The 56,955-nt window shown below is 69.4% G+C and carries 52 protein-coding genes and 4 pseudogenes (2 of these 56 running past the window's edge); 26 read left to right on the top strand and 30 right to left on the bottom strand.

Annotation, left to right across the window (positions count from 1 at the left end):
* The 8 genes from OG452_RS14670 to OG452_RS14635 all read left to right on the top strand — a co-directional run.
* Positions 1–162, top strand: partial view of an HAD family hydrolase gene (locus OG452_RS14670; protein WP_327296044.1) — the end only. It extends 483 nt beyond the left edge of the window; the window shows 162 of its 645 coding nt (coding positions 484–645); its start codon lies off the left edge, out of view; the stop codon is at positions 160–162.
* Between the two features lie 41 nt (positions 163–203).
* The gene (locus tag OG452_RS14665; protein WP_327296043.1) at positions 204–1,454 is read left to right on the top strand and encodes an MFS transporter; all 1,251 of its coding nucleotides are present in this window, start codon (positions 204–206) and stop codon (positions 1,452–1,454) included.
* Entirely contained in the window at positions 1,405–2,580 is a 1,176-nt protein-coding gene (locus OG452_RS14660; RefSeq protein ID WP_327296042.1) for an acetoin utilization protein AcuC, read from the top strand. The genes OG452_RS14665 and OG452_RS14660 overlap by 50 nt, the downstream gene beginning before the upstream one ends.
* Positions 2,581–2,712: 132 nt before the next feature.
* A complete protein-coding gene (locus OG452_RS14655; protein ID WP_327296041.1) occupies positions 2,713–3,528 on the top strand; it encodes a phosphatase in 816 nt (271 codons plus the stop codon).
* A 130-nt stretch (positions 3,529–3,658) separates the two neighbouring features.
* A complete protein-coding gene (locus tag OG452_RS14650; RefSeq protein ID WP_164266407.1) occupies positions 3,659–3,871 on the top strand; it encodes a helix-turn-helix domain-containing protein in 213 nt (70 codons plus the stop codon).
* Between the two features lie 131 nt (positions 3,872–4,002).
* Positions 4,003–4,101, top strand: a complete 99-nt coding sequence (locus OG452_RS14645) for a 30S ribosomal protein bS22 (RefSeq protein ID WP_003948845.1) — start codon at positions 4,003–4,005, stop codon at positions 4,099–4,101.
* A 168-nt stretch (positions 4,102–4,269) separates the two neighbouring features.
* Complete coding sequence (locus OG452_RS14640; protein WP_327296040.1) at positions 4,270–5,364, top strand: NAD-dependent epimerase/dehydratase family protein; 1,095 nt, start codon at positions 4,270–4,272, stop codon at positions 5,362–5,364.
* Between the two features lies 1 nt (position 5,365).
* Positions 5,366–6,433 (top strand): lysophospholipid acyltransferase family protein, encoded by a 1,068-nt coding sequence (locus OG452_RS14635; protein ID WP_327296039.1) that lies wholly within the window; start codon positions 5,366–5,368, stop codon positions 6,431–6,433.
* A 94-nt stretch (positions 6,434–6,527) separates the two neighbouring features.
* Here OG452_RS14635 and OG452_RS14630 read toward each other — a convergent pair whose 3' ends face one another.
* From OG452_RS14630 to OG452_RS14620, 3 genes are all read right to left on the bottom strand, one after another.
* The gene (locus tag OG452_RS14630; RefSeq protein WP_327296038.1) at positions 6,528–7,739 is read right to left on the bottom strand and encodes a DUF5667 domain-containing protein; all 1,212 of its coding nucleotides are present in this window, start codon (positions 7,737–7,739) and stop codon (positions 6,528–6,530) included.
* 233 nt (positions 7,740–7,972) lie between these two features.
* Positions 7,973–8,746 (bottom strand): ECF subfamily RNA polymerase sigma factor, BldN family, encoded by a 774-nt coding sequence (locus OG452_RS14625; protein ID WP_327296037.1) that lies wholly within the window; start codon positions 8,744–8,746, stop codon positions 7,973–7,975.
* A gap of 420 nt (positions 8,747–9,166) precedes the next feature.
* The gene (locus OG452_RS14620) at positions 9,167–10,108 is read right to left on the bottom strand and encodes an HAD family hydrolase (RefSeq protein ID WP_327296036.1); all 942 of its coding nucleotides are present in this window, start codon (positions 10,106–10,108) and stop codon (positions 9,167–9,169) included.
* A gap of 170 nt (positions 10,109–10,278) precedes the next feature.
* On the opposite strand from OG452_RS14620, the gene OG452_RS14615 reads away from it, so the two are divergent.
* The 6 genes from OG452_RS14615 to hemB all read left to right on the top strand — a co-directional run bounded on the left by OG452_RS14615 (position 10,279) and on the right by hemB (position 17,038).
* Positions 10,279–10,572 carry a glutaredoxin family protein gene (locus OG452_RS14615; RefSeq protein WP_327296035.1) on the top strand — a complete coding sequence of 98 codons (294 nt, stop codon included), beginning with the start codon at positions 10,279–10,281 and terminating at the stop codon, positions 10,570–10,572.
* A gap of 348 nt (positions 10,573–10,920) precedes the next feature.
* Positions 10,921–11,739: a redox-sensing transcriptional repressor Rex gene (locus OG452_RS14610; protein WP_327296034.1), complete on the top strand. Its 819-nt coding sequence runs from the start codon at positions 10,921–10,923 to the stop codon at positions 11,737–11,739.
* Positions 11,736–13,325, top strand: a complete 1,590-nt coding sequence (locus OG452_RS14605) for a glutamyl-tRNA reductase (protein WP_327296033.1) — start codon at positions 11,736–11,738, stop codon at positions 13,323–13,325. Before OG452_RS14610 ends, OG452_RS14605 begins: the two co-directional genes overlap by 4 nt.
* Positions 13,322–14,278: a hydroxymethylbilane synthase gene (gene hemC / locus OG452_RS14600; RefSeq protein WP_327296032.1), complete on the top strand. Its 957-nt coding sequence runs from the start codon at positions 13,322–13,324 to the stop codon at positions 14,276–14,278. Before OG452_RS14605 ends, hemC begins: the two co-directional genes overlap by 4 nt.
* On the top strand, positions 14,275–15,936 hold the full coding sequence (locus tag OG452_RS14595) for a bifunctional uroporphyrinogen-III C-methyltransferase/uroporphyrinogen-III synthase (protein WP_327296031.1): 1,662 nt from the start codon (positions 14,275–14,277) through the stop codon (positions 15,934–15,936). The genes hemC and OG452_RS14595 overlap by 4 nt, the downstream gene beginning before the upstream one ends.
* Positions 15,937–16,048: 112 nt before the next feature.
* The gene (hemB, locus tag OG452_RS14590) at positions 16,049–17,038 is read left to right on the top strand and encodes a porphobilinogen synthase (RefSeq protein WP_327296030.1); all 990 of its coding nucleotides are present in this window, start codon (positions 16,049–16,051) and stop codon (positions 17,036–17,038) included.
* Between the two features lie 48 nt (positions 17,039–17,086).
* Here hemB and OG452_RS14585 read toward each other — a convergent pair whose 3' ends face one another.
* The gene (locus OG452_RS14585) at positions 17,087–17,845 is read right to left on the bottom strand and encodes an FMN-dependent NADH-azoreductase (protein ID WP_327296029.1); all 759 of its coding nucleotides are present in this window, start codon (positions 17,843–17,845) and stop codon (positions 17,087–17,089) included.
* 75 nt (positions 17,846–17,920) lie between these two features.
* Between OG452_RS14585 and OG452_RS14580 the strand changes: the two genes are divergently transcribed.
* Complete coding sequence (locus OG452_RS14580; RefSeq protein WP_327296028.1) at positions 17,921–18,805, top strand: sigma-70 family RNA polymerase sigma factor; 885 nt, start codon at positions 17,921–17,923, stop codon at positions 18,803–18,805.
* Here the strand turns inward: OG452_RS14580 and OG452_RS14575 are convergent.
* The 3 genes from OG452_RS14575 to OG452_RS14565 all read right to left on the bottom strand — a co-directional run bounded on the left by OG452_RS14575 (position 18,780) and on the right by OG452_RS14565 (position 20,845).
* Positions 18,780–19,727 carry a polysaccharide deacetylase family protein gene (locus OG452_RS14575; protein ID WP_327296027.1) on the bottom strand — a complete coding sequence of 316 codons (948 nt, stop codon included), beginning with the start codon at positions 19,725–19,727 and terminating at the stop codon, positions 18,780–18,782. The genes OG452_RS14580 and OG452_RS14575 overlap by 26 nt on opposite strands.
* 159 nt (positions 19,728–19,886) lie before the next feature.
* Positions 19,887–20,567 carry a maltokinase N-terminal cap-like domain-containing protein gene (locus OG452_RS14570; RefSeq protein WP_327296026.1) on the bottom strand — a complete coding sequence of 227 codons (681 nt, stop codon included), beginning with the start codon at positions 20,565–20,567 and terminating at the stop codon, positions 19,887–19,889.
* Positions 20,568–20,623: 56 nt separating this feature from the next.
* The gene (locus tag OG452_RS14565) at positions 20,624–20,845 is read right to left on the bottom strand and encodes a DUF397 domain-containing protein (RefSeq protein ID WP_327296025.1); all 222 of its coding nucleotides are present in this window, start codon (positions 20,843–20,845) and stop codon (positions 20,624–20,626) included.
* Positions 20,846–20,876: 31 nt separating this feature from the next.
* Between OG452_RS14565 and OG452_RS14560 the strand changes: the two are divergent.
* Positions 20,877–21,164 (top strand): annotated as a pseudogene (locus tag OG452_RS14560) (ATP-binding protein); the annotation flags it as partial.
* A gap of 124 nt (positions 21,165–21,288) precedes the next feature.
* Here the strand turns inward: OG452_RS14560 and OG452_RS14555 are convergent.
* Entirely contained in the window at positions 21,289–21,876 is a 588-nt protein-coding gene (locus OG452_RS14555) for a carboxymuconolactone decarboxylase family protein (RefSeq protein WP_327296024.1), read from the bottom strand.
* Positions 21,877–21,990: 114 nt separating this feature from the next.
* Here OG452_RS14555 and OG452_RS14550 point away from each other — a divergent pair, with 114 nt between their 5' ends.
* A complete protein-coding gene (locus OG452_RS14550; RefSeq protein ID WP_327299633.1) occupies positions 21,991–22,437 on the top strand; it encodes a MarR family winged helix-turn-helix transcriptional regulator in 447 nt (148 codons plus the stop codon).
* A 120-nt stretch (positions 22,438–22,557) separates the two neighbouring features.
* Here the strand turns inward: OG452_RS14550 and OG452_RS14545 are convergent, their stop codons facing one another.
* Positions 22,558–23,301: a DUF4232 domain-containing protein gene (locus OG452_RS14545; protein ID WP_327296023.1), complete on the bottom strand. Its 744-nt coding sequence runs from the start codon at positions 23,299–23,301 to the stop codon at positions 22,558–22,560.
* A gap of 72 nt (positions 23,302–23,373) precedes the next feature.
* Entirely contained in the window at positions 23,374–23,916 is a 543-nt protein-coding gene (locus OG452_RS14540) for a DUF4232 domain-containing protein (protein WP_327296022.1), read from the bottom strand.
* A gap of 352 nt (positions 23,917–24,268) precedes the next feature.
* Here OG452_RS14540 and OG452_RS14535 point away from each other — a divergent pair, with 352 nt between their 5' ends.
* The gene (locus OG452_RS14535) at positions 24,269–25,588 is read left to right on the top strand and encodes a helix-turn-helix domain-containing protein (protein ID WP_327296021.1); all 1,320 of its coding nucleotides are present in this window, start codon (positions 24,269–24,271) and stop codon (positions 25,586–25,588) included.
* A gap of 22 nt (positions 25,589–25,610) precedes the next feature.
* Here OG452_RS14535 and argS read toward each other — a convergent pair whose 3' ends face one another.
* Positions 25,611–27,395 (bottom strand): arginine--tRNA ligase, encoded by a 1,785-nt coding sequence (gene argS, locus OG452_RS14530; protein WP_327296020.1) that lies wholly within the window; start codon positions 27,393–27,395, stop codon positions 25,611–25,613.
* A gap of 151 nt (positions 27,396–27,546) precedes the next feature.
* Between argS and lysS the strand changes: the two genes are divergently transcribed.
* Complete coding sequence (lysS, locus tag OG452_RS14525) at positions 27,547–29,355, top strand: lysine--tRNA ligase (protein ID WP_327296019.1); 1,809 nt, start codon at positions 27,547–27,549, stop codon at positions 29,353–29,355.
* Positions 29,356–30,001: 646 nt separating this feature from the next.
* On the opposite strand, the pseudogene OG452_RS35445 reads toward lysS, so the two are convergent.
* The 11 genes and pseudogenes from OG452_RS35445 to OG452_RS14470 all read right to left on the bottom strand — a co-directional run.
* A pseudogene (locus OG452_RS35445) lies at positions 30,002–30,745 on the bottom strand (DUF2637 domain-containing protein); the annotation flags it as partial.
* 220 nt (positions 30,746–30,965) lie between these two features.
* The gene (locus OG452_RS14515; protein WP_327296018.1) at positions 30,966–31,727 is read right to left on the bottom strand and encodes a hypothetical protein; all 762 of its coding nucleotides are present in this window, start codon (positions 31,725–31,727) and stop codon (positions 30,966–30,968) included.
* Positions 31,708–34,071 (bottom strand): hypothetical protein, encoded by a 2,364-nt coding sequence (locus tag OG452_RS14510; RefSeq protein ID WP_327296017.1) that lies wholly within the window; start codon positions 34,069–34,071, stop codon positions 31,708–31,710. Before OG452_RS14510 ends, OG452_RS14515 begins: the two co-directional genes overlap by 20 nt.
* Positions 34,072–34,731: 660 nt before the next feature.
* Positions 34,732–35,154, bottom strand: a complete 423-nt coding sequence (locus tag OG452_RS14505; RefSeq protein ID WP_327296016.1) for a hypothetical protein — start codon at positions 35,152–35,154, stop codon at positions 34,732–34,734.
* A gap of 530 nt (positions 35,155–35,684) precedes the next feature.
* Complete coding sequence (locus OG452_RS14500) at positions 35,685–36,119, bottom strand: hypothetical protein (RefSeq protein WP_327296015.1); 435 nt, start codon at positions 36,117–36,119, stop codon at positions 35,685–35,687.
* Entirely contained in the window at positions 36,116–37,990 is a 1,875-nt protein-coding gene (locus OG452_RS14495; protein WP_327296014.1) for a hypothetical protein, read from the bottom strand. Before OG452_RS14495 ends, OG452_RS14500 begins: the two co-directional genes overlap by 4 nt.
* A 290-nt stretch (positions 37,991–38,280) precedes the next feature.
* The gene (locus OG452_RS14490) at positions 38,281–40,161 is read right to left on the bottom strand and encodes a hypothetical protein (protein WP_327296013.1); all 1,881 of its coding nucleotides are present in this window, start codon (positions 40,159–40,161) and stop codon (positions 38,281–38,283) included.
* Positions 40,158–41,621: an integrase gene (locus tag OG452_RS14485; RefSeq protein ID WP_327296012.1), complete on the bottom strand. Its 1,464-nt coding sequence runs from the start codon at positions 41,619–41,621 to the stop codon at positions 40,158–40,160. The genes OG452_RS14490 and OG452_RS14485 overlap by 4 nt, the downstream gene beginning before the upstream one ends.
* 46 nt (positions 41,622–41,667) lie before the next feature.
* A pseudogene (locus tag OG452_RS14480) lies at positions 41,668–41,829 on the bottom strand (DUF2637 domain-containing protein); the annotation flags it as partial.
* A 140-nt stretch (positions 41,830–41,969) separates the two neighbouring features.
* On the bottom strand, positions 41,970–42,680 hold the full coding sequence (locus tag OG452_RS14475) for a DUF3558 domain-containing protein (RefSeq protein ID WP_327296011.1): 711 nt from the start codon (positions 42,678–42,680) through the stop codon (positions 41,970–41,972).
* A 129-nt stretch (positions 42,681–42,809) separates the two neighbouring features.
* The gene (locus OG452_RS14470; RefSeq protein ID WP_327299631.1) at positions 42,810–43,670 is read right to left on the bottom strand and encodes a DUF3558 domain-containing protein; all 861 of its coding nucleotides are present in this window, start codon (positions 43,668–43,670) and stop codon (positions 42,810–42,812) included.
* A gap of 192 nt (positions 43,671–43,862) precedes the next feature.
* Here OG452_RS14470 and OG452_RS14465 point away from each other — a divergent pair, with 192 nt between their 5' ends.
* Positions 43,863–45,056: an RtcB family protein gene (locus tag OG452_RS14465; RefSeq protein WP_327296010.1), complete on the top strand. Its 1,194-nt coding sequence runs from the start codon at positions 43,863–43,865 to the stop codon at positions 45,054–45,056.
* Positions 45,057–45,078: 22 nt separating this feature from the next.
* On the opposite strand, the gene OG452_RS14460 is transcribed toward OG452_RS14465, so the two are convergent.
* The 3 genes from OG452_RS14460 to OG452_RS14450 all read right to left on the bottom strand — a co-directional run bounded on the left by OG452_RS14460 (position 45,079) and on the right by OG452_RS14450 (position 47,102).
* Entirely contained in the window at positions 45,079–45,843 is a 765-nt protein-coding gene (locus tag OG452_RS14460; RefSeq protein WP_327296009.1) for an SDR family NAD(P)-dependent oxidoreductase, read from the bottom strand.
* 74 nt (positions 45,844–45,917) lie between these two features.
* Positions 45,918–46,253: a YnfA family protein gene (locus OG452_RS14455; RefSeq protein ID WP_327296008.1), complete on the bottom strand. Its 336-nt coding sequence runs from the start codon at positions 46,251–46,253 to the stop codon at positions 45,918–45,920.
* Between the two features lie 102 nt (positions 46,254–46,355).
* Positions 46,356–47,102, bottom strand: a complete 747-nt coding sequence (locus tag OG452_RS14450; RefSeq protein ID WP_327296007.1) for a Mut7-C RNAse domain-containing protein — start codon at positions 47,100–47,102, stop codon at positions 46,356–46,358.
* 201 nt (positions 47,103–47,303) lie between these two features.
* Between OG452_RS14450 and OG452_RS14445 the strand changes: the two genes are divergently transcribed.
* Positions 47,304–47,564: a hypothetical protein gene (locus tag OG452_RS14445; protein WP_327296006.1), complete on the top strand. Its 261-nt coding sequence runs from the start codon at positions 47,304–47,306 to the stop codon at positions 47,562–47,564.
* Positions 47,565–47,693: 129 nt separating this feature from the next.
* On the opposite strand, the pseudogene OG452_RS14440 reads toward OG452_RS14445, so the two are convergent.
* Positions 47,694–48,530, bottom strand: a pseudogene (locus OG452_RS14440) (AraC family transcriptional regulator).
* Between the two features lie 64 nt (positions 48,531–48,594).
* Here OG452_RS14440 and OG452_RS14435 point away from each other — a divergent pair.
* Positions 48,595–49,224: a TIGR03086 family metal-binding protein gene (locus OG452_RS14435; RefSeq protein WP_327296005.1), complete on the top strand. Its 630-nt coding sequence runs from the start codon at positions 48,595–48,597 to the stop codon at positions 49,222–49,224.
* Positions 49,225–49,227: 3 nt separating this feature from the next.
* On the opposite strand, the gene OG452_RS14430 is transcribed toward OG452_RS14435, so the two are convergent.
* The 3 genes from OG452_RS14430 to OG452_RS14420 form a co-directional block, all read right to left on the bottom strand.
* A complete protein-coding gene (locus tag OG452_RS14430) occupies positions 49,228–49,746 on the bottom strand; it encodes a hypothetical protein (RefSeq protein WP_327299630.1) in 519 nt (172 codons plus the stop codon).
* A 2-nt stretch (positions 49,747–49,748) separates the two neighbouring features.
* A complete protein-coding gene (locus OG452_RS14425; RefSeq protein WP_405565529.1) occupies positions 49,749–51,038 on the bottom strand; it encodes a molybdopterin-dependent oxidoreductase in 1,290 nt (429 codons plus the stop codon).
* Between the two features lie 469 nt (positions 51,039–51,507).
* The gene (locus tag OG452_RS14420) at positions 51,508–53,004 is read right to left on the bottom strand and encodes a SulP family inorganic anion transporter (protein WP_327299628.1); all 1,497 of its coding nucleotides are present in this window, start codon (positions 53,002–53,004) and stop codon (positions 51,508–51,510) included.
* A 227-nt stretch (positions 53,005–53,231) separates the two neighbouring features.
* On the opposite strand from OG452_RS14420, the gene OG452_RS14415 reads away from it, so the two are divergent.
* The 3 genes from OG452_RS14415 (at position 53,232) to OG452_RS14405 (ending at position 56,157) form a co-directional block, all read left to right on the top strand.
* A complete protein-coding gene (locus OG452_RS14415) occupies positions 53,232–53,678 on the top strand; it encodes a MerR family transcriptional regulator (RefSeq protein ID WP_327296004.1) in 447 nt (148 codons plus the stop codon).
* A gap of 53 nt (positions 53,679–53,731) precedes the next feature.
* A complete protein-coding gene (locus tag OG452_RS14410; RefSeq protein WP_327296003.1) occupies positions 53,732–55,486 on the top strand; it encodes a chloride channel protein in 1,755 nt (584 codons plus the stop codon).
* Between the two features lie 107 nt (positions 55,487–55,593).
* On the top strand, positions 55,594–56,157 hold the full coding sequence (locus OG452_RS14405) for a MarR family winged helix-turn-helix transcriptional regulator (RefSeq protein WP_327296002.1): 564 nt from the start codon (positions 55,594–55,596) through the stop codon (positions 56,155–56,157).
* A 64-nt stretch (positions 56,158–56,221) separates the two neighbouring features.
* Here the strand turns inward: OG452_RS14405 and OG452_RS14400 are convergent, their stop codons facing one another.
* A complete protein-coding gene (locus OG452_RS14400; RefSeq protein WP_266854542.1) occupies positions 56,222–56,791 on the bottom strand; it encodes a hypothetical protein in 570 nt (189 codons plus the stop codon).
* 116 nt (positions 56,792–56,907) lie between these two features.
* Here OG452_RS14400 and hemL point away from each other — a divergent pair, with 116 nt between their 5' ends.
* Positions 56,908–56,955, top strand: the 5' end (the start) of a protein-coding gene (gene hemL / locus OG452_RS14395; RefSeq protein ID WP_327296001.1) for a glutamate-1-semialdehyde 2,1-aminomutase. It continues 1,275 nt past the right edge of the window; 48 of the gene's 1,323 nt are visible here — the first part of the coding sequence; it begins with the start codon at positions 56,908–56,910; the stop codon falls past the right edge of the window.

Below are 56,955 nucleotides of genomic sequence, written 5' to 3'. Positions count from 1 at the left end.
GAGCGGTGTGTCGTCATTGAGGACAGCCCACTCGGGGTGGCTGCCGCCCATGCCGCTGGGATGGACGTGTACGGGTTCACGGCGATGACTCCCGCCGAGCGGCTCGCCGGGGCGAACGGTTTCTTCTCGGATATGTCGCAGCTGCTCCAACTCCTTGCCTGATCTATCTACCCACGGGTAGGCGGGGGGCCTACTGTGCCGCCATGACGACAGATGTTCGCCTGCGGCACGGCCGGGCCTCTCTGGGGCTCAGCTTCTTCGCGCAGGGCGCCGCGTTCGCTCTCCTGGTGACGCGGATCCCCGCCATCCAGGACCGTTACGGGATATCCGACGGCCTGCTGCCCGTCTTCCTGGCTGCCGTTCCGGTCCTCGCCGGCGTCAGCAGCGTCGGCACCGAGCAGCTCGTGAAGCGGGTGCGGCCATCGGCCGTGCTGCGCTGGGCGCAGCCCGTGGTGCTGCTGGCCCTTCTCGGTGCCGCGGCCGGCACCGAGGTCTGGCAGGCCGCCGTCTCGCTCGGGGTGTTCGGGCTCGCCGTGGGGGCGCTGGATGCCTCCATGAACATGCTGGGGGTGAGCCTCCAGCGGGCGTACGGGCGCAGCATCATGCTGGGGTTCCACGCCGCGTACAGCCTCGGCGGGATCGCCGGTGCTTCGCTCGCCTGGGTCGGGGCGCACTGGCATCTGTCGCTGCTCACCTTGTACTGGCCGGTGGCCGTGGTGCTGCTGCCCGTCTGCCTGATGGGGAGCCGCTGGTACGCGGACGCACGGGAGGCCGATGGGCCGAGCGGGGCGGGAGAGGGCGCCGGGGCGGCTGTTGTAGCCGGTGGGGCCGGTGGTTCCGTCGTCTTCAAGATGCTGCTGCCGCTCTGTCTGGTGATGGCCTTCACCTATATCGGCGACTCGACCGTCTCCAACTGGAGCGCCAAGTACCTGCAGGACGTACTGGGGAGCTCCGAGCAGCTCTCCACCGTCCCGTACAACGTCTATATGGTCACCACGCTGCTCGGCCGGGCGGTCGGGGACTTCGGGGTGCGGCGCTTCGGCGCGGTGGCCGTGGTGCGGTTCGGGTCCGTCGTCGCGGCTGCCGGGTTCGGTGTGGTCGCCGCCGCGACCGGTCCCTGGGTGGGGATGCTCGGGTTCACGCTGCTGGGCTTCGGGCTCTGTGTGATCGTGCCGCAGACCTTCGCGGCCGCGGGGCGGCTGTTCCCCCACGCCTCCGACGCGGCCATCGCCCGGCTCAACATCTTCAACTACGTGGGGTTCCTGGTCGGCTCGCCGCTGGTGGGCGCGATCGGTGACGCGTGGAACTACCGGGGCGCGATGCTCATCCCGATGGTGCTCGTGCTGGCGACGCTCGTGTACGCCCGCTCGTTCGGTGCCGGCGACGCCCGATACGGTGTCCGGCATGAGTGGCCGCCGACTGTTGATGTGGGACGAAGCAGTAACGAGGTATGACTTCGGGCCCGGCCACCCGATGGATCCGGTGCGGCTCGCACTGACCATGGGGCTGGTCCGGGCGTACGGACTGGATAGCGCGGTCGATGTCGTGGCCGCCAGACCGGCCGGGGAGTCGACCCTGCGCCTCGTGCACCGGGCGGACTATCTGGACGCGGTGCGGGCGGCGTCGGCGGATCCGGCGGCGGCGGACATCTCGTACGGCCTGGGGACACCTGATGACCCGGCCTTCGCCGGGATGCACGAGGTCTCCGCGCTGATCGCCGGGCAGTCGGTCGGCGCGGCCGAGGCGGTGTGGCGCGGCGAGGCGGACCACGCGGTGAACTTCTCGGGCGGGCTGCACCACGCGATGCCGGGTGCGGCCTCCGGGTTCTGCATCTACAACGACGCGGCCCTGGCCATCGCCCGGCTGCTCGAACTGGGGGCGGAGCGGGTCGCGTACGTCGATGTGGACGTGCACCACGGGGACGGGGTGCAGGAGGCGTTCCGGGACGATCCTCGGGTGCTGACCGTCTCGCTGCACGAGCACCCCCGGACGCTCTTTCCCGGTACGGGCTTCCCGACCGAGACGGGCGAGGGCGCGGGGGAGGGGGCGGCAGTCAACCTGCCGCTGCCGGCCGGGACCGGGGACGCCGGGTGGCTGCGGGCGTTCCACGCGGTGGTGCCCGAGCTGCTCGCGGACTTCCGGCCGCAGGTGCTGGTGTCTCAGCACGGCGCGGACACGCACTTCGAGGACCCGCTGGCCCATCTGGCGGTCTCGCTGGACGCGCAGCGTGCGGTGCAGGTCGCCTGCCATGAGCTGGCGCACGAGTACGCGGACGGCGGGCGGTGGGTGGCGCTCGGCGGGGGCGGTTACGCGGTGGCCGACGTCGTGCCGCGGTCGTGGACGCATCTGGTGGCGATCGCCGGGCACGCCGAGATCGATCCGGAGTCGGTGATCCCGCCGTCCTGGCGGGACGAGGTGTACGCGCGGACCCGGGGGGTGGGGCCCGGCCGGATGACGGACGGGCGGTGGCCGGTGGCCTGGCGGTCGTGGGACGAGGGGTACGACCCGGCGGACCGGCTGGACCAGGCGGTGCTTGCTACTCGGCGGGCGGTGTTTCCCTTGCGGGGGTTGCTGGCTTAGGGGGGGCTTAGGGGTGTGTTGTGGCTGTGCCGGGGCGGCCGCTTGGTGGTCTTCGCCGGGGCGTTACGCCAACTGTGCCGGATATCCCCGGTTCCCGCCCGCCCCCGCGGTCATTGCGGCACGATCGGCAGGGTGTTGACCACCGGCGCCCTCCGTGCGCATCTGTTGGCGGCCAGGCTGGCCGGGCCCGTGGCCACCCCGCGAGAGGTGAGTCTGCGCAGTTACCGGCTCTTCGCCGCGCGCGACCCGCGGGTGACTCTCGGGCTCCATCCCGAACGGGTCTGGGACGAGCGGGAGTTGCTCGGTCTGATGGCCGAGCGGTGCGGGGTGTCCGGGGATCCGGGTCATGGGTCGGGGCCCGATGTCATCGACCCGGAGCGGACGCTGGCCGCACTCGACGCGTTCGCCGTGAGGCTCGGCGAGGCTGTGGCGCGAGGCGCCAGTGTGCTGTTCGGGACCGGGCATCCGCATCGGCTGCTCGGTTTCTACGCCGCGCTGGCAGACGCCTTGTCGGCGGCCGGATGTACTGTCCTCACCCCCGCGCAGGGCCGCAGTGTCGACATAACGACCCGGTTCGGCGTACGTACGCACCTTCTGGAGTACGTACGGGGAGTCGCGCTGATGCGCGAGCCCGGCGTGCGGCTACCGGGGAGTGAGCCCGGCGCACACACCCATTCCCCACTGCCTGTCCGGGTCGCGCTCGAGGCCGCCGCAGGGGGCTCGTACGGCCTTCCCGGGCTGGTCGTCGGCGATCACGGATGGGTCTGCGGGGCAGGTCAGCTGGGGGTTGAGGCCATCGGGCTCGCCGACACCGACGACCCCGCGCTGTTCGTGGGTGAGGCGGAGGGGCGGGTCTCCGTCGCCGTTCCGCTCGACGACGCCGTGCGGCCGGACTACTACCGGCCGCTCACCCGCTATGTACTCAATCGGGCGCTTCTGTCCCAGTAGGGAAGGGGCTGTTACTCCTCTTCCCCACTCGTATCACCCGCACCTAGTCTGGTGCGTGAGCGCGCCACGACGAAGAGCCACCGGAAGGGGAAGCCGGTGCCCCGTCGGGTGCGGAAGGTTCAGGTGGGTCATGGCTGCTGGGAGTGAGAGGCCTCTCAACGAGGTCAGGTTCCTGACCGTGGCGGAAGTCGCCTCGGTGATGCGAGTGTCCAAGATGACCGTGTACCGGCTGGTGCACAGCGGTCATCTGCCGGCGATCCGGGTGGGCAGGTCCTTCCGGGTCCCGGAGCAAGCAGTGCACGCGTACCTTCGCGAGTCCTTTGTGGGGGTCCAGACCGCCTAGCGGAGTCCGGTCGAGTCTGAGGGTTCCCCTCGGATTACGTCCCTCACTCGGCGGCAGGTAGGCTAGGCCGACGTAGGTCGTGTGGGCCCAGACGCCCCGCACCGAGTGAAGAGAAGTGAGCGAGGGTAGTCGTGGGCTCTGTTATCAAGAAGCGGCGCAAGCGGATGGCTAAGAAGAAGCACCGCAAGCTGCTCAAGCGCACCCGCGTTCAGCGTCGCAACAAGAAGTAAGCGGCAGCTGTACGTGGTTCTGAGGCCCTCCCGCCAGCATGGTGGGAGGGCCTCTGCGCGTTCCTGCGGGTAGATTTCCGATGACTTCACACAGCGCATCACCAGTACAGCGCGATATCGAGCCGCTACCGTGGCCCGTACGGGAGTCCGAATGGGAAGGCGCTGATCTTGGGCAAGGTCGTGCTCGTCACCGGAGTGGCCCGGCAGCTCGGAGGCCGGCTCGTGCGCCGCATACTGCGGGACGCCGAGGTGGACCGGGTGATCGCGGTGGACATCGTGGAGCCGGCACACGGACTGGGCGACGCCGTCTTCGTACGGGCCGACATCCGCCAGCCCGCCATCGCCCGGGTACTCGCCGAGTACGACGTCGACACCGTCGTACACATGGATGTCACGGGCACCCCGCTGGGCACCGGCGGCCGGACGACGGTCAAGGAGACCAACGTCATCGGCACCATGCAGCTGCTCGGTGCCTGCCAGAAGTCGCCGACCGTCCAGCGCCTGGTGGTCAAGTCCAGTACCAATGTGTACGGGTCGGCGCCGCGCGACCCGGCCGTCTTCACCGAGACGACGCCCCCCAAGTCGCTGCCCAGCGGCGGCTTCGCGAAGGATGCGGTCGAGGTCGAGGGCTATGTACGGGGCTTCGCCCGGCGCAGGCCCGATGTGGCGGTCTGCGTCCTGCGCTTCGCGAACATTCTGGGGCCGAGCACGGAGTACCCGCTCGCCGAGTACTTGTCGCTGCCGGTGCTGCCGACGGTGTTCGGCTACGACCCGCGGCTCCAGTTCGTCCACGAGGACGACGTCATCGACGTACTCCGCCTGGCGCTCGGCGAACCGCCGCGCGGGACGCTCAACAGCGGCACCTTCAACATCGCGGGCGACGGTGTGCTGCTGCTCTCGCAGTGCTCACGGCGGCTCGGCCGGCCGACGGTGCCGGTGCTGCTGCCCGCCGTGAACTGGGTCGGCTCCGCGCTGCGGACCGTCGGTATCACCGACTTCTCGCCGGAGCAGATCCGGCTGCTCACCCATGGCCGGGTCGTCAGTACGGCCCAGATGCGCGAGACCCTGGGCTTCGTACCGAGGTACTCGACGGCTGAGACCTTCGAGGACTTCGCGCTCAGCCGGGGGGACGGTCTGCTGCCGCCCCGGGCGCTGGGGCGGGCGGTCGACCGGGTCGCTGCCTTCGCCGAATCCGTCGGACCTGCCGGACCCGCCGCCCGGCCCGTGATCCCCGCCCACTCCGTCAGCAAGGAGCGCATCTGACATGGCCGATGCCAAGGTCATCCCCTTCGGCGACGAGCCGAGAGCCAGGCGGAACAGGAGTGGCAAGACCGCCAAGCGGCCCGGGACAAGCGGCAGGGCTGCCACGGGGCCGCTCGCGCCCGTACCGGAGCAGCAGACCGGGCCCGAGGGGGCCGGGCCGGCCGGCCCGGCCGGGGAGGCTGAGCTGTCGTCACACCCGGCGGGGGACCAGGCGGACCGCGTGGAGGGTACCGACTGGGACCGGCGGATCGCCGGCGGGCTGGCCTTTCTGCGGCGGCGGATCACCGGTGAGTACGACGTCGACGAGTTCGGGTACGACAGGGAGCTCACCGACCAGGTGCTGATGTCGGCGGTGCGGCCGCTGTACGAGAAGTACTTCCGCGTCGAGGTGAAGGGCGTCGAGAACATCCCGTCGGACGGCGGGGCGCTCGTCGTCGCCAATCACTCCGGGACGCTGCCGCTCGACGGGCTGATGCTCCAGGTCGCCGTCCACGACCACCACCCGGCCGAGCGCCATCTGCGGCTGCTCGCCGCGGATCTGGTCTTCATGCTGCCGGTTGTCAACGAGCTGGCCAGGAAGGCCGGGCACACGCTGGCGTGCGCGGAGGACGCGGAGCGGCTGCTCCAGCGCGGGGAGGTCGTCGGGGTGATGCCCGAGGGGTTCAAGGGGCTCGGGAAGCCGTTCTCCGACCGGTACAAGCTCCAGCGGTTCGGCCGGGGCGGCTTCGTGTCGACCGCGCTGCGGGCCGGGGTGCCGATCGTGCCGTGCTCGATCGTCGGGGCTGAGGAGATCTACCCGATGCTCGGCAACGCGAAGACGGTGGCGCGGCTGCTGGGCTTCCCGTACTTCCCGGTCACGCCGACCTTCCCGTGGCTGGGGCCGCTGGGGCTGGTGCCGCTGCCGACGAAGTGGACCATCCAGTTCGGCGAGCCGATCCCGACGGACGGGTTCCCCCAGGAGGCCGCTGAGGACCCGATGCTGATGTTCAACCTGACCGATCAGGTGCGGGAGCAGATCCAGCACACGCTGTACAAGCTTCTGGTGCAGCGGCGGTCGGTCTTCTTCTGAGCGTGCTGGTCTGCTGATGTCTGCTGATACGAAGGTGCCGGGCCCGTGATCTGCCGGGCCCGGCACCTTCGTGTGCGGGTACTGCTGCTGTCTCTCAGTCCTGCTGTGCGTCCTCGCCGTTGATGCCCAGGCCGGGGAGCAGGCCGGGGAGCAGCGGTGGGAGGGTGACGTCCGGTGCGGGCTTGGTGCCGTCGCCGGACTTGCCCGTGCCTTCGGACGAGGACGAACCGCTGCTGCTCTTCGGCGGGTCGAGGAGGCCGCCCGTGCTGCCGCCGATCAGGCCCTGGTCGGCCCTGCCGCTCTCGGAGCCGGAGGGCTCCGGCCGGGCGTTGCCCGTGCCGCTGTGGCCGGGGGCGGCCGAGCCGGGTCCGGAACGGTCGGTCCCGGGTGTGCCCGGCCTTGAGGTGCCCGGGTGCCCGGGGGTACGGGCGGCGGGGATGCCGGGGGTGCGCGGCAGCTGCGACTGGAGCGGACCGACCTCCTGGTCTATGGCGTCGAAGACCGAGTTCACCTGGTTTCCCACGTCGTGGAGCTGGACGGGCAGCCGGCCCCGGAGCTTGCTCCAGGCCTCCCGGTGCGAGCGGGAGAACGAGGAGAGCGTCTGGATCGGGCCGAGTGCCCCGTCCCTCGCGTACGCCTCGTGCAGCAGCCGGTGTCCTTCTCCGGCGTCGTGGTTCATGCCGTTCAGTGCGCGTCTCACTTCGCCCAGTTGCTCGTGGTCGAGCCGGCCCGCCCGGTCGCGCTCCATGAGGCGGCGTGCCTCCTGGAGACGGGTGGAAGCCTGGTCGAGGTAGATCTGGCCGCGGGCGGCATCGTCGTTCGCCATTCCCAGCTTGAGATCTTCCATGCCGCGCTTCAGCCCGTACAGCGAATCACCGGGGAGGGCGTCGGAGCTGGCAGCCGCGACGCCGCTGAAGGCTCCGGCCGCGACGCCGACGGTGAGTCCGCCCGCAGCGAGGCCCTTCGACCAGCGGGAGCGGGGGCGCAATTTCCGGAGCGTGGACGCCCGGTGGGCGCCTCGGCCGGTCCGCTGTTCGGGCACCTGAGGGCCCTCGGACACACCTCCCCCCGCGAGCATCGTCTCCATGGCGGCGACGAGCTGGGCTCGCTGCACCACTTTGACCTCAGGATCCAGCTGCGGTCTCGGTAGCTCTTCGAGCCCGGTCACCAGGGCCAGCAACTGCCCTTGTGCGCTCGGGTCGGTGGGAGCTTCGGGCTGGTCGGCCGCCGAGCCCTGGAGTGTCTGCTCCTCCAGGGCCTGGGCGAAGGCGTTCGCCCGCCGGTGTGCCGAAACTTGTCCGATCACTGGCGGCACCTCCTCTCGTCATGACGATCGACTCCCCTCGGGGTCCGGAAGGTTGCCCACCTTGAGTGCTTCCACTCGATCGGGTGAGAACCTGCGGGCGTGGCTTGACCACAGGGAGCCTGCATCCCACTCAACGAGCCGCACAGCACTTGGGTTACGGACGAAGGATGATCGGACCGCAGTGTCATGAGGCCATGACTGACGGTGAGTTGTGCACTGGTGGCGAGTCGTGATCAGCGTGCGTCATCGGGGAGGAGCCGGGCCAGTGTGCGTACGGCCCGGTACTGGAGCGTCTTGATGGCGCCCTCGTTCTTGCCCATCGCCCGTGCCGTCTCGGCCACCGAGAGCCCTTGCAGGAAGCGCAGGGTCACGCACTCCTGCTGCTGTGGGTTGAGCTTCCGTACGGCTTCGAGCAGGGCGGCGTTGGAGAGGGACTCCAGGACGGAGTCCTCCGGACTGCGCTCGACCTCGTTGGCGTCGAGCATTTCGCCCGTGGTCACTTCGAGCCGGAAACGGCTCGACTTGAAGTGGTCGGCGACCAGGTTCCGGGCGATCGTGACCAGCCAGGCGCCGAAGTCGCGCCCCTGCCAGGTGAAAGTGGAGATACGGCGCAGAGCGCGCAGGAAGGTCTCACTGGTGAGATCCTCCGCCGTCGCCTTCCCGCCGACGCGGTAGTAGATATAGCGGTAGACCGTGTCGCTGTACTGGTCGTAGAGCCGCCCGAAGGCGTCGGCCTCGCCGGCCTGAGCTCGTTCGACGAGGTCCATCATGCGTGCGCTGTCGCTGTCGGCCGCAGGCCGACGGGCGGTGGACGTGCCGGTGCCGCCACGGCTGCGTCTGCTGACCGCCGCACCGCCCTCGGCGAGGGCGTAGCAGGGGCCGGCGGGCGCGGCTGTGGCAAATGCGGGGACGGCGTACGCGGTGGGGACAATGCCGCGCAGCTGGTCAAGGACCGTTGTGCGCAGCGTAGCCAGGCCCGAGGCGTCAACCCCGACGTGTGGGTACACGGGACTCCCAGAGGCAGAGCTTCCATCACGTGCAGTGCTGGATGATTCACTCGACGTGATGGCGAGTGAGGTCCGGTATGCGTCTGAGGAGAATAACGCTTCGTACAGGCAGTGCTACACCCAGTTGCTCAAATCATCGATTACGTCGCTTCTGTTTCGTCTACGCGTCGGATCAAGTAGCACTTCGTGACCGTTTATTGATCGGATAGCCTCACGATCCGCTTGATTGGGGGGTCACTTGTGCGCGAGTGGCCGCAACGGGACTGGCGGCGGGCGCAGGAGGGTAAGAAGTTCGATTCGCCCGCGTTCCCCGGAGCGGCGCGGTGGCGCGGAGCTGTTGACGTTCCGGTCAGCGGTGGCTGACGTGCTGATGGCCGGGGCGCGAGCCGGTGATCTGCCCGCGGGCCGGTGCCGTACCGCTCAGTGGCGGCGGCGGTGCAGGGCGACCGCGGCGGCGGTGCCGCCCGCGAGTGCGCCGACCCCGGCCGCGGCCGGGATGCCGACCCTGGCCGCCTTGCGGCCGGTCCGGTAGTCGCGCAGCCGCCACTCGCGCTCGCGGGCGTAACGGGCCAGCTTGGCGTCGGGGTTGATCGCGTACGGGTGGCCGACGAGCGAGAGCATCGGGATGTCGTTGTGCGAGTCGCTGTACGCGGCGCAGCGGGCCAGGTCGAGATTCTCGGCGGCGGCGAGCGCCCGTACGGCCTCGGCCTTCGCCGGGCCGTGCAGCGGCTCGCCGACGAGGCGGCCGGTGTAGACGCCGTCCATCGACTCCGCCACGGTGCCGAGCGCTCCGGTCAGGCCGAGGCGCCGGGCGATGATCGTCGCGGTCTCCACGGGGGCGGCCGTGACCAGCCAGACCCGCTGGCCGGCGTCCAGGTGGGCCTGGGCGAGGGCGCGGGTGCCCGGCCAGATGCGGTCGGCCATGTACTCGTCGTAGATCTCCTCGCCGATGGACATCAGCTCGGACACGCGGTGGCCCTTGACGATGGACAGGGCGCTCTCCCGGGCGTCCTGCATATGGTCGGGGTCCTCGACACCGGCCAGCCGGAACCAGGCCTGCTGCCAGGCGAACCTGGCCAGCTCGCGGCGCTGGAAGAACTTCCGCTTGTAGAGGCCGCGGCCGAAGTGGAAGATCGCCGCGCCCTGCATCACGGTGTTGTCGAGATCGAAGAAGGCTGCGGCCAGGCTGTCGCCCGCGACGGGGAACTCGGGCTCCCGGGCGGCCTCTTCGGCGGTGCCGACCGGGGCCGGTACAGGCTCCTGCGAGGACTTCCGGGCTGCTTCGGCTGCGGCCTCGCCTGCCAGCACGCTGCGTGCTGTTGCCGAGCGCTTACGAGGGGTGAGCCATCCCAGTGCGGCCATGGTGCGAGCATAGCCAGTTCGGTGAAGCGTTCCTCACCTGACGGAATGCGGCGGAGTGAACTCTGGTGTACGGATGGCTCCGCGTTGGCGCGGGTGGGCCCGCGTGGCGGCCGGTCCGCCCGGAGGAGCCGATGCGGAACGTGTCCGCGCCGGCGGCGGAGAATGGAGGTATGAGTCCTCTCTTCCGCCGCAGTTCCGGCCACGGTGCCGGTGAAGGAAATCCCGCCGAGCGGGTCGTCACTCTGGTCGGGAAGCCCGGGTGTCATCTCTGTGATGACGCGCGCGTCGTGGTGTCCGCGGTGTGCGAAGAGGTCGGCGCGGCGTGGGAGGAGAAGGACATCACCCGGGACTCCGCGCTCAATGAGGCGTACTGGGAGCAGATTCCGGTCGTACTCATCGACGGGGACCAGCACACCTTCTGGCGGGTCGACCCCGACCGCCTCCGCCGCGCGCTGCGTTCCTGAGGTTCCTGACGTTCCTGAGGGGGAGGACGGACGGCGGGCCGGGGCGGGGTGACCGGTCCGCGCGGGGCCTCCCGTGGAAAAAGACAGCTACCATCGTGGGCGATTTGAGCGGTCTCGGGGGCGTAGGCGTGAGGAGTGTGTGCGGGTTTGTCCCCTTTGGGATCTCAACGCATCGGACCGGTCAGTGGTTCCGTCAATGTGTTGCCGAAGTGCGTGACCCCGGTCACTTTGCACGGACAAAACGGACACTATCTTTGTGCACGCGTTCACAAAGACATAGCCTGCATTCGACGGGGCGGTCCTGCTGGATGTGGCCGCCTGCAGCCTCGCTCATCCCGCAGGAGCACCGTGGCAACTGGCCGAACTCACCGACCGGCGACCCGTAGCCGAGGAATCCCCGAGGCCACCGTCGCCCGACTTCCGTTGTACCTCCGCGCCCTCACCGGGCTGTCGGAGCGCTCCGTACCCACGGTCTCGTCCGAGGAGCTGGCAGCCGCCGCGGGGGTCAACTCCGCGAAGCTGCGCAAGGACTTCTCCTACCTGGGTTCGTACGGGACCAGGGGCGTCGGTTACGACGTCGAGTATCTCGTATACCAGATTTCGCGTGAGCTGGGTCTCACCCAGGACTGGCCGGTCGTCATCGTCGGTATCGGTAACCTCGGCGCCGCGCTCGCCAACTACGGCGGTTTCGCCTCGCGTGGATTCCGGGTCGCCGCGCTGATCGACGCCGACCCCGCCATGGCCGGAAAGCCGGTGGCCGGGATCCCCGTCCAGCACAGTGACGACCTCGAAAAGATCATCTCGGACAACGGCGTCTCGATCGGCGTCATCGCCACCCCCGCGGGTGCGGCGCAGCCGGTCTGTGAGCGGCTCGTCGCCGCCGGTGTCACCTCGATCCTGAACTTCGCCCCCACCGTGCTCTCGGTGCCGGAAGGCGTCGACGTACGCAAGGTGGACCTCTCCATCGAGCTGCAGATCCTGGCCTTCCACGAGCAGCGGAAGGCCGGTGAGGGGGCGCTCGCCGACCCCGACACCGAGGCGCCCCCGGTACGGGGCGCCGCGCACGCGGCCAGTGCGGCCGCCGCCGCGCACACGGTGAACGCCCGCGCAGCCCGCACCGACCGGAAGGGACCCGACGGGGAAATGCCCGCCGTGATGCCGGCATGAGTCTTCTGGTCGTCGGAGTAAGCCACCGCAGCGCGCCCGTCAGTGTGCTGGAGCGTGCGGCGCTCTCCGCTGATGCGCAGGCCAAGCTGTTGCAGGACACGCTGGCCGCCGAGCCGGCCGCCGAGGCCGCGACGCTCGCCACCTGCAACCGCATCGAGCTGTACGCCGACGTGGACAAGTTCCACGCGGGCGTCGCCGAGCTGTCCACGCTGCTCGCGCAGCACTGCGGCGTCGGGCTCGAAGAGCTCACTCCCTATCTCTATGTGCACTACGAGGACCGGGCCGTCCACCACCTCTTCTCGGTGGCGTGCGGACTCGACTCCATGGTCGTGGGCGAGGGCCAGATCCTCGGCCAGATCAAGGACGCTCTCGCGCTCGGCCAGGAACTGCACACCGCCGGGCGGCTGTTGAACGATCTGTTCCAGCAGGCCCTGCGGGTCGGCAAGCGCGCGCACAGCGAGACCGGGATCGACCGGGCCGGGCAGTCGGTCGTCACCTTCGGCCTGGAACAGCTCGCCGGTGGCGCGGATGTGGCCGGCTGGGCCCGGGGCAAGCGCGCCCTGGTGATCGGCGCGGGTTCCATGTCCTCGCTGGCTGCCGCGACGCTGGCCCGGGCGGGCGCCGGGGAGATCATCGTCGCCAACCGGACGCAGGCGCGTGCGGAGCGGCTCGCGGAGATCCTCGGCGGCGCCGGGGTGACCGCCGCGGTCGTGCCCATGGACGCCGTCGACGGGGAGCTGGCCCGCGCCGACCTCGTCGTCTCCTGTACGGGGGCGACCGGCCTCGTACTGACCGCGGAGTCCGTTGCCCGGGCGCTCGGTGAGGAGTTCACCCCTGCCGTACCGGCTGCCGAAGCGGACGCCGAGCCGACCGTGGAACCGGCTGCCGGGACGGCCGCCGACGCGGTTTCCGACGCGTTCTCCGATGTGCCCGCCGACGCCACGGCGGCCACCGCGGCCGCCCGCGCGGTGGACGCGCTGGAGCAGCACGGCGCCTGGGCCGGTACCGCGGGAACCGCCGCCCCCCGTCCCGTGCGCCGTATCGCCGCCGACGGAGCCGCCCCGCCGCGGCTCGCCCTGCTCGACCTGGCCATGCCGCGCGACATCGACGCGGGGGTCCACCGCATCAGCGGTGCGCGCCTGGTCGACATCGAGTCGCTGGCCGACGCGTCCGCCGACGCCCCGATGGCCGCCGATGTCGACGCCGTACGGACGATCGTCGCCGACGAGGTCGCGGCGTTCGGCGCGGCCCAGCGGGCCGCGCATATCACTCCGACCGTTGTCGCCCTGCGCACCATGGCCGCCGGCGTCGTCGCCGGTGAGATCGCGCGGCTCGACGGACGCCTTCCCGACCTGGACGACAAGGAGCGCGCCGAGATCTCGCAGACCGTGCGCCGTGTCGTCGACAAGCTCCTGCACGCGCCCACCGTGCGGGTCAAGCAGCTCGCGAGCGAGCCCGGCGGCGCCGGGTACGCGGACGCGCTGCGGGAACTCTTCGACCTCGACCCGCTGACGGTCGCGGCCGTCAGCAGGGCCGATCTGACCGACCTGAGCAACACAGACGTCAAGAACCGAGGGCGGGCATGACCGATGCCTTGAGGCTGGGGACCAGGCGCAGCAAGCTCGCCATGGCGCAGTCAGGACAAATCGCCGAGGCGGTGCGGCAGATCACCGGTCGCCCCGTGGAACTCGTCGAGATCACCACGTACGGGGACACCTCCCGTGAGCACCTCGCGCAGATCGGCGGGACCGGTGTCTTCGTCACCGCCCTGCGCGATGCGCTGCTGAGCGGCGAGGTCGACTTCGCCGTGCACTCGCTGAAGGATCTGCCGACCGCCGAGCCGGACGATCTGGTGCTGGCCGCGATCCCGGTCCGTGAGGACCCCAGGGACGTGCTGGTCGCGCGGGACGGGCTGACCTTCGAGCAGCTGCCGGACGGTGCCCGGGTGGGCACCGGCTCACCGCGCCGGATGGCGCAGCTCAACGCGTACGCCCGCAACCACGGGATGCGCATCGAGACCGTGCCGATCCGCGGCAACATCGACACCCGCATCGGATTCGTCCGCAGCGGGGAGCTGGACGCGGTGGTTCTCGCCGCGGCCGGGCTCCACCGTGTCGGCAGGGCCGGCGAAGTGACCGAGTACCTGCCGGTCGACATCATCTTGCCCGCCCCCGGCCAGGGGGCCCTGGCGGTCGAGTGCGCGGCATCCCGCGCTGATCTCGCCGCCCAGCTCGCGGAGCTCGACGACCCGTACACCCGGGCCGCCGTCACCGCCGAGCGATCCCTGCTCGCCGCCTTGGAGGCCGGTTGCAGTGCGCCTGTTGGCGCACTGGCCGACGTCCTGGCCGACGGGCAGGCTGTCACCGAGATGCGCCTGCGCGGCGTCGTCGGCTCGACCGACGGCTCCTCGCTGGTGCAGCTGTCCACCACCGGTCCCGTACCCACGTCGCACGAAGGCAACGAGGCGCTCGGACGCGAACTCGCGTCCGAGATGCTGGCCAAGGGTGCGGCCGGTCTTATGGGGGAGCGAGCACGATGAACCCCACCTCGTCGAACCTGCCAGCCGCCCTTCCCGCGCATGGGCACGTCACCTTCCTCGGTGCCGGACCCGGGGATCCGGGACTTCTCACACTGCGCGCTGTCGAAGCGCTCGCGAGTGCGGACGTACTGATCGCCGAGCCGCACGTGCTCGACGTCGTACGCAGCCATGCGAGAGCGACCGTAAGCACGCCTCAGCTGACGGTTGTTGACGAAGCGTCAACAGCCGCCGGGATCCCGGCCATCCGAGATGCGGGCAATCTTGTCATGGAGGCCGCACGGGGTGGCAGGCGGGTCGTCCGTGCTGTCACCGGCGACCCCGGACTCGACGGGAACTCCGGCGAGGAGATGCTCGCCTGCGCATCCGCGGGCATCCCGTTCGAGGTCGTCCCCGGTGTCTCGACGGCGGTGGGCGTCTCCGCGTACGCCGGTGTGCCGCTGCGGGACGCGCAGGGCACCGACGTCCGCTTCATCGACGCCCGTACGGCGTCCGACCGCTGCTGGAGCGAGGTCGGCGCGAGTGACGCGACCGCGGTCGTCTCCACGACGCTCGACACGGTCGGCGCCGCCGCCGGTGAACTGGTCGCGGCGGGCCGCAAGCCCGACACCCCGATGTCCGTCACCGTCGCCGGCACCACCACCCGCCAGCGCACCTGGTCCGCGACGCTCGGCACGGTCGCCCAGGTGCTCAAGCAGGCCAAGGTGCTCCCGTCGCCGGACGGGCACCAGCCGGTCATAGCCGTGGTCGGCGAGCGCAGCTCGGCCGCCCGGCGCGACCAGTTGTCGTGGTTCGAGTCGAAGCCGCTCTTCGGGTGGCGGGTGCTCGTTCCGCGTACGAAGGAGCAGGCGGCCTCGCTCTCCGACCAGCTTCGTTCGTACGGCGCCGTGCCGCACGAGGTCCCCACCATCGCCGTAGAACCGCCGCGCACCCCGCAGCAGATGGAGCGTGCGGTCAAGGGCCTGGTCACAGGACGCTATGAGTGGATCGCCTTCACCAGCGTGAACGCCGTCAAGGCGGTCCGGGAGAAGTTCGAGGAGTACGGTCTCGACGCCCGTGCCTTCGCGGGGATCAAGGTCGCCGCCGTGGGCGAGCAGACCGCGGCCTCGCTGGTCGAGTTCGGCGTCAAGCCCGACCTCGTACCGAGCGGTGAGCAGTCGGCCGCCGGTCTGCTTGAGGACTGGCCGCCGTACGACCCGGTCTTCGACCCGATCGACCGGGTCTTCCTGCCGCGCGCCGACATCGCCACCGAGACCCTGGTGGCCGGGCTCATCGAGCTGGGCTGGGAGGTCGACGACGTCACCGCGTACCGCACGGTGCGCGCGTCGCCGCCGCCGGCCGACACCCGTGAGGCGATCAAGGGCGGCGGTTTCGACGCGGTCCTCTTCACCTCTTCGAGCACGGTCCGTAACCTCGTGGGGATCGCGGGCAAGCCGCACAACGTGACGGTCATCGCCTGTATCGGTCCTGCCACGGCCAAGACGGCCGAGGAGCACGGGCTGCGGGTGGACGTACTCTCGCCGGAGCCCTCGGTGCTCAGACTCGCGGAGGCGCTCGCCGAGTTCGGCGCGCAGCGCCGCGAGGCGGCCAGGGAGGCGGGCGAGGCGGTCACCCGTCCCAGCGAACGCCGTCCTGGCGGCCGCAGGCGGCGCACCACCTGACGGGCCGCGCCGACGCGCACCCGGGCGAGCGGCGGGCTGGATCCGCGGCCGGAAGAACCGCAGCCGAAGAACCGCAGCCGAAGAACCGAAGAGTTCGAAGAGGTAACTGAGGATGACTGTGTACGGATCTTTCCCCGGCGCCCGTCCGCGGCGGCTGCGCACCACTCCGGCGATGCGCCGCATGGTGGCCGAGACGCGGCTCCACCCGTCCGATCTGATCCTGCCCGCCTTCGTGCGGGAGGGGATCGGGGAGCCGGTGCCGATCACGGCGATGCCGGGCGTTGTCCAGCACACCCGCGACACCCTGCGGAAGGCGGCCGTCGACGCCGTCTCCGCGGGTGTCGCCGGGATCATGCTCTTCGGTGTCCCCGAGGACCACAAGAAGGACGCCGTCGGCACGGCGGGCACGGACCCGGAGGGCATCCTCCAGGTGGCTCTGCGTGATGTGCGCTCCGAGGTCGGCGACGACCTGGTGATCATGTCCGACCTCTGCCTCGACGAGACCACCGACCACGGTCACTGCGGGGTCCTGGACGAGTCGGGCCGGGTGGACAACGACGCGACGCTTGAGCGGTACGCCGAGATGGCGCAGGTCCAGGCCGATGCGGGCGCCCATGTGGTGGCTCCCAGCGGCATGATGGACGGCCAGGTCGGCGTGATCCGGGACGCGCTGGACACGATCGACAAGGAGGACGTGTCGATCCTCGCCTACGCGGTGAAGTACTCGTCCGCCTTCTACGGCCCGTTCCGTGAGGCCGTCGGCTCCTCGCTGCGGGGCGACCGCAAGACGTACCAGCAGGACCCGGCGAACGCCCGGGAGTCCCTGCGCGAACTGGAGCTGGACCTCGCCGAGGGCGCCGACATGGTCATGGTCAAGCCGGCCGGACCGTACCTGGACATCCTGGCGAAGGTCGCGGATTCGGTGTCCGTGCCGGTGGCCGCGTACCAGATCAGTGGTGAGTACTCGATGATCGAGGCGGCCGCGGAGAAGGGCTGGATCGACCGGGACAAGGCGATCCTGGAGAGCCTGACCGGCATCAAGCGGGCGGGCGCGAACATGATTCTCACGTACTGGGCTACGGAGGTCGCAGGGCGGCTCTGAGCAGTCGCGGGGGAAACGAACGGGCCACGGCGAACGTGGCCCGTCTATTCACCGCCTCTGATCCGGCCCGGGTATTTCCTGTACTGCCTGGCCGGGTGCGTGCTGAGGGAAGTCCGAGTCCGCAGGGGCGGCGGTGGCCAGCGCGGTCACCGCTGCTCGTGCCGCTGCCAGTGAGTCCGCCGCCAGCGGGCGGTACGGGGCCAGGTGCGGGACAAGTCCGGCCATGGTCATCTCGGCGCTGACGAACCTTATGTTCTCCTCGGGCATCCCCTGCTCGGCGAAGTACGTCCGCAGGTAGGCCGTCTGGAAGTCCCATGCTTCCCGCGGAGTGCCTGGGCCGTAGGCGCCGCCCCGAGTGGTGATCACCACCACCCTGGCGTCGCGCAGCAGGTTGCCCCCGGTGACCGGGTCGGTGAACACACCGGGGAACCCGACCCGGTCGATCCAGGCCTTCAGCAGGGCGGACACCGAGTAGTTGTACATCGGGGCACCGATCAGCACGGTGTCGGCCGCCAGCAGCTCGGTGATCAGTGGGCGGGTCAGTGCCCACTCCCGCTCCTCCGCCGGATCGCGGATCCATGCGCCGACGTCGGCCAGGGAGGGAAGACCGTTCTGCTCAAGCCGCCGCCCCAGCGTGCAGTAGGCGGTGTCCAGCGGTGGCACCGGGTCGGCGGCCAGATCCCGGTACCGGTACCCGGCGGAGCCGTGCCGGGCCCGCCAGGTCTCCGCGAACAGCGTGGTCAGCTGCCTGCTGACCGAGTCACTGGAACGGTTGGCGCTGGAATCCAGATGCAGCAAGGACGGCATTTTCGGTTCTCCTGTCACTTCACCGGGCTTGTGTTCGTCATAGAGCTGACGGTCCAGGACGAGGAGAGGTGACCAGTGATCGAGCACGACGGTCTGGCGGAACGTTTCGAGGCGCAGCGCGGCCGGCTCCAGGCCATTGCCTACCGGATGCTGGGCTCGTGGGGCGAGGCGGAGGACGCCGTACAGGAGACGTGGCTGCGTCTGGGCCGAACCGATGCCGGCAGTGTCGACAACCTGGCGGGCTGGCTGCGGACGGTGGTGACCCGCATCTGCCTCGACATGCTGCGTTCGCGTACGTCACGGCGGGAGGAACTCACCGAGCGCGAGGTGCTCGACCAGGTTTCCGGGCCCGCCCGGGGGAGCCGGCCGGAGGAGGAGGCCGTGCTGGCCGACTCGGTGAGCCGTGCGCTGCTCGTGGTGCTGGACACCCTTGAACCCGCCGAACGCATCGCCTTCGTGCTGCACGACATGTTCGCCGTGCCCTTCGACCGGATCGCCCCCATCGTGGAGCGCACACCCGCCACCACCAAGAAGCTGGCAAGCCGCGCTCGCCACAAGGTGCAGGGCACCCCGGTGATCCCGGCGGAGGAACTCGCCCGCCACCGGAAGGTCGTCTCCGCGTTCCTGTCGGCCGCGCGGGCCGGTGACCTCACCGGCATCCTCGCGGTGCTGGCCCCCGACGTGGTGCGCCGCTGCGACCCCGCCGCGCTGGCGCCGGGCATGGCCGCCGAGGTCCGTGGCGTCCGGGTCGTAGCGGAGGGCACCGTGCACTTCGCCCGCAGGTCGCAGGCCGCCGAACTGGCCCTGGTCGACGGAGCGGTGGGTGTCGTGGTTGCTCCGCACGGTCAGCTGCTGTTCGCGCTCACCTTCACCATCGAGGAGGACAGGATCGCGGCGTACGAGGTGATCGCCGATCCCGCCCGTCTACGGCGGCTCAGCCTCGCCGTCCTGGCCGGGTGAGGGGAGCCGACGGTCCGGTGGTGTCGGAGAGCCGGACGAAGTGATGGCCTGATGCGAGGAGTTGGGGGACCGCGGTGGCGATCCCCTCGGCTGTGCCGCCCGTCGGCTGGTTCATGTGGCCGATCACGATCGAGCCGGGCCGGGCGGCCACCACGGTGGTGTGGACCTGCTCGGGGGTGAAGGTCGCGCCGCCGTCGCCGTTGACCGTGAAACTCACCGGGCGTTCTCCGACGGCGCCCACGATGCGGGCCGCGACGTCGTCGTAGTACGCCGTCCCGGACCGGAAGTAGCGGGGCGCGCTGCCGAGCAGCCGGGTGAGGTCGCGGTGGTTGCCCGCGACCTCGTCGAAGACCTCGCCCGCGTCGCGCGTTCCTGGAATGCCGTACGCGGAACGGCCCGAGACCGACAGCGGGCGGTGCCGGGTTCCGTGGTTGGCGATCTCGAAGAGCGGATCGACTGCGAGGTCGCGGAAGACCGCCGGATGGGCGTCGATCCAGCGGGAGTTGATGAACAGGGTCGCCGGTACCTTCCTCGATCTGAGGAAGCCGATCAGGTCCTTGTCGTAACCGCTGCCCCCGGGGCCTCCGCACGCGTCGAAGGTCAGCGCGATGGCCCGCCGCGACGGGGAGGCGGAGGGAGGCGGGGACGGGGGCAGTGCGGTCAGGACGCCCGGCGCGTCGAAGCCCCAGCTGGTCGGGCGCGCCGAACCGTACCGGGCGACCACCGCCGCACGTGTCATCGCGGGCGCCGCCGGTTCGGGTCCGGTCCTGCGGCCGGCGAGCGGGGTGCGGCTGGGCGGTTCGATGTCGGAGGGGGTGGTACGCCGCGACAGGGACGCTGCCGGCGGGCCTGACCGGGCGTCACAGCCCGCCAGCCCGGCGGCCGCCAGGGCGGCGAGTACAGCCCGACGAGTCACTGACACGTGCCTGCCCATCCAGTTCACACCACGACACGGAACCCCAGAGTGAGGGTCGGATCATGCTATGAATCCGGGAGGCGTCGGACTCCGACACTCCGGCGCGGTGTGGAGTCCACCCGTACTGGCGTCCCGCGGGGGCGGGCCCGCCGGGACGCGTACGGTCTAGGCGGCCGGGCCGGTCTCGCGTACGACCGCGTACACGGCGCGTACCTTCGTGCCGTCCGGGAGCGACAGGTTCCCCGTGACGCGGCCCAGGTCCTGAGCGGTGGCGGACTGGCCGGGGCGGACCACCCGGTTGATGTGGAGGGTCAGCCCGGGGCCTGCGGTGTTGGCCGTCTGTACGCGCACGTCGGTGCCGTCCTCGTCGTCGGCCACCGCCGTGATCCCGGTCGCCACGGGGTGCTCAGGGGCGGTGAAGTGCCCCTCGACTGTCGGGTCCGGGGTATTGCTGACGTTCTGGTCCTGAGGCACGGCCGCGCCCGCCATCAGGGCGACCAGCTGGGCGACGAGCACCGGATCGTGAGTTCCGTCGTACGCCCAGCGCTCGCCGAGCACCCCGTGTTCCATGGTGCCGATGAGCGCTTCGTCGCCGGCTCCTTCGAGCGGCGCTCCCCGGTAGCTGAACGGCACCTGATAGGTGACGGGCTCGTCCCCGGACGCGTCGGTGACCAGCATGAACTCGATCCCGACCTCGCCGGTCGGGTCGTCCAGCCGGTAGCCGCCCGCGTTGGCCAGCTCGGGCTTGCCGCCCGCGCCGCCGAGGTACCAGGGCTGCCGGGGCAGCCAGGCGGCCAGCAGCTCCAGCTTGGTGGGGGTCGCGGTGGTTCGGTGGATCACAGACATGTCTTCGGTACCTCTCCCGTTGGCCTGCTGTCATCCTGCCACCGGTGCGGGACGGATCAGGGGGTTCCGGTGCTGGTGGCGAACCTGGCGAAGGAGCACCAGGCGGCGGGTGTGAGGGTGAGGGTGGGGCCGTCGGTGTTCTTGGAGTCCCGGACGTGGACGGCGGCGGGGCGGGCGGCGACTTCGAGGCAGTCGCCGCCCTGTTCACTGCTGTAGCTCGATTTGAACCACAGGGGCGTGGCCGACGCGTTCTTCCTCGGACGTTTTCTGGGGTGCATGGTGTCGAACTCCCCGTATCGCTAGGCCGCGCGGGCGGACGAGGTGCTGCTCTGTGTGAGCGAACTGGCCACGAACGCGGTGCTCCACGGCGTCCCGCCCGGCCGGGGGTACCGGTTGCAGCTCCGGTCGTAGAGGGGCGGGCTGCTGCGGGTCGAAGTGCACGACAGCGGCGACGGCACCCCGCGCGTCGCGGCCCTGGCCGACCGGTCACAAGCCGACGAGTCCGGGCGGGGGCTGGTGCTCGTGGAGGCGCTGGCGGACCGGTGGGGTGTGACGGGCCGCAGCCCTGGCGAAGTCGTGTGGTGCGAGTTCGACTGAACGGTTCCGGACAGTCCCGGCATGCCTGAGCTGCACCGCGTGGTGTGCGGTGCAGCTCAGGCATGGCGTGGTGCGGGTGGGCTCAGATGCCGCCCGGGCTTTCTCCGTCACCAGCCTGCCTTCGTCACCGCGGGGCGAATGCCGCGAGCTGGTCGTCGACCGGGGCGCCGGTCAGCCGGTTGGCGAAGGTCGAGAGGGTGTACGTACCGATGCCGAGGACCACCTCCAGGGCGTTCTGGCTGGTGTACCCCTGGCTCAGGAACGCCTGGAGCCCCGCCGCCGTGACCGCGCCTGCGGTGGCCAGTACCTCCAGGGTGAAGGTGCGCAGCGCCTCCAACCTGCCGTCCGCCAGCGGCTGCTGGCTGCGCAGGGCCTCGATGAGGCCGGCGTCCGCGCTCATCGCGGTGAGCTTCGCGGTGTGCATGGCCACGCAGACGTGGCATTCGTTGCGGGTGGCGATCGTGAGGATGAGGACCTCGCGGTCCAGCTGGGAGAGGGTGGTCGACTCGAAGATCCCGCTGAGCTTCAGGAAGCCGTCGAGGGTCTGCGGGGAGGTCGCCATCCGGGCCACGGGGGAGGGGAGGTACCCCAGGCGGTCGGTGGTGGCCTGCATGGCGCGGCGGGCCGCTGCGGGGGCGGACTCGACCGTGTGGGAGGGGAAGGCGGTGTGGTCGGGAGACGCAGTGTGGTCGGGGGAAGCAGTGATGGTCATGGCTGGCCCTTCGCTCTAAACTCGACAACGTGATTGACGAAAACGTAAACCAGGTTGTCGAAATTTGCAACGGGGGGCCGCACCGTGGCTGACGGGCGCGGGTACGAGCTGCCGATGCTGCTCTTCGCCGGGTTCCGCTCGGCCATCGACCAACTGCACGCGCGCCTCGCCGAGGAAGGGCACCCGGACGTGCGCCCCGCGTACGGCTTCGCACTCCAGGCGATCGGGGTGGGCGGCGCGACGGCCAGCGAGGTGGGGCGGCGGCTCGGGGTCTCCAAGCAGGCGGCGGGCAAGACCGTGGAGCGCCTTGAGGAGCTGGGGTACGCCGAACGGGCCGCCGACCCCGCCGACGGACGGCGCAAGCTGGTGCTGCTCACCCCGCGCGGGGTGGAGGTGCTGGTGCGGTCGGGCCAGATCTTCGACGAGCTGTACGCGCAGTGGGCACGGGTCCTGGGCGCGGAACGGCTCGCCGGGCTTGAGTCCGACCTGCGGGCCCTCGTGCCGGGGGCGGTCCCGGGCGGCGGCTTCCGGGTGGATGTGGCGGGGTGGTTCGGGGGGTGAGGTGCTGACCAGCCCCACTCGGGGGCCATCGGACGCCGGAACGCCCTGGCCACCAGTGAAGGGGGCCAGGGCGTTCCGGCGCCGGCGTGATGGCCCGGACCCGGTGGGGCGGTTGGTTGGTCACTGGAGCGCGGCGGCCTCGTTCGACTGCCAGTAGCTGACCGTCGAGCTGTCGCTCAGGGCGATTCCGGAGCCGGAGGTGACCATGACCGTGGCCTGGCCGTCGATCGGGCCCATGTCCCTGCCGAGCAGGCCGACGGTGAGGGCCTTCTCGCGGTGCTTGTGGGCGCCGTTGGGAAGGCTGATGGCGGCGTATCCGGACTGGCCCGGCGCGAGGGTGACCACTGCCTGCGGCTTGCTGTGCTCGTCGGCCCCGACGGCTGCCTGCGCTCCGTCGTAGCCCACGGTCGGGAAGCCGTAGAGGTCGCAGCTGCTGCCGGAAGCGTTCGTGGCCCTGAGGACGACGGCGGGCAGGGTGCCGCCCGTGGAGACCAGCGCGATCTTCATGGCCTGGGTGGAGCAGGTGGCATCGGCCGCGTGGCTGCCGCCCTTCACGGCCGAGGCGTCGCTCTTGACCGAGGTCGGCCCTGACCCGCCGCTGTTGTTCCCCGAAGCCTCCGAGGAGCCCGAGGACTCCGCGCCCTCTGCGGAGGAACCGGCCTTGCCGCCCTTGGAAGCGGACGTGCCGGTCGCAGTCGACGAGCCGGCGGCCGGGGAGCCGGACACCGAAGAGCCGGCGCTCTTGCCCGCGTCGGGGGAGCCGGTGGCGCCGCTTCCGTTCGTACCGCAGGCCGCGGTGGCGAGCACGGTCACCCCGGCGACGGCGAGGAAGGTGAGGGCGCGGCGGGTACGGCGGATCTGCATGGGAGATTCCTTACGGGGTTCGGTACGTGGGGCCAACTGGTCTGTCCGGGTGCCCGGCTGTCCGCCGGGTGGCTACCAGGTGAGCGCGGCAGCCGACGTGGTCTGCCAGTACGAGACGGCGGCGGAGTCGTCGACCCACGTCTTGGAGGGCACCGCAGGGAAGGCCGTGGACCCGACCGAACCGGCCATGTCACGGCCCTGGAAGTTGAGGGACATCTCCTTGGACCAGTGGCCGCCTTCGCCCTCGCCGGAGGCGTCGGAGGTGCGGATACCGGCGTATGCCGACTGGCCCGGCTCCAGCGTGACGACGGCCTGCGGCTCGCTCTGCACGATCCAGACGGTCGACTGCGGGTGGTCGAACCCGATGAGCGGGGCGCCGTAGGCGTAGCAGGGGCTCTTGCCGGTGTTGGTGGTTTTGATCAACAGGTGGTTGACGGGGCGGCTGACCCGGGAGAGCACGGTCTTGGTGTTGCCGGGGGTGCAGGTCACGATCTTGGGGGTCTTCGCCTTGGCCGGTGCGGCGGTGGCGGTGGCGGCCGACAGACCGGTGAAGGCGAGTGCGGCGATCAGGCCGGTGGTGGCTGCGCCGATGATGCGGGTGCGGCGGATGTTCATGGCGATGCTCCTCAGTGGTCTGTGCAGGGCGGTGAATGTGTGCGGTCCGTGCGATCTGTGCGATCTGTATCGGCCGCGAAGTTCAGAGATGACCGATGAGCAGGACGACCGTCGTCGCCGACAGGGCCAGTACGACCAGGGCGAATGCGTCGACCATGCTCAGTCCGCATCCGTGCCGGAGTCGGTTGAACACGAACTCAGCTTGTGGGGTGGCTGATTCGGGCTGCAATCGTTCCCGGACCATTGGGGACGCTGGAACGGCTGCGCGTACTCTGACCTGGGGAGACGGGACGTCCCTGGAACGCCTTCCTGGAACGCATTCCGGGATGAGGAACGAGGGGGAACGGTGGCCGTGGGCTCCGAGACCGAGGAATTCGCGGCACTGCTCCGTGAGCTGAAGAGCCGTTCGGGGCGCAGCTACGGCGCCCTGGCCGGGAAGCTTCATATGAGTACGTCCACGGTGCACCGGTACTGCAACGGCGACGCCGTGCCGACCGACTACGCGCCGGTCGAGCGGTTCGCCCGGCTGTGTGCGGCGACCCCGGACGAACTGATCACGCTCCACCGGCGGTGGCTGCTGGCCGACGCGGCCCGGCGGCGGCCCAAGGACACGGCGGCGCCCAGGGCCGCGGAAGTGGCGCAGGAACAGGGGCCGGAAGGGGAAGCCGTGCCGGAGACCGCGCCCGCGACCGACCCCGAAGCCACCCCCGAAGCCGGGTCAGCTCCCGACCCCGCCCCCACCCCCCGCAAGGCCAAACGCCTCTGGCTGGCCGGGGCCGCCGTCGTGGCCGTCGCGGTGGCCGTCCCGGTGGCGGTGGCCGTCGGGAACGCGGGATCTGCCACCCCTGAGCCCCGAGCCGCCGCAGGGCTCTCGCACGGCGCACCGCGCACGGGCCCGTCGGCGGGCGCCACGGGCACCGCCGGAGCCACGGCGAAGAAGCGTGCGGAGCGGTCCCCGGGCCCCTCCGCCTCCACCACACCATCCCCGACCGGCAGCCACCGGGCGCCGGACGACGGTGGCGCGCTGGGCGCCGACGGCCGCAGCGTTCCCGCCGTACCGCTGACGGTGAACGTCCGGCCGTACGTCTGGGACAGCCCGTGCAGCCAGTCGTATCTGGTCGACCGGCCGGCCGCGAAGATGCCGCCGCCCCCGGCCGAGCAGGACGCGGCCAGCTGGGCCGACGCGCTGGGCGGCGTCTCCAGCGGCGGTGCGCGGATCGAGTTGTCCGTGCAGGGCAAGACGGCGGACGCGGTGGTGCTCCAGGCCCTCCACGTGCGGATCGTGGCCCGTCACGCGCCGCTCGCCTGGGCCTCGTACGCGATGGGGGACGGCTGCGGCGGCGGGCTCACCCCGGCCGGATTCGATGTGAACCTGGACACCGGGACCCCGCTGGCCGATCCGGCCGCCGGGGTGCAGGGCGACCGTAAGGTCCCGGCCACCGACTTCCCGTACAGGGTGTCCACCACCGACCCGCAGGTGCTGGAGATCAAGGCCCACACCTCGGCGCACGACGTCAGCTGGTACCTGGAGCTCCAGTGGAGCAGCGGCAGCCGGCACGGGACGGTCCGTATCGACGACCACGGCAAGCCGTTCCGCGCGAGCAGCGCGCAGGGGCGGCCCCGGTACGTGCACCCGCTCGGCGGTGACACCTGGGAACCGCCCCTCCAGTGAAGGGGCGGCCCCGGCTGTCTGCCTACAGCCGCTCGGGCGTCCGGATGCCGAGCAGCGCCAGACCCCGGTGCAGGGTGCGGGCGGTCAGCTCGCAGAGGAAGAGCCGGTTCTCCACCTGCTCAGGCGTCCCGGCCTTGAGGACCGGGCACTCGGCGTAGAACGTCGTGTAGTGCGAGGCCAGCTGGTAGAGGTACGCGGCCAGCTTGTGCGGCTCGTACGCGGCGGCGACCTCGGCGAGGACCTCCGCGAACTGGTCCAGGTGCAGCCCCAGCGCGCGCTCCGCCGGTGCCAGTTCGAGCTCGGGGTGCGCGACCGGCTTCGCCTCGCCCGACAGCCGCAGGATCGACTGGATACGGGCGTACGCGTACTGGATGTACACGCTGGTGTCGCCGTTGAGCGACACCATCTGGTCGAGGTCGAACTTGTAGTCGCGGGCCGCCGACGTGGACAGGTCCGCGTACTTCACCGCGCCGATGCCGATCTGCGCGCCGTTCTCGACGATCTCGGCCTCGGTGAGACCGACCTTCTCGTTGTTCTTCTCCCGCACGACGGCCGTCGCGCGCTCGATCGCCTCGTCCAGCAGGTCCACAAGCCGCACCGACACGCCCGCCCGGGTCTTGAACGGCTTGCCGTCCGCGCCGAGTACCGTGCCGAACGCCAGCTGCACCGGCTTGGCCTCGCCGCTGCCGGTCTCCAGCCAGCCCGCCCGGCGGGCCGTCTCGAAGACCATCTTGAAGTGCAGCGACTGCCGGACGTCCACCACGTACAGCAGGGCGTCCGCCTTGAGGTCCTGCACCCGGTTGCGGATCGCCGACAGGTCGGTGGCCGCGTAGCCGTAGCCGCCGTTCGTCTTCTTCACGATCAGCGGGACCTGATTGCCGTCCGGGCCCTTCACATCGTCGAAGAAGACACAGAGCGCGCCCTCGGACCGCACCGCGACACCGGACTCCTCCAGGAGACGGCAGGTCTCCTCCAGCATGTCGTTGTACCCGGACTCGCCGACGATGTCCGCGTCGTCGATCTCCATGTCCAGCTTGTTGAAGACCGAGAAGAAGTAGATCTTCGACTCGTCCACGAAGCGCTGCCAGTGCGCCCGCGTCTCGGGGTCCCCGGCCTGGAGGGCCACGACCCGGTCCCGCGAGCGCGCCTTGAACTCCTCGTCGGAGTCGAAGACCGCCCGCGAGGCCTTGTACAGCCGGTCGAGGGAGGACATGGCGGCCTCGCCGTCCTCCTCCCCGTCCTCGTGGTCCAGCTCGTGCGGGTGCTCCATCAGGTACTGGATGAGCATCCCGTACTGGGTGCCCCAGTCCCCGATGTGGTGGCGGCGGATCACCGTCTCGCCGCCGAACTCCATGATCTTCGCCATCGCGTCACCGATCACGGCCGACCGCAGATGCCCGACGTGCATCTCCTTCGCCACGTTCGGCTGGGCGTAGTCGATGACCGTGGTGCCCGCCTGCGCGGCGTACGGCACACCGAGCCGGGCGTCGGCCGCGCGCGCCGCGAGGGTCTCGGTGATCGCCCGGTCGGTGAGCGTGATGTTCAGGAAGCCGGGGCCCGAGACCTCGATCTCCTTGATCAGGTCATTGGCCGGGAGCGCCGCCGTGACCGTGGCCGCCAGCTCGCGCGGATTGCCCTTCAGCTTCTTCGCCAGGGCCAGGATCCCGTTGGCCTGGAAGTCGGCCCGGTCGCTTCGGCGCAGCAGCGGGTCCGCGGCACCGGCATCCGGCAGAGCTGCCGTCAGGGCGTCCGCAAGGTGCTGCTGGAGCGTCGAAGCGAGGGAATTGACCGAGACTGGCTCAGGCATGGGGCCGACTGCCGTTTCCATAGGGGTACAGGGGATCAGGCATAAGTATCCCATGGCTGTCCGACGGCCTGGAAAGCCGTTTTCGCTCTCCCGGAGGGACCTGGGAGAATGGCAGTCGCCCTTTGTTTGAAGGCGTACGAGAAAGAAGGACGTGCCGATCGTGGCTCAGAGCACCGAGACCGACTGGGTCTCCCGTTTCGCGGACGATGTCATCGCCGAATCGGAGCGCCGTGCCGAGGGCGCGAAACACTCCGGCGCCGGGGCACCGGTGGTCGTCGTCGCGTCCGGTCTCTCCCCCTCGGGCCCGATCCACCTGGGCAACCTGCGCGAGGTGATGACCCCGCACCTGGTCGCCGACGAGATCAGGCGGCGCGGGTACCAGGTGCGCCACCTCATCTCCTGGGACGACTACGACCGGTACCGCAAGGTGCCGAACGGCGTCCCCGGCATCGACGCGTCCTGGGCCGAGCACATCGGCAAGCCGCTCACATCGGTACCCGCCCCGGCCGGGTCCGCGTACCCGAACTGGGCCGAGCACTTCAAGGCCGCCATGGTCGAGGCGCTCGCCGAGCTGGGCGTGGAGTACGACCCGATCAGCCAGACCGAGCAGTACCTGGCGGGCACCTACCGCGAGCAGATCCTGCACGCCATGAAGCACCGCGCCGACATCGACGCCATCCTCGACCGGTACCGCACCAAGAAGGACCCCGCGAAGCAGGGCCCCGACGGCGGCGGTGCCGACGGCAAGAAGAAGCAGGGCCAGAAGCAGCAGGGCCAGAAGCCGCTCGACGAGGCCGAGATCGAGGCCGCCGAGGGGTCCGGCGCCGCCGACGAGGACGACGGCAGCAGCGGTGCCACCGGCTACTACCCCTACAAGCCCTACTGCGGCGCGTGCGAGAAGGACCTCACCACGGTCACCTCGTACGACGACGACACCACCGAGCTCTCCTACACCTGCACCGCGTGCGGGCACTCCGAGACGGTTCTGCTCAGCGAGTTCAACCGCGGCAAGCTGGTCTGGAAGGTCGACTGGCCGATGCGCTGGGCTTACGAGGGCGTCATCTTCGAGCCCAGCGGCGTCGACCACTCCTCGCCCGGCTCCTCGTTCGTCGTCGGCGGACAGATCGTCCGCGAGATCTTCGACGGCGTGCAGCCGATCGGGCCGATGTACGCGTTCGTCGGCATCAGCGGCATGGCCAAGATGTCGTCGTCCAAGGGCGGCGTGCCCACCCCGTCCGACGCGCTGAAGATCATGGAGGCTCCGCTGCTGCGCTGGCTGTACGCCCGGCGGCGGCCCAACCAGTCCTTCAAGATCGCCTTCGACCAGGAGATCCAGCGGCTCTACGACGAGTGGGACAAGCTGGAGTCCAAGGTCGCCGACGGCTCGGCGCTCCCCGCCGACGCCGCCGCGCACACCCGCGCGGCCCGCACGGCGGAGCGTGAACTCCCGCGCACCCCACGCCCGTTGCCGTACCGCACCCTCGCATCCGTCGCGGACATCACGGCCGGTGCCGAGGACCAGACCCTGCGCATCCTCAGCGAACTGGACCCGGCGAACCCGATCGCCTCGCTCGACGACGTACGCCCCCGGCTCGACCGCGCCGAGAACTGGATCACCACCCAGGTCCCGGCCGAACAGCGCACCCTGGTGCGCATGGAGCCGGACACGGAGACCCTGGCCGCGCTCGGCGACCAGGACCGCGAGTCGCTGCGGCTGCTGATCGAAGGTCTCGACACGCACTGGTCACTGGACGGTCTGACGACGCTCGTCTACGGCGTACCGAAGGTCCAGGCCGGCTTCGAGCCGGACGCCAAGCCCACCCCGGAGCTGAAGGTCGCCCAGCGCACCTTCTTCGCCCTGCTCTACCAGCTGCTGGTCGGCCGCGACACCGGGCCGAGGCTGCCCACGCTGCTGCTCGCCGTCGGCGCCGACCGGGTACGGAAGCTGCTCGCGGCCTGAGTACGCCGGGCGAGGGCCGCCGCCGTCGGGTTCTTCCCGGCGACGGCGGCCCTCGTGTTCTCTGTGCTGTGTGGTTACGTGAACCGCTGCCCGGTCACGCGATGTGCTCCGCGTCCAGCTCCTCGGCGTAACGCTGCTGGAAGCGGGCCAGGTACGGACGGAGCGAACTGTCGCTCAGGGTCTCGCTGTTGCGGCCCGTGACGCCGTACAGATCCTTCAAGTACCGGCCGAACTGACGCACCGTCGGGACCTCGTTGTTCTCGCTGATGAACTTGCGGTAGGCCCCGAAGTACGCGTCCTCGCGGGACACGTCCTCCGGCAGCCCCTGCACCTCGGGGCTGTCCGCCCCGTTGGTCCCGGCGGTCTCGTTGGCGGGGTCCGCCTCGGTGCGCGGCCCGGGGATCACACCACCGAGGGGGCGCGAGCCGCCCGCTCCGGTGGGGACCCTGACCTGCGCGGGGTCTGAGGGGCCGACGGGGTCCGGTCCGTCGTGTCCGTCGTACCGCTCGGTCCGGTCGTACGGCTGGGGCTGTTGGGCCTGGTCGTACTGCTGGGTGTCGTACCCCTGCTGGTACTCCGGCTCGAAACCGGGCTCGTAACCCTGCTCGTAACCGGACTCGTAACCCTGCGGGTACTGGTCGTACGCGGGCTCGTACGCCGGGTCGTAGGTGCCCGTGTACGCCTCCTGCGAGACCTGCGGCGCCGCGAACCACGGGCTCTCGTGCGTGGCCGGCGGCTCCTGCTCCCGCTGCCGGCCGGTGGGGCCCGACGGGGCCTGGGCCTCCGGAGAGGGTGCCACGGCGGCGGGGTCCTCGGCCCTGGTCCCCGCTTCCAAAGCGGGCGCCGGAGGCAGCAGCGCCGGTTCGATGCCGGCCGCGGCCAGCCCGGACGGGGCAGTCTCCGCGAGCGGGACCCCGTACCGCGCAAGCCGCAGCGGCATCAGCGACTCGATCGGCGCCTTGCGCCGCCACGCCCGCCCGAACCGGGCCTGGAGCCGCGCCTGGTAGATCAGCCGGTCCTGTTCGAGCTTGATGACCTCGTCGTACCTGCGCAGCTCCCACAGCTTCATCCGGCGCCACAGCAGAAAGGTGGGGACCGGTGCGAGCAGCCAGCGGGTGAGGCGCACGCCCTCCATGTGCTTGTCGGCCGTGATGTCGGCGATCCGGCCCACCGCGTGGCGCGCCGCCTCGACACAGACCACGAACAGCACCGGGATCACCGCGTGCATCCCGGTCCCCAGCGGGTCGGGCCAGGCCGCGGCGCCGTTGAAGGCGATCGTCGCGGCCGTCAGCAGCCACGCGGTCTGGCGCAGCAGCGGGAACGGGATACGGATCCAGGTCAGCAGCAGATCCAGCGCGAGCAGCACACAGATCCCCGCGTCGATCCCGATCGTTATATCGCTTGCCTGTTGGGTGTGTTGCTATCGCGCAAGGGCAACTGCATCGCAGGTCAGAACGGTGGTCGGCGTGCGTTCTTTTACAACGGGCCTGTTGCTCACTCTGTCCTGCCCGTGACCCCGCTGTTGCTCGGGGGACTGGTCCAGTTGCAGCTACTGGTTGCGCTGCTCTTCCTTGATCTTTTCCGTGACGCCCCCGAACGCGCCGTGACGCCTACTCGCTGTCACGCCCCCACTCGTCCGGGATCTCTGCGGCAAGGTCCTCTTCTCCGTAGCCGGCGAATACCTTCTTGAGGACACCGAGCAGATCACGGCGGTTCTCCGCGCTCAGGCCGGAAAGGAACTTCTCTATCAGGCGTGCAACGTGGACCCAGCGGCTGTCGTTGCTCCACATGCTGGCTTGCCCAACAAGGTTGAGCCAGGTCTCCTCATCTGCGATCTCCGACGTTGGGCTCTTGAGGAGCCAGTGCAGGCGAGCATTCACGGGATCGCGGAGTATCTCCTCCCGCATGAAGGCAACTTGGGCTGAGCTTTGCTGGCGGGTCAGGCTGTCCAGTTCCAGCTGGCGCCTCATGTCCAAGCGCCTTTTTGCCTCTTCCAGGACACCTTCCTCGACGTCCAGGGTGACGCTAGCTCGCAACACCCTTACTGAGCCGTCCTCGTGAGGCAGTCGAATTGCCAAGTCATGGTTGATCGCATTCTCCGTAGCTTCCCTCCGGAGGACCGTGGCCTCACGAGCCATCTTCTCGGCGATCAATTGTGTCCACATTGAGACGGCGACTCTAGAATCGACCCCCGCAAAATCCCCCAGAACCTCCCACTCAATACGAACGTAAGCCTGAAAGTGCAGTTCACTGTCCCTGCTTTGCCAGAGATCCCGGAACTCGTAGCCCCATTTCCTGGACGCGCGGGTGGGATCTTCAATGACAGCGTCTTGGGCGATGCGACGTTGTCTCCTACTGATCATCCTGCTCAACTTCCACTGCCTCGTGGGAGTCCAAGCCTTGCGTCTTCGGGAGAAGGTCAAGCGCGCGGGCCTTGTCGGAGTGCACTGCGTCTTCAATCTCGCGGCGGAGATCTTCCCGCCGTCGCTGCTCTTCCGTCTTGGGGAACGGAAGTTGCCAGATGTTCATGCGGTCAATCAGCCGGTGCCTCGGGCGAGCCTGTCGCGTATCCCCAGGTTCGTCTTGGACTGCCTTGCGCAGCACTCTGATCGTGGTTTCGCGGATCTCCGTATCCTCTAGCGCCGCGTTCAACCAGAGATCCAGTGCATCACGGCACTGCTCCTCATCTACGCTCGGGTCGAGAGCGGCCCGCCAGCCTGTCGCGAGGTCGTCCTTACCTGGTCTCCAGCCCATGGAATCTTGTGCTGCGAGAAGAGCGGGAAGTGGTGCGCCTTGCTCGTTTACTGCAAGTTCAGCCAGCGCAACGAAGCCGCGTCGACCGGCTGCTTGACGGCCTTCATCGCCCGAAGCGCACCATTTGATCACTTCACTGAATAGCGTGCTGCGTACCGAGTCTTCTTCCCAAAGCTTCTGGACAGCCGCGTTCACTGCCTGGATGACGTCCGGATCCGAAGAGGTAGCGACATGGCGCAAGCGCACAAGGGCCTTGCCCGGATAGGTAGTTCCAAATTCTCCGGCGCACGCGTCGGCCACGGCCGCTTTCAACGAAGCATCCTCGTTGGGCTTCTTAGCCCAATCATAGAGAACCTGGTGGGTATCGCGACCGATCACAGGATGGAGCGCGGCCGCAGTGACCAGGCGCACAACGGCCTGCTCCAGCGTCTTTTCCTTGCGCCAGGCAGTGACGATCGTTGACAGATTCTCTGGTGTGCCGTGACGCGCAGCCCATCGAAGAGTGAAGAACGCCATACGCTCCGCCAGAAGGGCGCGCTCCTCAGAATTGAATTCCTTGACACCTTGAGTGGTGGACTTTAGAGGCGCATTCGCCATCCATTTCAGGAAACCTTCCCTTCCAAGAGGTCGATCTCTCCAGAAATAGTCCAGGACGGCCTCATCCCATCCAGGCTTGGAGAACTCGACATAATCGCCGCTCAGGCGGGCATCGACAGAATCGACGAGCTGGATCACGCCGATGTCGTCCTGTCCCTGCAGCTCGGGCTTATGTCCTCCGATCAATCCTGCCAGTGCGCCGGTCTGGCTATAGATGTGCCCGATCGGCGCCCCGCGCAGGGCTGCTGCCACCACAAGGAAATTGCGCTCAAATCCTGTGCGCTGAGGCTTCTTGTGCCATTTGAGCAGTTGCGAGAACCAGTTCTTGCGCGCCGACACGACGCTGAGAACTCTTCTATTGAAATCATCGACGTCCGTCACGCTCGAAGTGCTGTCAGTCGAGTCGGCGTCCGAATCGGCATCGGAGAGATCCTCAAGCGATGCGTTGCATGCCTGGAGAATGAGATCGACCATTTCCATGGCTGCGCTTGGGCTTTGGTCAGCCAGGAACGACTGGATTCGAGGGTCATCCGTCCACGGCCGAGCAACGCCATCGGAGAGATCAAGGCGAAGCCATGCCCTGGCGACATTGATTGCATCTGGACGTTCCAGTTTCCGGGCAATGACGGATGCGCCACCTCCCACCCGTTCCCACTGATCCGTGTCAGTAAGGACAATGAGCCGGGATTTCGTACTTTTCAGGATCCCGGCGATATCATCCAGTGTTCGCCCGAACTTAGTAGAAACCGAGAACTCATCCTCATCCGGAGGCAATTCGAGTAGAAATGCGCAGTTGTCTATGCGTGGCATTCGGCGTGCTTGAAAGCTACTATCAATGCCGTAGCTGAGGGTACGAACAGACATTCCGGCACGACGTAGCTCGGCGAGCACGTGGACTGCAGCCGTCTTTCGTCCTGATCCCGCGTCACCTGAGATGACCGAAATGGAACCTGGGGTCACCAGGTCCGCACGGACCTTTTCGTACCCTCGAGGACGGACAAACACTGCCCGAATTAGATCCAGGTGATCATCGTCCAGTTGCTGATGATCAGCCATCTGATCGATTACCGCGGTGAGCTCCACGCCAGTGACGCGGCCGAAGTTGAAGCCAACAGCCTGCCGCACTAGGGCAGCGAGTTCTGCCAGGCGAGGGATCTCTGTCAGCAGTTCAGCCGGAACACCTGGCAGCGACTCGTGAAGGGAGTTCTCACCTGCCAGCAAATCGCTACCATCGGAGGGAATTGATGGATCACCGGGTTCCGACGTCGAGAGCCACACGCCGCTTTCCGAAGCGCGTTCGGCGTTATCTGCCGATCCAACCGTTCCAGCCGTCTCCGCTGCCCAGTCGGAGTAGGCCTCCGCCACGTCGGCGGCAGATTCGCTAGCGTCAACTCCTGAAGCTACAGGGGTTGGATAACTCCCCGTCTCTTCCGAAATCTCTTGCGAGATCCCAGAGCCATCGGGCTGGGCTTCTTCTCCAGCATCGATTCCCGTTACAGCGGCTGGGCTAACCTCGGGAGAAGGTCGATCAGCGCTGTCCGCGCTCTCACCAAGCCACCCTCCACCGGATAGACCAAAGGGGCTTGGACTCATACTTTCGTCCGGCTTCTTCACCTCCGAAGCCCCTTCGCGACTTAGGCCTGCACCTACCCCCGCATTTCCCGACCCCTGCCCAATGGGATAGCCTTCTTCGCCTGGCGTCTTATCACTATGTGCCTGGCCGGGAAAAGATGTCGACCCTGCCACAGGAGCATTCGGCGGCACGGCATAAGGGTTCTCGATACCCCTCTTTTCGTCTACCGTGAGAGGGTAGCCGTCACCGGTGTCACTTTCTTGCGACTCCTGCTCTTCCGTAACCTCTTGATCGGCTGCATCATCCGAGGCATCTCGATTGAAGAAGCTGGGCCTCCAGCGCCCGGCCGACCTACCAACTACGGGGATCCCACCGTCGCGGTCTTCGTTTTCCGTGTTCATTTAATTCCCCCGAATTTCAAGCGACTATCCATAGTTCAGCAGGGCGCTCTGCTATCCAAGACGCTTGATGCGGGCCCCGACAATTTTCGATCCCTTGTGCGCCGTATCAATGTCTTGGTTCACTTCGGCCCGAGCCGATGCCCCAGCAGACTCCACGTCGATGCCGGTCACCTCGTCGTGAGCGTTGGAGACTTTCTGTCGGATCCTGATTCCAGACTCAGATGAGTCATCGTCAGAAATTGCGAACTCCAGGCCGTAGATCTCTTCCAGAGCGCGACGCAGGCGCCCTAGATTGCGTCGAAGCCGTACATCCTGGCCGTCAAGCTCCGTCGCCCCTACGTACTCCTCCAAGGCTTCCGCCAAGAGTTCGAGCTCCTGACCGCGCCGTTCGAGGATCGTGTCATCGGGTCGGAACCGGTCAACCGACGAAGCCACGATCTCTGTTCCCGCTACCGGAACTTCCTCTGCTGGCACGGACACTCCAGCTCGCCTGTCTCGCCGGCGCTGCAAGAGAGACCCCAGCTGACCGTAGAGGAACCCGAAGGCCTGAGTGGCAGCAGACGCCGCCAAGACAGGAAAGTCCAATTCACCCACTTTGCCCACCCCTGTGAAATCGGTGCTCTCCGTACTGGAGCCCCCTACGATTATCAGGAGGGCGAGTCATCATCCTCAAACACCCATGAAGTTGGCCGAAAACGCTACACCAGTGCACGGCGAGAAGGTGGGCAGTCCACTGAGTGCCGACTGCGTGCGAGAGTTCGGCAGTGAAGACACCAACTACCCGCTGGCTGCTCGCGCCAGTGACGCAGTGGCGCGTACGTCGCCTGATGGCAGCCCATACGCCCTCGATCCCATACGAGGTGGCTTGGACGCTGGTGCGCCTGGGGCACAATCCCGAAGAGCTGCCGTTCGCCCAGGCGGCGTGGCGACAGACGGCTACGCCAAGCGTGCTGCGCTCGCCCGGGGGAAGGCAATAGCCGTTTCGGCGTCCCGGACCGTAGAGCTCAGGTGCGAGGCGTCCGCCGGGACGGCAGGGGCAGCACTCGTGCTGACTCCGCGTTCTGCTCGGTCAGCGCCTCGTACTCCAGCGCCATCAGGTTGATCACGGTGGCGTACGTCTGGACTCGTTCCTCAAGCTCCGAGCAGTAGCGCTGCAAGTTCGCATGCCGTCGGCGCAGGTCGTCCCGTTCCTCGGCCGTCTTCTGGTGTGTGCCGCGGGAGTCCTCGGCCTGTCGGACGCGGTCCTGGAAGAGGTCGCGCAGGTCGGTGTGCCGGTGGGTCAACTGCCAGCGCCTGACGTCGGCTTCGATGGCGAGTTGGGAGACGCTGAGGCGACCGGTGGAGCGCTTGGGGGAGCCGGAGAGCATACGCTCCATCGCGGCCAGGATGGCTTTGCGGACCGGGTCGGTCTCGGCAGCGGTGGTGGGGGAGCCGTTCATCGGGTCGGTTTCCTGCCCTCGTGGTGAGCGTCGAGGATTGCTTGAAGACGGGCGAGTTCGTGCTGGTCGCGCGCGTGACGAATGGGCGGGGCGAGGGGATCGGCGACGGTCTCTTCGAGTTCGGCCGCCTGCTGTTCGACGTGGGCGATGTCGCGGTCGGTGCGAACGAGGCAGCGGCAGTTAGGCCGGCAATCGTCGATGTCGGGGGTGACCAGGGGATCGTCGGCGGTGCCACGCAGCTGGCAGGCGGCGGTGGCCGGGTTGAGGACGCAGGTCATGCCGGGACCGTGGTGGATCTGGAGCAGAGGGTTGCCGAGCAGGTCGCGGGACTGGGCGGTGCTGGTCAGGACGCGTCCGGCGAAGGCGCGATGGGCTCCGCTCACGCGGTGTCGGTAGGTGTCGGCGGCGGGCCCGCTGACGTGCTCACCGGCGGCCAGGGCGCGTTCGTCCTCAGCCAGGGTCTCCATGCGGTACAGCCAGTCCTCGAAGGCGTATTCGTCGGGGAAGCCGGAATCGTAGGAGCCGGCGTAACCCTGGAGCATCTGGACGTGCACATGGCCGTACTGGATGGCGGCGGCGACCAGGCCGCGTGGGCGGCGCCGGATGAACCAGGCCAGCGTCCTGCGGAACCGGGAGGGGGAGAGAGCACCGTGCCGGTCGTCGGGGACCCGGTCGGTGCGCTCGAGGCGGGCGCAGTACGCGTTGATCCATTGGGTGAGGTCGGTGATGTCCTCGGAGGCACTCTGGACGTCGCGTGCCGCGCCCAGGCGGGTGGTGGGGCGGCGGTAGCTCTCGATGTAGGTGGGGAAGAGCAGCTCGCTGGAGTGCAGCTCTTCCAGGACCTCGATGGCCCGGGCGACGGGTGCCACGACGACCCAGGGGTCGGCGCGTTCCGCGCCCTGGGGGATCTTGTTGCCGTCGGCGTCCACGGCGTTCTTGTAGTAGAGCCCGCCCATCAGCAGCATCCCGGTCTCGGGATCCTTGCGCAGACAGCCGCGGCGCAAGGAGAGGACCTCCCCGGGGCGTGCGCCGGAGAGGTATGCGATGACGATGAAGCAGGCCGTGCTCAGCAGCCGGGCCAGCCGGGGTGCCTCGTGATATCCGATGGCTGAACTGCGCCAAGGGCTCCCTTCAAGCAGCCCGGTGACGGACACGTCCAGGGGGATGTCGGAGTCGATGGGCAGGCCGGATTCGATGATCAGGCGGCCGGTGCCGTTGCGTCTGATCTCGGCGGAGCAGACGAAGAGGCGCTCGATGTGCCGCCAGTCGATCTGGAGCTTGCCGTCGTTGGAGAGATGCCCGGGCAGGTGGCCCCCGTCAGTGCGCAGCTTGTCGAGGTAGTCGATCACCGCTCGGCGCAGCTGGCCCGGAAGGTAGCCGCCGCGCTTCTGCTGGCCTGCCGGGCGGCGGATGAGTTCGGGGCTCAACGCGTGCAGGCGGGTGTGCTCGGCGTGCGCGGACATGATGTCCGTGGCGAAGTCCTCGACGAACCGCAGCGCCCATACCAGCAGCGTCTGCATCACCCGCTCGTCGATGCGGGGGGTGCGGTTCTCCATCTGTGGGCGGACCTTCTTGAACAGGTCGCGGGGGTCCTCGCCGTTCCACGGAGGGGTGGACGGTAGCCGCATGAACGGCGGCAGGATCTCCCGGTGCGCCCACAGCCGCCGGACCTCGCCCACCCGCCGGTATCTGAGACCCAGAGAGATCTTCGCGTCCCTGAGGTCGTCGAGGTAGCGGTCCAGATGGGCCGGGGTGACCTGCGCGAACGATGTGGCCTGCTGCTGGTGCAGCCATCGCACGAAGGCTTTGAGCTGTGGGAACACGATGGAGACCGTGAGCGGGGAGATCCGTTCCCCGCGGGAATTGCGCATGCTCCTGGTCCGGGGGAGATTCAGCAGCTGCCACACGTAGTACTTCACCTCCAGCCGCCAAGGCGCTGGAACGGGCCGGAAGTTCAGGCTTACGGCCTTGGTGTGGGCCTCGAAGACGGCCGGGGTCAAAATCCACCGGTCATCGCCGAACCGCGACAGCGCCCGACGGTCCGTACCTCCTCGGCATTCCCGGCGCAGCAAAACCAGCGTGTCCGGCCCGGGCCACTCCGTGCCCTTGGGCAGCCCGTCGGGAGCGTCGTCCCGGAGAAGCGCGATGGCGGATTGGCTCATCATCGAAGATCGAGCTCCCTGCTGAGGAACCGGGTCACCAGGGCCCGGTCGTCATCGGTGGCACCGGCCCGTGCGTCATCGACCACGGTCTTGGAGTGCTGGCCGAGCAGATCGGCGAGCTGAGCCTGCGGGGCAGCGAACCGCTGCGCCCACTGCAGCGCAGGCATCTGCGCGCGCCGCTCCTCGATCCGGTCGTGCACCAGGACCTGGACGGGGAGATGGCGGGGGAGTGCCCGCGCGCACGGGCAGTCCAGGCACAGCATGAACGACGCCCGGCACGGCTGACCGGCGGGCGCGTACTGGCCGCCGGTGTTGTCCGCACAGGCGTTCATCACGGTGTCGAGCTCACCGTCGATCATCCGTTGCAGCGTGGCCACGTCCACGCCGTACGCGGCGGCGACCTGCTCCGGTTCCTCCTGCGCCTGCCGCAGGTCCTCCTCGGAAAGGGCGGCCATCGCTCCGCGCGCCTTCGCCTTGGCCACCTCCTGCGCGAGCGCGTCTGCCACCACCTTCTGGTACTCGGCGAGATTGCCCCGGTTGCGTGCCAGATAGGTGGTGGCCAGGGTCCGCTCCGATTGCGCCACCGGCCGCTGATGCAGTTCCAGATGGGTCAGCCGGATGATGCCCAAGGTGACCCGAAGCGGCACCGGCCGCTCTTTGGCATCCTTCTTGTCCGCCTGCAACCCATGTGCGCGGGCCCAGGGTTGGACCATGGTGTCCTCGAAGTTCTCCGACAGGCTCGGCAGATCCGGGCTGGTCAGCGCCTGTCGTACCAACAACCGCCGCGAGCCGAGCAGCTCTCGTGACCTGTCCGTGAGCTCGTGCAGCAGCACGTACAGGCCGAACGCGGTGTGCAGCTCGTCCTTCGTCGACAGACTCTGCGGGTCGGACGGAATGCTGATCCAGTCGGGCACCTGCGACAACACCAGACTCATGTGCTGATGACGGTCACGGCGCGACTTGCGGCCCGCCACGATCGCCGTCCCCAGATCACCTGTGTATCCGTCCGCACGATGATGCGCCGCCGGCATCGCCCACAGCACACTCGCGTTCTCGCCCGTGAGCACCCCCATCAGTACCGCGCCCGCCACCGCCTCGCGCCGCGTCAGATGCAGCGACGACACGATCTCCTCCACCGTGCCGAACCGGTGCACCCATGGCAGTGGGGCCTCCCGGCCATGGCACTGGGCCCACGTGCGCGGCACGTCGCCCACCCGGTCCACGCTCTCCAGCAGCTCCATGCGCCGCTGACCGGCAAGATCCCCGTCATTGGGCAGTTCACCGGCCCGCCAAGCCCGCAGCGTCTCCCGGTTACCGCGAATCCGGGCCGCAGCACCCCGCAGGTCCGCTCGCGCCGCCTCGGCGACCCGCCTGAACTCCGCCCGGCTCAGACTCTCCTTCCGCTTCCCTTCCGCCCGGCGCGGGCCCTTCTCACCGAGCTTGGCGCGCAACGCCTCACTGAGCCCCTCCGCGTGCGCCAGCAGCAGCTTGACGTGCTCCAGGTCTCGCGCCGCCGAGACGAACCCGCTCCGGCTCTCCAGCAGGCCGTCCAGATGTTCCGGCAGCAGATGCTCCGGCAGAACAGGACTCCACACCAGACCGGCCACGTGCTCGGCCAACTGCGTCGCCGCCCGGTACGCCAGATTCATCGCATCCAAGGAGGTCAGCCCACCGCCGGGCGCCGTCCGCGACGCGAACGCCCTGGCCAGCATCTCGTGCAGTTCCCGCGACACCCTCAGATGCGAGAAGCCGTAATCCTTGGACACACCCGTCGTCTCGTCGAAGCAGCGCACCACCAGAGCGCTGCCGACCCGGTGCAGTCCCCAAGCCCGCTCCGCTCCCGCCTGCGGCAGCGCGGCCTCACGCCCCCGGCGGCTCACCGCACCGCCAGCGGATCCGTACGCACCCGGGGATGGGCTGTGAAGACATCCGCCATGAACCGTTCCACCGGGAACCCGTCGGCGTGCCGCAGCAGCAGCTCCACCTCCAGGTTCCGAAACGGCTCCAGGTAGACGTTCTTGGTCGTCTCCACCTGCCGGTGCCCCAGCATCGTCTGCACCAGATGCCAGTGATCGCCGAACTGCTCTCTGAAGTCGCGGGTCTCCTCCTGCGACAGATGCCCGAGCTGGCGGGCCTGCACCAACTTGGCGACCGAGTACCACTTCAGCGCCAGCGAGTGCCGCAACATGTGCGGCGTACAGCTGAAGTCCTTCAGCCCGAGCACGGCGATCCGCTCGTTCGCGGCCTCGAAGGTGTGATGCCACCCGTGCCCGTCCCGGGGCAGTCCGTCCTCGTTCAGCCAGAGAGCCAGCGGCTCCAGCCCCTGCGGTGTACGCCGAAACAGCAGCTTGCGGTCAGCAGGATCCAGCTCGTTCCACGCCGTCGTCTCCCGCTCCCCGCTCTCCGCCTCGAACGTCACCGCCTGACGCCCCTCGAAACCGACCGCGATCCGCCGCTCAGGCACCCGCTCATAGCGGCCCGCCACCTGGGCCCGCCGCACCGACCGCGCCCTTGCCCCCTCCACGTACGACAACACGTCGGAGAGCACCGCACGCGGCATCCAGTACGTGTGCCCGTAACCGCCCTTCGCGCACGCGTCAGCCAGCGCACACGTGTAGTAGCCCCGCCCTCGCGCCTCCTCCGGGAGCTCCGGCAGCACCACGCTCGCCCACTCCGACAGTCGTAGGCCCGTGCCGTACAAGCCGTCGGCAAATACGGCGTCCCGCTGCTCGTTGCGGCCACCCCACGCGGGGTCCTCGCGGCCGTCCAGATCCAGCCCGCGCAGCCCGAGGTCCCGCCACCGCGCGTAGCCGGCCGGGTCGAGCCACTTCACGTCTTCCTGCTTGCGGCCCCGCGAGGTCTCCAACTCCTCGAAGGGGTTGACCACTTGGAAGCGTCCGCCCATCCACCGGTAGAACGTCTTCAGCCCCGCGGCGTCGCGGTAGAACGAACTACGTTGCACCCGTCGTGGGTTACGCGGATCGGTCACCCGCCAGAACTGGAACTCCCGCGCATCGTCCTCGGACGCCTCCCACCAGCGCCGCCCCAAGGACTCCAGGAAGTTCAACCACAGACACACCGAGTAGGCATAGTCCCGGTTCGTCCGCGCTGCCCGGCCCTTCATCTTCGGCGACCCGAAGAACGAGTTCACCCGCAGGTCGGGACGACCGTCAGGGCCGATCAGGAACCACTGCCCGTGCCTCCCGCCCAGGGCCATGACCCACGACACGAGATCGGACGCGAACCGGGTGCACGCCTCGGGTAACGGGCCCCGGCTCTGTGTCTTCAGGTTGTACCGGTACGCGCGCCAGCGCCCGCCACCCACATCAACTGTGCTCACTCACGCCATAACGACGAGCCCAGCAACAGGTCACTGGCTACAGAACGACGGGGAAGACCAGCGAGAAGGAGCCGAAGCCCTTCTCCAGGGCGAGTTCGCGCACAGCCGCGTAGGACCCCACGAAACCGATCCCGGCGATGATCACCGCACCCGCGACCACGAGTGCGATGAGTATCCGGTGGGTGCGTGTCAACTGCATCGCGGCCACCCGCGGCCCCCTCCTGAATTCGACATCCGGCGGGCACAGCCTGGCACATGCGTACGGACGGCGTTGCGCGGGTACGCCCGGAGCCCGGTCCCCGAGGGGGCCGGGCTCCGGAGGCGGGTGCCCGAAGGCGCTTGCGGGGGCTACTTGTTGGCTGCGGTCAGCGAGGACACCGCCGCCTTGGCCGCAGTCTGCGCCCCCTTCGACATATCGTCGGCCGAGGGGGACTTGAGGCCCTCGTAGCCGGCGCCGTTCTGGTTGACGGTCGTGATGACGTTCTCCGAACGCGTGATGACCACGGCGTAGATGAAGTCCGCGTCGGTCTTGCGCTGTTCGTAGGTGACCGTGGTCGCCTCGTTGCCGATGCCCGGCGTGGTCACCGTCTTGACGTTCTTCGCGCCGTCCGTCGCCTTCACGTCGGCCACTGCCTTGGCGTACTGGTCCTGCGCGCGCTTCTGCCCGCTGCCGAGGACGCTGTCGGAGTCGAAGCGCAGATACGAGACGGAGAGCCAGCGGTACTGGGAGCCCTTGGTGCCCTTGCTCTCCAGGCCGTTCCAGGAACACCCGGCGCGGGCCGACAGGTCGGTCGACTTGATCTCGGTTCCCGACTTGTCCTTCGCCTTGGGAACCAGGTCCGAGACGGTCTTCGCCGGGATCGACTTACAGGCGTCGGGCAGTTTGGCGTACACCGCCTTCGCGACGGTCGGGGACGCCGACGCGCTGGGCGCGGGGGAGGAGCTCGAGTTCTTCTTGCCGCTGGAGCCGGAGTCCGACGAGCAGCCGGCGACGACGAGCATCACGGGGACGGCTGCACAGGCGAGAAGGCGGGTGAGTCGCGGGGCTGATCGGTGCATGGTTCCTTCACTCATGTTTCGTACGGCTCGCGTGTGTCGTACGGGTCGTATGTGTTGTACGGCACGTACGTGACGTATATGTCGCACGGTCCGGGCCGCCACGGTACGCCGGGGGCGCCGGCCGGCGGATTACTCACTGATCTGGTCGGCGAGTTTGCCGGCCATGGCCCGCGTCCTGTCCTGCAGGCTCTTGGTGTCGGGGGGAGTGCCCGCCTCTGCGGGCTCCTCGCTGTACTCCACGGTGACGAGGACGTTCGACGCGCGGAAGACCACCCGGACCGTGTGCTGCGGGGATGCCGCACCGGCCCTGGCCGGGATGTCGGCGAGGAAGGCGGCGCTGCCCAGGCCGCTGAGGGCCCGCGACTGGAGGCCGTCCGCCGGCTGCCCGTCGTCGCTCCGCCCACTGCCTGTGGCGTCCGGCGTGCTGTCGTGTCCGCTCTTCTGCCCGCCGTTCTGCCCGGTCTTTCCGGCGGCGGGCGTGCCGCCCTGCGTGTCACTGTCCGCGTCGGCGTCCGTACCGCCGTCCGCGCCGGTGTGCGTACCGCCATCCGCGCCGGTGGACGGGCTCGCGGTGGAGGAGCCGTCCGCCGGGATGCCGGCGGCGGCGAGCTTCTGCTCGTACAGGGTCTTGGCCTGGTCGTCGTCGCTGACGGTCGTGTCGTAACTCACGACGCGTTCCATCGAGATACGCAGCCGGTGGGCATCGGCGGGCGCGTCGGCCTGCCACCGGCAGCCCACCTGGCGGTCGGTGTCGAAGGTCGCCTCGGGTGTGCCCGCGTATGCCTTCTCCTGCTGGTCCTTCGGCAGGTCGGCCATCTCCGGGAACATGTCCTTCAGCACGCCCTGGTCGGCGGCGCGGCAGGGTTCGGGCAGGGTGGAGTACTTGCCGGGCGCCGCGGCGGGAGTGGTCTCGCCGGGCTTCGCGTCGGCTCCGGAACCATCGGCCCCGGAACCGGCCGTGCAGCCGGTGACGAGCGCTGCGAGCAGCACCAAGCCGGGAACGTAAGCCCTTCGCTGCACTGTCCGAGGCTCCCTTCGGAACGGAAAACGGATACCGCCTGCTGACGGTGACCGGACACAATGTCTATCGCACGCACTGGTGTACACGCCGGTCCGCTGTCGTTTTCGCGGATCTTGATGCGTATTTTTCTCTTTCATGTTGTTCGGGGGAATCGAGGAGTTATGTCGTATGTAGAGGTTCCGGGTGCGAAGGTCCCCATCCGGATGTGGGCCGACCCGGCGTCGGTCGAGGACGGCGCGATGCAGCAGCTGCGGAACGTCGCCACACTGCCCTGGATCAAGGGCCTCGCCGTCATGCCGGACGTGCACTACGGCAAGGGCGCGACGGTCGGCTCGGTGATCGCGATGCACGGGGCGGTCTGCCCGGCGGCGGTCGGTGTGGACATCGGCTGCGGAATGTCGGCGGTGAGGACGTCACTGACGGCGAACGATCTGCCGGGCGATCTGTCGCGGCTGCGCTCCAAGATCGAACAGGCCATTCCGGTGGGCCGGGGGATGCACGACGACCCGGTGGAGCCGGGACGGCTGCACGGCTTCCCGGTGGCGGGCTGGGACGACTTCTGGACACGGTTCGACGGGGTCGCCGGAGCGGTCAAATTCCGTCAGGACCGGGCTGTGAAGCAGATGGGTTCGCTCGGCTCGGGAAACCACTTCATCGAATTCTGTCTCGATGAGTCAGATTCGGTCTGGCTAATGTTGCACTCGGGCTCCCGGAACATCGGCAAGGAGCTGGCCGACCACCACATCGGCGTCGCACAGAAACTCCCGCACAACCAGGGCCTGGTGGACCGCGACCTGGCAGTGTTCATCGCCGGCACCCCGCAGATGGGGGCGTACCGGAACGACCTGTTCTGGGCGCAGGAGTACGCGAAGTACAACCGGGCCATCATGATGAGCCTCTTCCAGGACGTGGTCCGGAAGGAGTTCAAGAAGGCCCGGGTGACCTTCGAGCCGGTCATCAGCTGCCACCACAACTACGTGTCCGAGGAGCGGTACGAGGGCATGGACCTGCTGGTCACCAGGAAGGGCGCCATCCGCGCCGGATCCGGTGACTACGGGATCATCCCCGGTTCGATGGGCACGGGTTCGTACATCGTGAAGGGCCTCGGTAACGAGAAGGCCTTCAACTCCGCCTCGCACGGCGCCGGGCGGAAGATGAGCCGGAACGCCGCGAAGCGCCGCTTCACCACGCGGGACCTGGAGGAGCAGACGCAGGGGGTGGAGTGCCGGAAGGACTCCGGTGTCGTGGACGAGATCCCTGGCGCGTACAAGCCGATCGAGCAGGTCATCGACCGGCAGCGCGACCTGGTCGAGGTCGTGGCCAAGCTCAAGCAGGTCGTGTGTGTGAAGGGCTGACCCGCAGCCGGGACAGGCTGGGTCACAGCTCCCTGTGCACCTTGGTGTTGGACGCCTGGGCGCGCGGGCGGACCACCAGGAGGTCGATGTTGACGTGGCTGGGGCGGGTCACCGCCCAGGTGATGGTCTCGGCCACGTCGTCCGCCAGCAGCGGCTCCGCCACGCCCGCGTAGACCTTGGCGGCCTTCTCCTCGTCGCCGCCGAAGCGGGTCGTGGCGAACTCCTCGGTCCTGACCATGCCGGGGGCGATCTCGATCACCCGTACCGGCTGGCCCACGATCTCCAGGCGGAGCGTCTCGGCGAGCACCCGGGCGCCGTTCTTGGCGGCCACGTAACCGCCACCGCCCTCGTACGCCCCGTGGCCCGCCGTGGACGAGACGATCACGACCGTGCCGTCGCCGCTCGCGATCAGGGCGGGGAGCAGGGTCTGGGTGAGGTTGAGCGTGCCGATGACGTTGGTCTCGTACATCTGTCGCCAGTCCGCCGGGTCGCCGGTGGCCACCGGGTCCGCGCCGAGTGCGCCGCCCGCGTTGTTGACCAGGACGCCGATGGTGGGGAACACGGTGGCGAATTCCTCGACGGCCGGGCGGTCGGTGACGTCCAGGGCGTACGCCGTGGCCTGGTGGCCCGCCGCGTTGATCTCCGCCGCCACGGCCTCGATCCGGTCCTTGCGGCGCGCGGTGAGCACGACCCGGTAGCCGGCTGCGGCGAGCTGCCGTGCGGTGGCTGCGCCGATGCCGCTGCTCGCTCCGGTGACGACGGCGATGCGGTTGGTGGCGGCGGTCATGGCGAGGCTCCTCGGGAGGGCGGTGGGTGCGGCCGGGGTGGTCGGTGCGGGACGCGCTGCCAGGATATGCCCGGTCAGCGGCCACGTGGTGCGTACATGATCACGGCCATCCCGGCCAGGCAGATCAGTGCGCCCGTCACGTCCCAGCGGTCCGGGCGGTAGCCGTCGGCGACCATGCCCCAGACGATCGACCCGGCGACGAAGATCCCCCCGTACGCGGCGAGGATCCTGCCGAACTGGCCCTCGGGCTGGAGGGTCGCGACGAAGCCGTAGATGCCGAGCGCGATGACGCCGCTGCCGATCCAGATCCAGCCCCTGCTGTCCCGTACGCCCTGCCAGATGAGCCAGGCGCCGCCGATCTCGAAGAAGGCGGCGACGACGAACAGGGCGACTGAGCGGAGGATCAGCATGGGGCCAGCCTGGCAGGTCTTCCTGCGGGGCTGTTGCTGGTGGGGCGGTTGAGCGGGGTGATTGAGCGGGGTGGTGAGCGGAGGTGGTGAGCGTGCTGCGGATCAGCCGTCCGCGGAGCGGGGCGCCGGGCTGAACTCGCGCAGCGCGTCGGCCACGATGGCCTCAAGGCGGTGGTGGTGCGCCCCGCGCCAGTACACCCGCCGGCACACGAGGCACTGGGCGAAGACGTCGTGGGAGCGCTCGGTGCCGCCCTCGATCCGCTCGCGCACGCTCTCCTTGGTGGCAGGGGCCAGCTCGCCGTTGCAGGCGCTGCACCGGGTCCAGGGCGCGAGGTCGGGGGCGAACCTGCCCAGTACGTCGCGGAGTTGTTCGTCGGGCTGGTCGCTGTAGACGTACGCCCCGGCCCAGAGCTCGCGCCGTCGCAGCAGGCCCCGGTCCCGGGAGAGCAGGACGCGCCGGTGCTGCGCCGAGTACGTGGCGAGGGCCGGGTCCCCGATGTCCTCGCTGAAGTACGCGGTGTCCACGCCGAGCAGCCGCAACCGCCGTGCCAGCGTGCCGAGATGGACGTCCAGCAGGAAGCGGAGCGGGGCGCCGGGAACCTGTTGGGGGCGCTCCACCGCGTGCACCTCGATGATCTCGCCCGCGCGCGGGATGTGCGAGGACGGTACGGTCCGGCCGTCCACGGCCAGCCGGCCGGCCTCGGTGAGCGGGATGCCGGCCGACTCGACGACGTGGCCGAGCGAGGACGAGCCGTCGGTGACCAGGGTCGTACGTCCCTGGCGGCGTTCCGATGGGAGGAAGAGTCGCAGTTCAGGGGCGACTTCGAGGTGGATCTCCGGTCCGTTCACGCTGCCAGGATGTCATCGGGCCGGGGGCCGGGCCAGAGATTTCTGCTGTGTCGGGGGAGTGGTGGGGCGTGCTTCGGCAGGGTCAGCCGACCGTCCGGTAGCCCCTGTGAACTCACCCCGTGCGAGTGGGTTCGGTGGCCACTCGGGGCCGATCCGCTGACGGGGGCGTGCCTTCGGGCGCCTCCGTGCGTTACCCCGACCATGAACGTACGTCGAATTCTCACCACCGCAGCCGCCGGATCCGCCCTCCTCGCCGCCTTCGCACCCGCCGCCCAGGCCAGCAGCCTCGGGGGCACGCTCAGCGACACGGCCCAGACCACGGCCGCCGTCGGCGAGCAGGCAAAGCCCATCGCCAAGAGTGTCGTCGGGAACAACGTCGGCAAGAAGGTGCACGCCGTGAAGGGAGCGGCGAAGGCCGGTAGCGACGCCCTGAAGGCGGGCAACGAACTCCTCAGCAGCTGAATTTGACTCAGCGGCTGATCCCACTCAGCAGCTGAGTCCGACTCAGCAGCTCAGCAGCCGATGGCCGGTTCCCGGGAGCGCCTGCTCCCGGGAGCTCCGCCCCGGCCGCCCACCCGCACTCCGTCCCCGCTACGACTGGGGCGAGACGCCGTACGCAGCCGGGGGCACGCCGATCGTCGCGGTGAAGTCGCGCGTGAGGTGCGCCTGGTCGCTGTAGCCCAGTTCGCCGGCGAGCGCCGCCCAGTCGACCGCCGTGTCCGTCTCCGCGCGTTCCAGGGCCTCGTGGATGCGTTAGCGCAGGATCACCCACTTGGGGCTCACGCCGACGTACGAGGCGAAGAGCCGTTGCAGGGACCGCGCCGATACGCCTTCCCCGGCGGCCAGTTCCTCGACCCGGCGCATCGTACGGTCCGCCCGCACCCGGTCCACCAGGGCCATCGCCCGGCTCGCCTGCGGGTCGGGCCGGGGAGCCAGCGACAGCAGGAAGCGGTCCAGCGCGGCCACCCGTGCGTCCTCGTCGGGCGGCGTGAGGACGTCCGCCGGCCAGGCGCCGGAATCAGGGAGGACCTCGGGCAGCGGGACACGGCGTCCGGTCCACTCCGCCACCGGACGGTCCGGTACGAAGGGACGGAATCCGCCGGGCCGGAACTGGATGCCGCACACCGCGCCCACCCCGGCCAGCGTCTGGGTGAACAGGCCGAGCCCGACACCCGCGACCTCGCCGAACGCGGGCGCGCCGCCGAAGTGCTGGAAGACGATGTTCACCGAAGGGTGCGGCACGACATGGGAGACATGCGGTTCGGCCAGGTCCCAGTCGATGAGCCAGTAGTGCTCCAGATACGGACGGAGCGCGGGCGCCGGTGCGCGGCGGCGGAACCGGACGCGTGCGAACAGCTCGGGGGCGTCGACGATGCCCCTGGTATCGCGCCGGGGGCCGTGCGCCGGGCCGGGCGGCGGGCCTGACATGCGAGTGATCGTATGTCGCGTTTCTTCAAGACGCCTCCGCCCGGCCGCGCCTAACGTCGGAACCATGAACGAGAACGAGAACGAGGTCCAGAACGTCAACGGAGGCGGGGCCGCCTCCGGGGCTCCGGGTGCGCCGGCGATCAGCGATCTGCTCGCGGCCGCCGCCGCGCGGGCGCTCACCGTGGTCCGGGGCATCGGGGACGCCCAGCTCGCGGACCGTACGCCGTGCGCCGAGTACGACGTACACGCACTGGTCAACCACCTCATCCACGTCCTGGTCAACTTCCAGGCGCTGGCCGCCCGTAAGGACGTGGACTTCAGTTCCGAGCCGGAGTACGTGGTGGGCGACTGGCGGCGCAGGTTCGGTGAGGAGACCGCGGCTCTTGTCACCGCGTGGGCCGCGCCCGGTGCGGAGGACGGCACGGCGGGCGCCATGAACCTGCCGGCCAGGACGGTCGGCCACATGGTGCTCGGTGATCTGACCGTGCACGCCTGGGACCTGGCCCGCGCGACCGGTCAGGACTTCGTGCCCGAGCCGGCCGTGGTCGACGAGCTCTCACCCGCGCTCGCGGACATGGCCCCGATGGCCCGCGCCGGGGGCGTCTTCGGCGAGCCGGTGCAGGTGGCGGCCGGGGCCTCCGCGTTCGACCGAGTCCTCGCTCTCACCGGCCGGGACCCGCACTGGAGCCGTTAGCTGTCAGCCGTCGTCCGTGCGGGAGACCCGAGGCCGGCGGCGGCGAGTCCGCCGACGGGCCGTGCTGATCAGGGCGGTGAGCGCGGAGGCGGCGAACAGTCCTGCGGTGATCAGCAGCCACCGGTCGAGGTAGACGCTGTCCGAGAGCCCGGTGTCCTGGTGGTACGGGGCCGACCTGCGCAGGATCAGCGGGAACCAGACCAGCAGCAGAAGCAGGGACAGGACCACCGGGGTACGCAGATGGTTGAGCCCGCGGCGCCCGGCCGAACGGCCCTTACGGTCCTTACTGCTTTTACCATCCTTGCGCGGCGGGAGCGCGGTCTGGGCGGTGAGGTCCGCAGCGCTGTAGAGGGGCACCAGGACGAGATCGTGCAGGAGCGCGGCACCGATGAACCAGACGGCGACGGCGACGGTACGGCCCATGAGGAGCTGCACCGCGGCGTACCCGGCGACCGTGAAACAGCAGGCCATGACGAGCAGATGGACGGGGTGGGCGCCGTAGCGGCGTGAGAAGAGGCTCATGGTCACGTCCGGAAGGTGAGGCGGCGGACCCATTTGGTGTTGTTCACGCCGGGGTTGGCGGGAACGATGATCCGGGCGGGGTAGCCGTGGTCGGTGGAGAGCGGTGCTCCGTTGACATGCAGGGCGAGCAGTGAGAGTGGGTTGCTGATCTGATTGCCCGCCAGGAGCACCTTGCTGAAGGCGCCCCGGAGCTGTACGGATTCGACCAGGACGCTGGTGGCATGCGGCGCGCCGGCGAGGGCGGCGAGGTCGGAGAGGCGTAGCCCCGACCAGCTCTGGTCGTCGGTGGACCAGCCCTCCACGCAGGCGATCGGCAGCTGGGCCGTGTGCTGTTCCATGGCGAGCAACTGCGCGCGGGTGAAGGTGAGTTTCCGTGTCCCGAAGATCTCCAGGCGCCAGCCGGGACCGATGTCGGACGCCCTGATGCCTACGGCGCTCGCGCTCTTGTTGATCTGGAAGCCGTTCGGGCCCGGCAGGGGGTCGCGGTTGTGCGGGGCGAGCAGAGCGGTGCGGCGCAGGGAGCCTCCGATGCTCTGCCCCGCGGTCACTACGAGCAGGGCCAGCGATCCGGCGCCCACCAGTCCGAGCGCGCCCCGCCTGCTCATGGTCGGGCGGGCGGGCGCGGCAGCGACAAGGCCGTACGGATCGGGCGGCTCCGGTTCGGTGTGCGCGGCGTCGGTGGCCAGCACCGAACGCAGGGTGCGGGAGCGCACCGCCCGCCACATCCGCCCCAGCCGTAGCACGGCGTGGGCCGCGAAGGCGGCCATGAACACCCAGGCGCCGTAGAAGTGCAGGGTGTAGAAGGAGCCGGGGAAGACGTAGTCGAGCTGGATGTTGAGCACGCCGGTGACGAACTCGAAGAGGACCCCGCCGACCAGCAGGATCAGCGAGAGGCGCTCCAGGGCTTGCGCGGGGCTGAGCGCGGGCGGCCAGGCGAAGAGCTTCGGGACGACCGACCAGAGTTTGGCGAGCACCACCGGGATGAGGACGATCCCGAGTGTGACGTGTACGCCCTGGGTGAGGCGGTAGAGCCAGTAGGGGTGGGTGGGCCAGGTGAACAGGTAGAAGCCCAGCAGCCCCTTGCCGGGCGTCTTGTCGTTGAGCGCCCCCAGCCCCGGGTTGTAGGCGGCGTACGACAGCAGTCCGGTGATGAACAGGACCGTGATGCCGCACAGCAGGACCAGGCCGAGGACCGCCGTCAGCCACGGTCCGCGGAGCGGACTGCGCCAGAAGGCGGGGCGGAAGGGGCCGGGCGGCGCCGTGACGGCGAGCACCCGCGCCCGGCCGAGCAGCCCGCCGCCCCGCCGGGCAGCAGGCCCTGGTTCCTTCCGCTCCTTCCGGTAAGGGCTGGCCCCGGTCGCCGGCCCGGCCGGGCGCGGGGCGCGGTCGCCGTCGGCTCCGCGGTCACTGCTCCCGGCCACGGCGCCCACCTGCCCGCACGGTCGCCGGAGTCGGAGCCGGAGCCGGATCGGTTCCTGCTGAACTTGCCGCCGCCGTACTGGCTGCCGCTGAGGCTGTCACCACCGGCCCGCTCGCCGCTGAACCTGCTACTGCCGGATCGGTTGCCGGATCCGTCGTCCGAAGATGCCTGGCCATCCGCCGATCCTCGGGCCGGATTCCGTACGGGCCCGGTGTACGCGGTCGACCGGGGGCCGTACGTCAGCCGCACGGCGCAGTGCCGGGCGCCGGGTACCGGGGGCCCGGCGCGGGAGGAGCCCCCGCCGGGCTGACCTCCCGGTGCCGTGCCACCCGGTGCTGTGCTCAGTGACCGCCGGTGAGTTCGCCGGTGAGTTTCCCGTGGATCTCGGCGCTGGGGCGGTTGAGCCCGACGATCTCGACGGCCTTGCCCCGCTGCTCGTATTTCGTGGTGATGGCGTCGAGTGCGGCCACGGACGAGGCGTCCCAGACATGGGACGCCGTCAGGTCGATGACGACCCTGTCCGGGTCGGTCGCGTAGTCGAACCGGGTTACCAGGTCGTTCGACGAGGCGAAGAAGAGCGCGCCGGTCACCGTGTAGGTGATCCGGCCGCCGTCCGGGTCCAGGACGGAGCTGACCCCGGCGAGGCGGGCGACGCGGCGGGCGAAGATCACCATGGCGGTGACGGTTCCGACGACCACTCCGATGGACAGGTTGCTGGTCGCGACGGTGATGATCACGGTGATCACCATGACCACGGTCTCGCCGGCGGGCATCCGCTTGAGCGTGGCGGGCCTGATGGAGTGCCAGTCGAAGGTGCCGACCGAGACGAGGACCATGACGGCGACCAGCGCCGCCATGGGGATCCTGGAGACGACCGGACCGAGCACGATGCACAGGATGAGCAGGAAGAACCCGGCCAGGAAGGTGGACAGCCGGGTCCGGGCCCCGTTCTTGACGTTGATCATCGTCTGGCCGATCATCGCGCAACCGCCCATACCGCCGAAGAAGCCGGTGACGATGTTCGCGATGCCCTGCCCGATGGATTCCCGGGTCTTGCCGGAGCGCGTGTCGGTGATCTCGTCCACCAGCTTCGCCGTCATCAAGGACTCCATCAGCCCGACCAGGGCCATCGCCAGGGCGTACGGAGCGATGACGGTCAGGGTGTGGAGGTCGAACGGCACGTCCGGCAGGCCCGGAACCGGCAGCGACGAGGGCAGCCTGCCCTTGTCGCCCACGGTGGGGACCGCGATGCCGGCGGCAACCGTGATGACCGTGAGGATCACGATGGAGACCAGCGGCGCCGGGACCACCTTCGTCAGCTTCGGGAAGAACACCATCAGGAGCAGGCCCGCGCAGGTCAGCGGATAGACCGGCCAGGGCACACCGGTCAGGTTCGGTATCTGGGCGGTGAACAGCAGGATGCCCAGCGCATTGACGAAGCCGACCATCACCGAGCGCGGCACGAACCGCATCAGCTTCGCCACGCCCAGAGCGCCCAGGGCGATCTGGAACGCACCCGCCAGGATCACCGTCGCCAGGAGGTACGGGAGTCCGTGCTCCCGGGCGACCGGGGCGACGACAAGGGCCACCGAACCGGTCGATGCGGAGATCATCGCGGGGCGGCCGCCGACGAAGGCGATCACCATGGCCATCGTGCACGCGGCGAAGAGGCCCACCTTGGGATCGACACCGGCGATGACGGAGAAGGAGATCGCCTCGGGGATCAGCGCCAGCCCAACCACGAGGCCGGCCAGCACCTCCGTACGGAAGACCCGCGGATTCAGCCAGGGAGGCCGGGCACCGGGGGCCGGACGCGGTCCTCGGACGGAGCCGGGCAGAACTGATGAGCGCAAGGGGGAAGGAACCTGTCGTGCTCGGGCACCATCCGGACCGAGGAGCGTGCGGCGGCCTGGGATCGGGAGATGCGGGAGATACGAGATGCCGGGCGGCACCCCGGCGCCATGGGGACACACGGGTCTCGCGCGGGCGACAGCAAACTCTACCCTAACGTTAGGGTAGAGACCGGTGGCGGCCGCACCGGCCGGGAAGCGCGAGAGGCATACAGGTGAGCAGCGAGCACATGCAGATCGGCGAAGTCGCCTCACGTACCGAACTGTCGCTGCGCACCATCCGGCATTACGAGGAAACCGGACTGGTCAGGCCGTCGGCCCGCTCCCAGGGCGGGTTCCGCCTCTATACGGAGGCGGATGTGGCGCGGCTGATGGTCATCCGCCGGATGAAGCCGCTCGGTTTCACGCTGGACGAGATGCGCGGGCTCCTGGAGGCCACCGACCGTCTGGACGACCCGGCCCCGCTCGGCGCGGCCGACCGCGCGGCACTCCTGGAGAGGATCCGGGGATACGAGGAGGCCGCCGCCGGGCGGGTCGACGACCTGCGGATCCAGCTGGCCAGGGCCGAGGAGTTCGCTGCCACTCTCCGTGCCCGCCTGGCCGTTCCGGCCTCAGCGGGGGCTGACCAGGAGGTCCCTCCCGTCCCGACTTCATTTGCCTAGTGCAAAGAGTCACATGTGTAGCTTCGCTCCATATATTTTTGCATAATGCAAACATGTTGAGCAGAGGAGTCGCAGGGGCGGTAAGGGTGCGCGAGGAGCACGGGAAGCTCGCCGTGCTCGCCGCGCTGACCGGCATCGGCGCGGGACTCGGGTCCATAGTCTTCCGCTGGCTGATCAAGACCTTCACGCAGCTCTTCTCCGGGCACGTGGACTACTCGGGCGCCGGACATGCCGCGAACCCGCACGTGTCCTGGCTCGGCCCGTTCTTCGTGCTGCTCGCGCCGGTCGTCGGCGGGCTGCTGTACGGGCCGCTGGTGGACCGGTTCGCCAAGGAGGCCCGCGGCCACGGGGTGCCCGAGGTGATGCTCGCGGTCGCCCAGCGCGGTGGCCGTATCAACGCGAGTGTGGCGGTCGTCAAGTCGCTGGCCTCGGCGCTGACCATCGGGTCAGGCGGATCGGTGGGCCGTGAGGGGCCGATCGTGCAGATCGGCTCGGCACTCGGCTCCACGCTGGGCCGGCTGGCCAAGGTCACCGAGGGGCGGATGCGGCTGCTGGTGGCCTGCGGTGCGGCCGGCGGTATCGCCGCGACCTTCAACGCCCCGCTGGCCGGGGTGTTCTTCGCGATGGAGCTCATCCTGCGGGACTTCGCCATCGAGTCCTTCGGCGCCGTCGTCCTCTCCAGTGTGGCCGCGAGCGTCATCGGCCGTGCCGCGTTCGGGAACGCCGCGTTTCTGAACCTCCCGTCGTTCCATGTCGAACACGTCGCCCAGTACGGCCTGTTCGCCCTGCTCGGTATCGCGGCCGGCTGTGCGGGGATCGGCTTCACCCGCACCCTCTACTGGATCGAGGACGCCTGCGACTGGGCGTGGCGCGGCCCCGAGTGGCTGCGGCCCGCGGCCGGCGGACTCCTGCTGGGCGTTGTCCTGCTGGCGCTTCCGGAGATGTACGGGGTCGGGTACCCGGTTCTGGAGAACGCGGCCGAGGGCCGGTACGCCGCCGGGTTCCTGCTGCTGCTCCTGATCGGCAAGATCCTCGCCACCAGCCTGACCATCGGGATCGGCGGCTCCGGCGGGGTGTTCGCACCAAGTCTGTTCATCGGCGCGATGCTCGGTTCCGCGTACGGGATCGGGATGCAGCAGCTGCTGCCCGGCACGGCGGGGGCGGTCGGGGCGTACGCGCTGGTCGGGATGGGAGCGGTCTTCGCCGGATCGGCGCGGGCGCCGATCACCGCGGTGGTGATCCTCTTCGAGCTGACGGGTGAGTACTCGATCATCCTGCCGCTGATGCTGGCTGTCGTCACCGCCACCCTGGTCAGCAAACTGATCGGCCGCGACACCGTCTACACCCTGAAACTCCGGCGCCGTGGCATCGACCTCGACGCCGCGGCCCCCGGCGCCCCACTGGGCACTCAGCGGGTCGACGAGGTCATGGAGGACCTCCCGTATCCGCTGCCCGCCGCGACCACGCTGTCGGCAGCCGCGCTGCTGCTCGCCCACTCCGAGCACGGCAGCCTGCCGGTGATCGACGCGGACGACCGGTACGTCGGGACGGTCACCGCCCGAGCCGTGGCGGAGGCCCTGGCCGAGACCCCGGACGGTGAGGCCGGAGCACCGGCCACGGCCGGGGACCTGGCCGAACTGCCGCCGCGGCTCCGCTCGGACATGCCGCTGTCGGCGGCGCTGCACGCGTTGGTCTCGGCACCGGGCACCGGACTGCCCGTACTCGACGCCGACCGGGACGCCCCGGTCGGCTGGATCACCCACCAGAGCGCACTGCGGGCGCTGCACCCGGTGGCCGCGGCAGCGTAGCCCTGCTGGTCCTGAAACCGGGGCGGGCACCGGCGGCGGAAACCCGGCGCTCGGCGCGGTACAAAGAAGCATGAGCGCGCGACCGCACCCCACCGGCCCTGGTACCGATGCCGACCCGGGCACGGCCCCTGGTACCCACCGCCCGCCCCGGTAGCGCAACCGCCCCGGGCGCCGACGACGTCGACGCGGTGACCCACGCGGTGCTGACGGCGTCCCGTCTGCTGGTGGCCGTGTCGGCCAGGTCGCTGGCCGAGGTGGAGGACCGGGTCACGCTGCCTCAGTTCCGGCTGCTCGTCGTGCTGTCGACGTACGACACGGCGAAACTCGTGGTGCTCGCCGAACTGCTCGATGTGAATCCGTCGACGGCGATGCGCATGCTCGACCGCCTCATCTCGGCCGGCCTCGCCGACCGGCAGTCCGACCCGGACGACCGGCGGGCCACACTGCTGCGCCTCACCGCCGAGGGGCGCCGGCTGGTCGAGGAGGTCACCGCCCGCCGCCGGCGGGAGATCGCCACGGTGGTGGAGAAGCTCGCCCCCGAAGAGAGGTCGGCCCTGGTGAAGGCGCTGACGGCCTTCAGCGACGCGGGCGGGGAGCCCGCCGTCCAGGGCAAGGAGGCCGTGCTCTATCCGCTCGGCTGGTCCGATCCACCCGTGCACCGCTCCACCTGACGCCTCCGCCCGGTATGTCCGTCCGGCACGGCACACCGGCGACCGGGTACGGTACCGGCCCCGCTCACGGCCACACCAGGCAGTAAGCCTGATGCCCCGCGTCATGCAGCCGGTGGCTGAAGTCCTGCCATTCGTGCAGCAGTTGGTACGCGTTGAACGCGTCCCGGGGGCCGCCGCGGTCCGGGACCGTCGACCAGATGAAGGCCGCGGCTCCCACCGATTCCTCGCCCACCCCGCGCAGCGGGTCCACGACCGTCATCGGGAGCTTCACGACCGCGTAGTCGGGGTGCAGCACGACCAGTTCCAGTGGGGGCACTTTGCCCAGGGGTATGCCCTGGATGCCGGTGAGGACCATGGCGGCCATCGTCTCCGGCTTTATCTTCGTGAACATGCCGCCCATGCCGAGCTCGTCGCCGCCCAGCTGCTCGGGGCGCATGGTGACCGGTACCCGGGCCGCCGTCGCCCCGTCGGGCGCGCCGAAGTACTTGTAGGTCACGCCCACAAGCCCACCACTCCTGCTTCCCGTACTCCGTGCCTTCGCCCGCGCCTCTGCCTCTCGTCGGTGCTTTCCCCTTCGGGCAGGCTCGGGACCGAGGTCATCGGTCCCCTCACCCAGTCCGCCACCGCGATGCATATCTCCACCCGACCACTCGCGGCCCCCGCCGCGCAACCCGATCATCGTGTCAGAGACCTCCCCCACGGATGTGCGGTGAAACACCTGTCCGCAATACCGTCTGCGCCTCTGACACCATGGCTTGTGTGAGCTATCCGTACGAATACGATGCCCCAGTTTCGCAG

The organism is Streptomyces sp. NBC_01197 (genome assembly GCF_036010505.1).
GTDB lineage: Bacteria > Actinomycetota > Actinomycetes > Streptomycetales > Streptomycetaceae > Streptomyces.
The sequence above is the reverse complement of the archived record's forward strand: the minus strand, read 5'-3'. Positions and strand labels throughout refer to the sequence as shown.

Bases quoted from the DNA above. Each gene is read 5' to 3' on its own strand.
- OG452_RS14665 (WP_327296043.1), top strand. From the start codon at position 204: ATGACGACAGATGTTCGCCTGCGGCACGGCCGGGCCTCTCTGGGGCTC.
- OG452_RS14660 (WP_327296042.1), top strand. From the start codon at position 1,405: ATGAGTGGCCGCCGACTGTTGATGTGGGACGAAGCAGTAACGAGGTAT.
- OG452_RS14650 (WP_164266407.1), top strand. From the start codon at position 3,659: ATGGCTGCTGGGAGTGAGAGGCCTCTCAACGAGGTCAGGTTCCTGACC.
- OG452_RS14635 (WP_327296039.1), top strand. From the start codon at position 5,366: ATGGCCGATGCCAAGGTCATCCCCTTCGGCGACGAGCCGAGAGCCAGG.
- OG452_RS14620 (WP_327296036.1), bottom strand. From the start codon at position 10,108: ATGGCCGCACTGGGATGGCTCACCCCTCGTAAGCGCTCGGCAACAGCA.
- OG452_RS14615 (WP_327296035.1), top strand. From the start codon at position 10,279: ATGAGTCCTCTCTTCCGCCGCAGTTCCGGCCACGGTGCCGGTGAAGGA.
- OG452_RS14605 (WP_327296033.1), top strand. From the start codon at position 11,736: ATGAGTCTTCTGGTCGTCGGAGTAAGCCACCGCAGCGCGCCCGTCAGT.
- hemC (WP_327296032.1), top strand. From the start codon at position 13,322: ATGACCGATGCCTTGAGGCTGGGGACCAGGCGCAGCAAGCTCGCCATG.
- OG452_RS14595 (WP_327296031.1), top strand. From the start codon at position 14,275: ATGAACCCCACCTCGTCGAACCTGCCAGCCGCCCTTCCCGCGCATGGG.
- hemB (WP_327296030.1), top strand. From the start codon at position 16,049: ATGACTGTGTACGGATCTTTCCCCGGCGCCCGTCCGCGGCGGCTGCGC.
- OG452_RS14585 (WP_327296029.1), bottom strand. From the start codon at position 17,845: ATGCCGTCCTTGCTGCATCTGGATTCCAGCGCCAACCGTTCCAGTGAC.
- OG452_RS14570 (WP_327296026.1), bottom strand. From the start codon at position 20,567: ATGTCTGTGATCCACCGAACCACCGCGACCCCCACCAAGCTGGAGCTG.
- OG452_RS14565 (WP_327296025.1), bottom strand. From the start codon at position 20,845: ATGCACCCCAGAAAACGTCCGAGGAAGAACGCGTCGGCCACGCCCCTG.
- OG452_RS14555 (WP_327296024.1), bottom strand. From the start codon at position 21,876: ATGACCATCACTGCTTCCCCCGACCACACTGCGTCTCCCGACCACACC.
- OG452_RS14550 (WP_327299633.1), top strand. From the start codon at position 21,991: ATGCTGCTCTTCGCCGGGTTCCGCTCGGCCATCGACCAACTGCACGCG.
- OG452_RS14545 (WP_327296023.1), bottom strand. From the start codon at position 23,301: ATGCAGATCCGCCGTACCCGCCGCGCCCTCACCTTCCTCGCCGTCGCC.
- OG452_RS14540 (WP_327296022.1), bottom strand. From the start codon at position 23,916: ATGAACATCCGCCGCACCCGCATCATCGGCGCAGCCACCACCGGCCTG.
- argS (WP_327296020.1), bottom strand. From the start codon at position 27,395: ATGCCTGAGCCAGTCTCGGTCAATTCCCTCGCTTCGACGCTCCAGCAG.
- OG452_RS14500 (WP_327296015.1), bottom strand. From the start codon at position 36,119: ATGAACGGCTCCCCCACCACCGCTGCCGAGACCGACCCGGTCCGCAAA.
- OG452_RS14495 (WP_327296014.1), bottom strand. From the start codon at position 37,990: ATGCGCAATTCCCGCGGGGAACGGATCTCCCCGCTCACGGTCTCCATC.
- OG452_RS14475 (WP_327296011.1), bottom strand. From the start codon at position 42,680: ATGCACCGATCAGCCCCGCGACTCACCCGCCTTCTCGCCTGTGCAGCC.
- OG452_RS14465 (WP_327296010.1), top strand. From the start codon at position 43,863: ATGTCGTATGTAGAGGTTCCGGGTGCGAAGGTCCCCATCCGGATGTGG.
- OG452_RS14460 (WP_327296009.1), bottom strand. From the start codon at position 45,843: ATGACCGCCGCCACCAACCGCATCGCCGTCGTCACCGGAGCGAGCAGC.
- OG452_RS14455 (WP_327296008.1), bottom strand. From the start codon at position 46,253: ATGCTGATCCTCCGCTCAGTCGCCCTGTTCGTCGTCGCCGCCTTCTTC.
- OG452_RS14445 (WP_327296006.1), top strand. From the start codon at position 47,304: ATGAACGTACGTCGAATTCTCACCACCGCAGCCGCCGGATCCGCCCTC.
- OG452_RS14435 (WP_327296005.1), top strand. From the start codon at position 48,595: ATGAACGAGAACGAGAACGAGGTCCAGAACGTCAACGGAGGCGGGGCC.
- OG452_RS14430 (WP_327299630.1), bottom strand. From the start codon at position 49,746: ATGAGCCTCTTCTCACGCCGCTACGGCGCCCACCCCGTCCATCTGCTC.
- OG452_RS14410 (WP_327296003.1), top strand. From the start codon at position 53,732: ATGTTGAGCAGAGGAGTCGCAGGGGCGGTAAGGGTGCGCGAGGAGCAC.
- OG452_RS14405 (WP_327296002.1), top strand. From the start codon at position 55,594: ATGCCGACCCGGGCACGGCCCCTGGTACCCACCGCCCGCCCCGGTAGC.
- OG452_RS14400 (WP_266854542.1), bottom strand. From the start codon at position 56,791: ATGCATCGCGGTGGCGGACTGGGTGAGGGGACCGATGACCTCGGTCCC.